This window comes from Embleya hyalina, assembly GCF_003967355.1.
GTDB classification, from domain to species: Bacteria; Actinomycetota; Actinomycetes; order Streptomycetales; family Streptomycetaceae; genus Embleya; species Embleya hyalina.
On record NZ_BIFH01000018.1, the window covers coordinates 55,258 to 111,426 of the forward strand.

59 protein-coding genes (2 of these 59 cut by a window edge) are annotated in these 56,169 nt (G+C 73.0%); 29 read left to right on the forward strand and 30 right to left on the reverse strand.

Features of this window, described 5'->3' with window-relative positions; translation table 11 throughout:
- The 5 genes from EMA17_RS15865 to EMA17_RS15885 all read right to left on the reverse strand — a co-directional run.
- Positions 1-58, reverse strand: partial view of a GTP-binding protein gene (locus EMA17_RS15865; protein WP_126637668.1) — the start only. 551 nt of this gene lie to the left of the window's left edge; the window shows 58 of its 609 coding nt (coding positions 1-58); its start codon is at positions 56-58; its stop codon lies off the left edge, out of view.
- On the reverse strand, positions 39-407 hold the full coding sequence (locus EMA17_RS15870) for a DUF742 domain-containing protein (protein WP_126637669.1): 369 nt from the start codon (positions 405-407) through the stop codon (positions 39-41). Before EMA17_RS15870 ends, EMA17_RS15865 begins: the two co-directional genes overlap by 20 nt.
- The gene (locus EMA17_RS15875) at positions 404-805 is read right to left on the reverse strand and encodes a roadblock/LC7 domain-containing protein (protein WP_126637670.1); all 402 of its coding nucleotides are present in this window, start codon (positions 803-805) and stop codon (positions 404-406) included. Before EMA17_RS15875 ends, EMA17_RS15870 begins: the two co-directional genes overlap by 4 nt.
- Positions 802-2,109, reverse strand: a complete 1,308-nt coding sequence (locus EMA17_RS15880) for an ATP-binding protein (RefSeq protein ID WP_246126696.1) — start codon at positions 2,107-2,109, stop codon at positions 802-804. The genes EMA17_RS15875 and EMA17_RS15880 overlap by 4 nt, the downstream gene beginning before the upstream one ends.
- Positions 2,110-3,012: 903 nt before the next feature.
- Positions 3,013-3,345: an amidohydrolase family protein gene (locus tag EMA17_RS15885; protein WP_126637671.1), complete on the reverse strand. Its 333-nt coding sequence runs from the start codon at positions 3,343-3,345 to the stop codon at positions 3,013-3,015.
- A gap of 38 nt (positions 3,346-3,383) precedes the next feature.
- On the opposite strand from EMA17_RS15885, the gene EMA17_RS51765 reads away from it, so the two are divergent.
- The 3 genes from EMA17_RS51765 (at position 3,384) to EMA17_RS15895 (ending at position 4,846) form a co-directional block, all read left to right on the forward strand.
- Positions 3,384-3,644, forward strand: coding sequence for a hypothetical protein (locus EMA17_RS51765; RefSeq protein ID WP_160161422.1), 261 nt, complete (start codon positions 3,384-3,386; stop codon positions 3,642-3,644).
- Positions 3,608-4,039, forward strand: coding sequence for a TetR/AcrR family transcriptional regulator C-terminal domain-containing protein (locus tag EMA17_RS51770; RefSeq protein ID WP_160161423.1), 432 nt, complete (start codon positions 3,608-3,610; stop codon positions 4,037-4,039). Before EMA17_RS51765 ends, EMA17_RS51770 begins: the two co-directional genes overlap by 37 nt.
- Before the next feature lie 93 nt (positions 4,040-4,132).
- Positions 4,133-4,846, forward strand: coding sequence for a hypothetical protein (locus EMA17_RS15895; RefSeq protein WP_126637673.1), 714 nt, complete (start codon positions 4,133-4,135; stop codon positions 4,844-4,846).
- A 57-nt stretch (positions 4,847-4,903) separates the two neighbouring features.
- On the opposite strand, the gene helR is transcribed toward EMA17_RS15895, so the two are convergent.
- Positions 4,904-7,054: an RNA polymerase recycling motor ATPase HelR gene (gene helR / locus EMA17_RS15900; protein WP_126637674.1), complete on the reverse strand. Its 2,151-nt coding sequence runs from the start codon at positions 7,052-7,054 to the stop codon at positions 4,904-4,906.
- Between the two features lie 316 nt (positions 7,055-7,370).
- Positions 7,371-8,852: an MFS transporter gene (locus EMA17_RS15905; protein WP_126637675.1), complete on the reverse strand. Its 1,482-nt coding sequence runs from the start codon at positions 8,850-8,852 to the stop codon at positions 7,371-7,373.
- A gap of 171 nt (positions 8,853-9,023) precedes the next feature.
- On the opposite strand from EMA17_RS15905, the gene EMA17_RS15910 reads away from it, so the two are divergent.
- From EMA17_RS15910 to EMA17_RS15935, 6 genes are all read left to right on the forward strand, one after another.
- A complete protein-coding gene (locus tag EMA17_RS15910; RefSeq protein WP_126637676.1) occupies positions 9,024-9,998 on the forward strand; it encodes an Lrp/AsnC family transcriptional regulator in 975 nt (324 codons plus the stop codon).
- Positions 9,999-10,143: 145 nt separating this feature from the next.
- Positions 10,144-10,647 (forward strand): hypothetical protein, encoded by a 504-nt coding sequence (locus tag EMA17_RS15915; protein ID WP_126637911.1) that lies wholly within the window; start codon positions 10,144-10,146, stop codon positions 10,645-10,647.
- Positions 10,617-12,038: a hypothetical protein gene (locus tag EMA17_RS15920; RefSeq protein ID WP_126637677.1), complete on the forward strand. Its 1,422-nt coding sequence runs from the start codon at positions 10,617-10,619 to the stop codon at positions 12,036-12,038. The genes EMA17_RS15915 and EMA17_RS15920 overlap by 31 nt, the downstream gene beginning before the upstream one ends.
- Positions 12,035-13,492 (forward strand): vWA domain-containing protein, encoded by a 1,458-nt coding sequence (locus EMA17_RS15925; RefSeq protein WP_126637678.1) that lies wholly within the window; start codon positions 12,035-12,037, stop codon positions 13,490-13,492. The genes EMA17_RS15920 and EMA17_RS15925 overlap by 4 nt, the downstream gene beginning before the upstream one ends.
- An 11-nt stretch (positions 13,493-13,503) precedes the next feature.
- Entirely contained in the window at positions 13,504-14,616 is a 1,113-nt protein-coding gene (locus tag EMA17_RS15930; RefSeq protein ID WP_126637679.1) for an ATP-binding protein, read from the forward strand.
- A complete protein-coding gene (locus EMA17_RS15935; protein ID WP_126637680.1) occupies positions 14,613-17,456 on the forward strand; it encodes a DUF5682 family protein in 2,844 nt (947 codons plus the stop codon). Before EMA17_RS15930 ends, EMA17_RS15935 begins: the two co-directional genes overlap by 4 nt.
- Before the next feature lie 83 nt (positions 17,457-17,539).
- On the opposite strand, the gene EMA17_RS15940 is transcribed toward EMA17_RS15935, so the two are convergent.
- Both EMA17_RS15940 and EMA17_RS15945 read right to left on the reverse strand, forming a co-directional pair.
- Positions 17,540-17,998 carry an SRPBCC family protein gene (locus EMA17_RS15940; RefSeq protein ID WP_126637681.1) on the reverse strand — a complete coding sequence of 153 codons (459 nt, stop codon included), beginning with the start codon at positions 17,996-17,998 and terminating at the stop codon, positions 17,540-17,542.
- A 9-nt stretch (positions 17,999-18,007) separates the two neighbouring features.
- A complete protein-coding gene (locus EMA17_RS15945; protein ID WP_174861374.1) occupies positions 18,008-18,937 on the reverse strand; it encodes a helix-turn-helix domain-containing protein in 930 nt (309 codons plus the stop codon).
- A 311-nt stretch (positions 18,938-19,248) separates the two neighbouring features.
- Here EMA17_RS15945 and EMA17_RS15950 point away from each other — a divergent pair, with 311 nt between their 5' ends.
- Positions 19,249-20,043, forward strand: coding sequence for an SDR family NAD(P)-dependent oxidoreductase (locus tag EMA17_RS15950; RefSeq protein WP_126637682.1), 795 nt, complete (start codon positions 19,249-19,251; stop codon positions 20,041-20,043).
- Between the two features lie 316 nt (positions 20,044-20,359).
- Here the strand turns inward: EMA17_RS15950 and EMA17_RS15955 are convergent, their stop codons facing one another.
- From EMA17_RS15955 to EMA17_RS15970, 4 genes are all read right to left on the reverse strand, one after another.
- A complete protein-coding gene (locus EMA17_RS15955; protein ID WP_246126697.1) occupies positions 20,360-20,872 on the reverse strand; it encodes a transmembrane transport protein in 513 nt (170 codons plus the stop codon).
- On the reverse strand, positions 20,869-21,453 hold the full coding sequence (locus EMA17_RS15960) for an RNA polymerase sigma factor (RefSeq protein ID WP_126637683.1): 585 nt from the start codon (positions 21,451-21,453) through the stop codon (positions 20,869-20,871). The genes EMA17_RS15955 and EMA17_RS15960 overlap by 4 nt, the downstream gene beginning before the upstream one ends.
- 102 nt (positions 21,454-21,555) lie before the next feature.
- Positions 21,556-22,539, reverse strand: a complete 984-nt coding sequence (locus tag EMA17_RS15965) for a P1 family peptidase (protein WP_246126698.1) — start codon at positions 22,537-22,539, stop codon at positions 21,556-21,558.
- 313 nt (positions 22,540-22,852) lie between these two features.
- On the reverse strand, positions 22,853-23,395 hold the full coding sequence (locus tag EMA17_RS15970) for a MarR family winged helix-turn-helix transcriptional regulator (protein ID WP_126637684.1): 543 nt from the start codon (positions 23,393-23,395) through the stop codon (positions 22,853-22,855).
- A 160-nt stretch (positions 23,396-23,555) separates the two neighbouring features.
- Between EMA17_RS15970 and EMA17_RS15975 the strand changes: the two genes are divergently transcribed.
- Positions 23,556-24,806, forward strand: coding sequence for a flavin-dependent oxidoreductase (locus EMA17_RS15975; RefSeq protein ID WP_126637685.1), 1,251 nt, complete (start codon positions 23,556-23,558; stop codon positions 24,804-24,806).
- Complete coding sequence (locus tag EMA17_RS15980; RefSeq protein WP_246126699.1) at positions 24,803-25,396, forward strand: DUF3237 domain-containing protein; 594 nt, start codon at positions 24,803-24,805, stop codon at positions 25,394-25,396. The genes EMA17_RS15975 and EMA17_RS15980 overlap by 4 nt, the downstream gene beginning before the upstream one ends.
- A gap of 53 nt (positions 25,397-25,449) precedes the next feature.
- On the opposite strand, the gene EMA17_RS15985 is transcribed toward EMA17_RS15980, so the two are convergent.
- Positions 25,450-26,118: an O-methyltransferase gene (locus tag EMA17_RS15985; RefSeq protein ID WP_126637686.1), complete on the reverse strand. Its 669-nt coding sequence runs from the start codon at positions 26,116-26,118 to the stop codon at positions 25,450-25,452.
- Between the two features lie 206 nt (positions 26,119-26,324).
- Here EMA17_RS15985 and EMA17_RS15990 point away from each other — a divergent pair, with 206 nt between their 5' ends.
- The gene (locus EMA17_RS15990) at positions 26,325-26,672 is read left to right on the forward strand and encodes a hypothetical protein (protein ID WP_126637687.1); all 348 of its coding nucleotides are present in this window, start codon (positions 26,325-26,327) and stop codon (positions 26,670-26,672) included.
- A gap of 197 nt (positions 26,673-26,869) precedes the next feature.
- Here EMA17_RS15990 and EMA17_RS15995 read toward each other — a convergent pair whose 3' ends face one another.
- Positions 26,870-27,310, reverse strand: coding sequence for a PPOX class F420-dependent oxidoreductase (locus EMA17_RS15995; RefSeq protein WP_126637688.1), 441 nt, complete (start codon positions 27,308-27,310; stop codon positions 26,870-26,872).
- Between the two features lie 315 nt (positions 27,311-27,625).
- Between EMA17_RS15995 and EMA17_RS16000 the strand changes: the two genes are divergently transcribed.
- Positions 27,626-28,045: a TOBE domain-containing protein gene (locus tag EMA17_RS16000; RefSeq protein WP_126637689.1), complete on the forward strand. Its 420-nt coding sequence runs from the start codon at positions 27,626-27,628 to the stop codon at positions 28,043-28,045.
- A 60-nt stretch (positions 28,046-28,105) separates the two neighbouring features.
- On the opposite strand, the gene EMA17_RS16005 is transcribed toward EMA17_RS16000, so the two are convergent.
- The 3 genes from EMA17_RS16005 to EMA17_RS51775 form a co-directional block, all read right to left on the reverse strand.
- Entirely contained in the window at positions 28,106-28,609 is a 504-nt protein-coding gene (locus tag EMA17_RS16005; RefSeq protein WP_126637690.1) for an acyl-CoA thioesterase, read from the reverse strand.
- 189 nt (positions 28,610-28,798) lie between these two features.
- Entirely contained in the window at positions 28,799-30,370 is a 1,572-nt protein-coding gene (locus EMA17_RS16010) for an ABC transporter substrate-binding protein (RefSeq protein ID WP_170222182.1), read from the reverse strand.
- Positions 30,367-30,513, reverse strand: coding sequence for a hypothetical protein (locus EMA17_RS51775; protein ID WP_160161424.1), 147 nt, complete (start codon positions 30,511-30,513; stop codon positions 30,367-30,369). Before EMA17_RS51775 ends, EMA17_RS16010 begins: the two co-directional genes overlap by 4 nt.
- A 409-nt stretch (positions 30,514-30,922) precedes the next feature.
- On the opposite strand from EMA17_RS51775, the gene EMA17_RS16015 reads away from it, so the two are divergent.
- Both EMA17_RS16015 and EMA17_RS16020 read left to right on the forward strand, forming a co-directional pair.
- Positions 30,923-31,435, forward strand: coding sequence for a DUF6328 family protein (locus EMA17_RS16015; protein ID WP_126637691.1), 513 nt, complete (start codon positions 30,923-30,925; stop codon positions 31,433-31,435).
- 242 nt (positions 31,436-31,677) lie between these two features.
- The gene (locus EMA17_RS16020; RefSeq protein WP_126637692.1) at positions 31,678-33,111 is read left to right on the forward strand and encodes an MFS transporter; all 1,434 of its coding nucleotides are present in this window, start codon (positions 31,678-31,680) and stop codon (positions 33,109-33,111) included.
- A gap of 19 nt (positions 33,112-33,130) precedes the next feature.
- On the opposite strand, the gene EMA17_RS16025 is transcribed toward EMA17_RS16020, so the two are convergent.
- A complete protein-coding gene (locus tag EMA17_RS16025) occupies positions 33,131-34,933 on the reverse strand; it encodes a glycoside hydrolase family 3 protein (RefSeq protein WP_126637693.1) in 1,803 nt (600 codons plus the stop codon).
- Between the two features lie 6 nt (positions 34,934-34,939).
- Positions 34,940-35,308 carry an oligopeptide/dipeptide ABC transporter ATP-binding protein gene (locus EMA17_RS54085; RefSeq protein WP_281290505.1) on the reverse strand — a complete coding sequence of 123 codons (369 nt, stop codon included), beginning with the start codon at positions 35,306-35,308 and terminating at the stop codon, positions 34,940-34,942.
- 215 nt (positions 35,309-35,523) lie between these two features.
- Here EMA17_RS54085 and EMA17_RS16035 point away from each other — a divergent pair, with 215 nt between their 5' ends.
- Positions 35,524-36,174 carry a TetR family transcriptional regulator gene (locus EMA17_RS16035; protein WP_160161425.1) on the forward strand — a complete coding sequence of 217 codons (651 nt, stop codon included), beginning with the start codon at positions 35,524-35,526 and terminating at the stop codon, positions 36,172-36,174.
- A 422-nt stretch (positions 36,175-36,596) separates the two neighbouring features.
- On the forward strand, positions 36,597-38,156 hold the full coding sequence (locus EMA17_RS16040; RefSeq protein ID WP_126637696.1) for an FAD-dependent monooxygenase: 1,560 nt from the start codon (positions 36,597-36,599) through the stop codon (positions 38,154-38,156).
- Here the strand turns inward: EMA17_RS16040 and EMA17_RS16045 are convergent.
- Positions 38,140-39,165 carry an EamA family transporter gene (locus tag EMA17_RS16045; RefSeq protein ID WP_126637697.1) on the reverse strand — a complete coding sequence of 342 codons (1,026 nt, stop codon included), beginning with the start codon at positions 39,163-39,165 and terminating at the stop codon, positions 38,140-38,142. The genes EMA17_RS16040 and EMA17_RS16045 overlap by 17 nt on opposite strands.
- 39 nt (positions 39,166-39,204) lie before the next feature.
- Here EMA17_RS16045 and EMA17_RS16050 point away from each other — a divergent pair, with 39 nt between their 5' ends.
- Both EMA17_RS16050 and EMA17_RS16060 read left to right on the forward strand, forming a co-directional pair.
- Positions 39,205-39,747 (forward strand): CGNR zinc finger domain-containing protein, encoded by a 543-nt coding sequence (locus EMA17_RS16050; RefSeq protein ID WP_126637698.1) that lies wholly within the window; start codon positions 39,205-39,207, stop codon positions 39,745-39,747.
- 236 nt (positions 39,748-39,983) lie between these two features.
- Entirely contained in the window at positions 39,984-40,334 is a 351-nt protein-coding gene (locus EMA17_RS16060) for a DUF1330 domain-containing protein (RefSeq protein ID WP_126637699.1), read from the forward strand.
- A 58-nt stretch (positions 40,335-40,392) separates the two neighbouring features.
- Here EMA17_RS16060 and EMA17_RS16065 read toward each other — a convergent pair whose 3' ends face one another.
- Together EMA17_RS16065 and EMA17_RS16070 are read right to left on the reverse strand one after the other, a co-directional pair.
- Entirely contained in the window at positions 40,393-41,457 is a 1,065-nt protein-coding gene (locus EMA17_RS16065) for a DNA alkylation repair protein (RefSeq protein WP_126637700.1), read from the reverse strand.
- Between the two features lie 68 nt (positions 41,458-41,525).
- On the reverse strand, positions 41,526-42,212 hold the full coding sequence (locus EMA17_RS16070; RefSeq protein ID WP_126637701.1) for a winged helix-turn-helix transcriptional regulator: 687 nt from the start codon (positions 42,210-42,212) through the stop codon (positions 41,526-41,528).
- Between the two features lie 117 nt (positions 42,213-42,329).
- Here EMA17_RS16070 and EMA17_RS16075 point away from each other — a divergent pair, with 117 nt between their 5' ends.
- Entirely contained in the window at positions 42,330-43,211 is an 882-nt protein-coding gene (locus tag EMA17_RS16075; protein ID WP_126637702.1) for an alpha/beta fold hydrolase, read from the forward strand.
- A 757-nt stretch (positions 43,212-43,968) separates the two neighbouring features.
- Here the strand turns inward: EMA17_RS16075 and EMA17_RS16085 are convergent.
- Positions 43,969-44,433, reverse strand: a complete 465-nt coding sequence (locus EMA17_RS16085; RefSeq protein WP_170222179.1) for a hypothetical protein — start codon at positions 44,431-44,433, stop codon at positions 43,969-43,971.
- Positions 44,434-44,565: 132 nt separating this feature from the next.
- Positions 44,566-45,147, reverse strand: coding sequence for a TetR/AcrR family transcriptional regulator (locus tag EMA17_RS16090; RefSeq protein ID WP_126637703.1), 582 nt, complete (start codon positions 45,145-45,147; stop codon positions 44,566-44,568).
- Positions 45,148-45,258: 111 nt separating this feature from the next.
- Between EMA17_RS16090 and EMA17_RS16095 the strand changes: the two genes are divergently transcribed.
- On the forward strand, positions 45,259-46,230 hold the full coding sequence (locus EMA17_RS16095; protein ID WP_126637704.1) for an alpha/beta hydrolase: 972 nt from the start codon (positions 45,259-45,261) through the stop codon (positions 46,228-46,230).
- Here EMA17_RS16095 and EMA17_RS16100 read toward each other — a convergent pair.
- From EMA17_RS16100 to EMA17_RS16115, 4 genes are all read right to left on the reverse strand, one after another.
- On the reverse strand, positions 46,220-46,690 hold the full coding sequence (locus EMA17_RS16100) for a nuclear transport factor 2 family protein (RefSeq protein ID WP_126637705.1): 471 nt from the start codon (positions 46,688-46,690) through the stop codon (positions 46,220-46,222). The genes EMA17_RS16095 and EMA17_RS16100 overlap by 11 nt on opposite strands.
- 117 nt (positions 46,691-46,807) lie before the next feature.
- Entirely contained in the window at positions 46,808-47,797 is a 990-nt protein-coding gene (locus EMA17_RS16105; RefSeq protein ID WP_126637706.1) for a YobF C-terminal domain-containing protein, read from the reverse strand.
- Positions 47,798-47,830: 33 nt separating this feature from the next.
- Positions 47,831-48,697 (reverse strand): PhzF family phenazine biosynthesis protein, encoded by an 867-nt coding sequence (locus EMA17_RS16110; protein WP_246126702.1) that lies wholly within the window; start codon positions 48,695-48,697, stop codon positions 47,831-47,833.
- A 148-nt stretch (positions 48,698-48,845) separates the two neighbouring features.
- The gene (locus EMA17_RS16115; protein ID WP_126637708.1) at positions 48,846-49,343 is read right to left on the reverse strand and encodes a carboxymuconolactone decarboxylase family protein; all 498 of its coding nucleotides are present in this window, start codon (positions 49,341-49,343) and stop codon (positions 48,846-48,848) included.
- 113 nt (positions 49,344-49,456) lie between these two features.
- On the opposite strand from EMA17_RS16115, the gene EMA17_RS16120 reads away from it, so the two are divergent.
- Together EMA17_RS16120 and EMA17_RS16125 are read left to right on the forward strand one after the other, a co-directional pair.
- Positions 49,457-49,795 (forward strand): GNAT family N-acetyltransferase, encoded by a 339-nt coding sequence (locus EMA17_RS16120; protein ID WP_126637709.1) that lies wholly within the window; start codon positions 49,457-49,459, stop codon positions 49,793-49,795.
- Between the two features lie 166 nt (positions 49,796-49,961).
- Positions 49,962-51,263: a PP2C family protein-serine/threonine phosphatase gene (locus EMA17_RS16125; protein ID WP_126637710.1), complete on the forward strand. Its 1,302-nt coding sequence runs from the start codon at positions 49,962-49,964 to the stop codon at positions 51,261-51,263.
- Positions 51,264-51,272: 9 nt separating this feature from the next.
- Here the strand turns inward: EMA17_RS16125 and EMA17_RS16130 are convergent, their stop codons facing one another.
- A complete protein-coding gene (locus EMA17_RS16130) occupies positions 51,273-52,193 on the reverse strand; it encodes a MerR family transcriptional regulator (protein WP_126637711.1) in 921 nt (306 codons plus the stop codon).
- 93 nt (positions 52,194-52,286) lie between these two features.
- Between EMA17_RS16130 and EMA17_RS16135 the strand changes: the two genes are divergently transcribed.
- The 5 genes from EMA17_RS16135 to EMA17_RS16155 all read left to right on the forward strand — a co-directional run.
- On the forward strand, positions 52,287-53,147 hold the full coding sequence (locus tag EMA17_RS16135) for an alpha/beta fold hydrolase (protein WP_160161426.1): 861 nt from the start codon (positions 52,287-52,289) through the stop codon (positions 53,145-53,147).
- 28 nt (positions 53,148-53,175) lie between these two features.
- A complete protein-coding gene (locus tag EMA17_RS16140; RefSeq protein ID WP_126637713.1) occupies positions 53,176-53,724 on the forward strand; it encodes a YybH family protein in 549 nt (182 codons plus the stop codon).
- A gap of 4 nt (positions 53,725-53,728) precedes the next feature.
- On the forward strand, positions 53,729-54,727 hold the full coding sequence (locus EMA17_RS16145) for an LLM class flavin-dependent oxidoreductase (RefSeq protein WP_126637714.1): 999 nt from the start codon (positions 53,729-53,731) through the stop codon (positions 54,725-54,727).
- Between the two features lie 86 nt (positions 54,728-54,813).
- Entirely contained in the window at positions 54,814-55,722 is a 909-nt protein-coding gene (locus EMA17_RS16150) for a DUF1028 domain-containing protein (protein WP_126637715.1), read from the forward strand.
- Positions 55,722-56,169, forward strand: partial view of a M20 family metallopeptidase gene (locus EMA17_RS16155; RefSeq protein ID WP_126637716.1) — the beginning only. It continues 821 nt past the right edge of the window; only the first 448 of its 1,269 coding nucleotides appear in the window; it begins with the start codon at positions 55,722-55,724; the stop codon falls past the right edge of the window. Before EMA17_RS16150 ends, EMA17_RS16155 begins: the two co-directional genes overlap by 1 nt.

Sequence of the window (56,169 nt, forward strand, 5' to 3'; positions counted from 1 at the left end):
TGACGGAGTCGGCCAGGTACACGTCCGCGGCGGCGCCGTCAGAGACGGGCAAGGCCATCCAGCACCTCCTGCAGGAGTTGGGTCTTGGGGAGTTCGGCGGCGGGGATGGGTCGACGGGTGGCGACCAGGCCGGTGTCCATGAGGTCGGACAGCAGCACCTTGACCACGCCGATGGGCAGGGCCAGGTGTCCGGCGACCTCGGCGACGGACAGGATCCCGCCGCGGCACAGGGCGAGCAGGCGGGTGCTCTCGGGGTCGAGGATGTGCGGGGACTCGTCGCCGGGCAGCGCGATCACCAGGCTGACCAGGTCCAGACCCGCACGTGTCGGGTGACCGCGGCCTCGGGTGATGACGTAGGGGCGTACTAAGTCGGCGGCGTCGGATTTCGCCGTGGGGTCGTCGGTCATACCGAATGGTCCGCATTCCGTCGGGGCGGGCTGGTCAATTCCTTTCCTAGTTGGCGCACGAGCTGCTGCATGCGGAACGTGATGATCTCCATGTCCACGTTCTGCGTGGCAGATACAGCCAGATAGGCGCCGGGGCCCGCCGCCACCAGGAAAATGAATCCGTTGCCGAACTCGACGAGCGTCTGCCGCCAGGGCGACTCGGAATCGCCGATGAACTCCGCCGTGCTCCGGCTGATCGATTGCAGTCCGGACAGTGCCGCCGCCTGGCGGTCCGCCTCGTCCCGGGATATCCCGTCGGAATGCGCGCGCAATATTCCGTCCGCGGACAACAGGATGGCGTGCCGAGCCTCCGGGACCTTGAGGGCGTCGTTGAGAATCCAGGCCAGGTCGTTGCTCATCGGCTTTCTTGCCCTTTGTCGTCTGTCTCGGGGACGCGGCCGGAGCGGGTTCCGCGCAGGAACGCGCCCATCAGCCCCGCGGTCTCCGCGTCCGAACGGTCGGGGTTCTCGGTCGGCGCCGTCGCCTGTGCGTGCTCGACCGGTCGTGGGGCCCGGCGGCGGCGCTGGGGCAGTTCCCCGTCCAAGGCGGCGGCTCCTCCGGTGGGGGCGGACGCGGCGGCGGGTACGGCCGCGGCCGGCTCGACGTCGGCGGAGGCGCGCGACACGCGGGCCACACGCCGGGGTGCGGCGGCCGGGGTGGGATCGGCGTCGACGGCGGTGGTCAGCAGTTCGGAGGGCAACATCACCACCGCGCGCATGCCGCCGTAGGGCGACCGGGTGTCCACCGAAACGGTGAAACCGTACTGGGCGGCGAGCATGCCGATGACGGGGAAGCCGAACTGGGGCGGGTGTCCCAGCCGCGTGATGCCGACGGGTTCGGTGGCGCCGAGGAAGCGCGCCGCGCTCTGTCGGGCCTCCTCGTGCATACCCACACCCGCGTCGTCGACCATCACGCACACCCCGTTGGGCACGGTCTGGAAGTTGATCTCGACGGTGGTGTGCGGCGGGGAGTAACTGGCGGCGTTGTCCAGGAGTTCGGCCACCGCGAGGGCGACCGGCTCGACTGCGCGGCCGATCACCGCGACGTTGGACTGCATCCGGATCTCCACCCGCAGGTAGTCGCGGATGCGGCCCTTGGCGCCGCGCATGACGTCGTACAGCGGTGCGGCGGCGCGCTGGCGTCCGGTCCAGCCGCCGCAGAGCGCGGCGATGACCTGGGCGCGGCGACCGAACTGCGAGTTCATGTGGTCGATCGCCAGGAGGTCCTGGAGCAATTGCGCGTCGACGTAGTTGTTCTGCATGTCGGAGATGGCGACCTGCTGCTCGCCGGCCAGCGCCTGGAGGGTGCGCATGGCGGCCTTGAGCGCGTTCTTGGCCGAGTGGTCGGCGCGGTCGCGGGCGTCCTCGATGGCGGTGGTGAACATCCCCACGACCGTCTCGATCCCCTGCGCGTAGGGGGTTCCACGCAACTGCTCGTGGCGGAGGAGGGATCCACGGATCCGGTCCCCGGTCTCGATCAGGGCCGGCAGCAGCACGCGGACGACGTTGTCGATCTCCTCGTCACGCATGCGCACGTCCTCGGCCAGCAGGCGATTCCTCTCCCTCAGGTCCCTGACGGTTATTCGGCTGCGGGCCACGTAAACGGCCGCGGCACAGGTGCCGGCCACCCCGTACCAGAGTGCGGGGTCCTGTACAAAATTCATTCCCACGGTCCTCGTCGCGCTATCAGGCGGGCAACGGCGCACGCAGCGAGTGGAATCCGGGGTCGACCGGGTGCCCGAGGCACGTCACCGGGTCTGCGTCCCGCGCATCGCGATAAGTGCGACCCGCCCGCTGCACATTTCACTGTCGCCGTTGCTCTCTCGTCGATGGGGCGTAGCGAGTGTAGTGGCGCAGAGTTCCCCGTTCCGGGGGCCGACGACACTTCTTCTTTCACCGTGACTGCATGCGGGCGACCATTCCCGGGATGGGGCGATATGTCCGTCATGTCGATGAATGACAGCCGAATACGACGTGCCGAAGGTTCGGGACACGAATTCCCGGAGCCGGCCGGACGGGCGGGGGAATTGGCCGGAATGCATGGGTCATTCGGGGCATGCCGACCATTGCGCCCCCCGTTTCCCGGGCGCGTCGCGGCCATCGGTCCGACACGATCCGACCCCTCGACGCACACGGAGGGCGACTTCCCGAACCCAGGACGACAATCTGTTGTGAGGATGTTCACGCATCGTCAGCCTCCCCTCCACAACACCTCGACGGAATCCCCCGCCCCACCGGCGAACGACCCGACCACGACGCGGCCCCGCCCCACACCGAATCCGGCCGGACTTCCGCGCCGGCCGGCGCGGGGATTTCGGCCTGGAGGCGTGTTCGGCGGGGGAATTGTGGTTCGGGTCGTTCGCGTGTTCGGTGTCGGGTGGGGTCGGTCAGGGGTGCGGGGTCGAGGGCCCGGCCGGGACCCGGGCGATGGGTGGTGCGGCCGGGCGGTTCCGACTCTGCTCCCGGTGCGGGGCGGGAGGCAGGGGCGTTCGGCCCTGGACTTCGGCGTCGCGGCCGGATCCGCGATGCCTCATCGCGCCGCCGGCGGTCGCGCGAGACGAACGTGTTCAGTGCGTGCCGCGGCCGCAGCCCGCGACCGGCGGCGCTCCCGGGGCGGGCGGGGGCGTGGTCGACGCGGCGTGTGCCACCTCGGCGCCGTCGATCAGCCGGCCGTCGAGCACCACGGCGTGGATGGCCGTCGTGTTGCGGATGTCGCGCAGCGGGTCGGCGTCGAGCACGACCAGGTCGGCGAGTCTGCCCGGCTCGATCGTGCCCGGGGTCGAGCCCGCCCCGAGCAGGGCGGCCGGTTCGCGGGTGGCCGCCTGAAGCGCCCGGAGCGGGGACAGGCCACAGACGACGAGCAGTTCCAGTTCCCGATGCAGCGCGAACCCCGGGACCAGGTAGGGGTTTCCGGTGTCGGTGGCGGCAGGAGGGCTGGGTGCGTTCCGTACCCGGCAGCGGCACGCTGGTGAACGAACGGCCCGGCGGTCGGCGCGGACGCCCGGCGGCCGAGGAACCCGCCGACACGGTGCCGGCGTTGGACCGGCCGATCGCCGTCGCGATCGACATCGCCGACCGGGAGGGGCGTACCGCCCTGACCATGCGTCGACTGGCCGGCGAGTTGGGCGTCGGCGCCATGTCGCTGTGGAGTTGTGCGCCCGCGTGCAGTGGCGGGCCTACCGGAGGCACCCGTGGCTGACCACGACCATGCTCGACTCGCTCGTCCGCCCACCCGCCGTACCCAGCGGAATGTCGCACGTCGACCGGCAGTTGTGCGCGCTCGCCGGCCTCGGCCTCTCGCCCCGAACCGCGCTGCACACGGTGATCGCCCTCGACGGCTACGTCGGCGGCGTCGCGGCGAGCAACGCCTTCGAGGTCGAAGCCGAACACGTCACCGGGATCAGCGGCGCTCGGCGACTGGCCGCGAGCCCGGACCTGATGACCGAGATCTTCGCGTCCGGCCGCCTCGACACGCCGGCCGCGGCCATCCCGGAGCAGGCCAAGACCCTCGCCGACCTCGACGAACTCTTCGAATTCGGACTGCGTACCCACCTCGACGGCGTCGCCGCACTGATCGCCGCCGCCTCCCCCTGATCCCGCTCGACCCGGCCCGACCCCGACCGACACCCCGGATCGGTACAGTCGGGCGTCGCGATCGACACGGGACGACGAGGGACGGAGACGCCGGTGTCCGAGCACGAGATCGAGGACCTGGTCGCGGATTCGATTCGGGTCCTGGACACGCACACCGCACCCGGCGATCCGCGCGTTCGGGACTGGTTCGCGGCGCTGTACGGATTCCAGAACGGATACGACTGCTCGTTCACGCACTTCCGCGTGCTGGACATCCTGCTGCGTCGCGGGCACACGTACCGCTTCCCGCTCGACCGGCACCCGGATCACGCCGCGCGACCCGAACGCTTCGAGGCACTGACCGGGTTCACCGGACTGCGTACCTTCGACGAGGACGCCCCCGACTTCGACGGCTACGAGTCGTGGCTGGAAGACGGCTACGTCGACCCGCCGTTCCTCTACTGCGACACCGGCACCGCGCTGTGGCGGCGCATGGTCGACGCCGGCGAACTGCGCGGCCCCGACGCCGTGCCGCCGCGCCGCGTGCAGCCGATCGACGTGGTCCGCGAGATCGCGGTGGCCGCCGAGCGGGAGCAGGACGCCGAACTCGTCGGCATGTGGTACGCGTTCGGCTGCGCCACCCTCGTCGGCGGCCCCGCGGGCTGCCCGTTCGACGTCGACGAACTCGCCGAGATGCCCGCCGTCCGGGACCTGCGCGCCGTGGTCCGCCGCACCGACGCCCTGCCGATCGCCCGACGATCCCCGTACGCGGTGCCCGTCGAGCACGCCGACGACGAGGATCTCGAAGCCTGGTGGTGGCGGCTGTAGTTCGGTGTCCGGACATGCGTGGGGCGGGCCCGGCCGGGCCCGCCCCACGAGGGAGGCTCAGTCGCCGGTGAGGATGACGAGACGGCGGGTCGCCCTCGTCATGGCGACGTAGCGGTCGACCGCGCCCTCGATGCCGCCGCCGAAGGTTTCCGGGTCGATCAGCACGACCAGGTCGAATTCGAGGCCCTTCGACAACTCCGGGGTCAGCGAGTGCACGCGGGGCGTCGAGCGGAACGTGGGATCGCCGATCACGCAGGCGATGCCCTCGTCGTGCGCGGCGAGCCAGTCGTCGAGGATCGTGGTCAGCTCCGACGTGGAGCCGTACCCGACCGGGATGCCGCTGCCGCGGATGGACGTGGGCACGTTGGCGTCCGGGAGCACGGCCCGGATGACCGGCTCGGCCTCCGTCATGATCTCCTCGGGCGTGCGGTAGTTGATGCTCAGCGACGCCATGGTGATCCGGTCCAGACCGACCCGCTCCAGCCGCTCCCGCCACGACTCGGTGAAACCGTGCCTGGCCTGGGCGCGGTCGCCGACGATGGTGAAGCTCCGGGACGGGCAGCGCAGCAGCAACATCTGCCACTCCGCGTCGGTCAACTCCTGCGCCTCGTCCACGACGATGTGCGCGAACGGACCGGCGAGCAGGTCGGGTTCGAGGCCCGGCCGGGCGGCGGACTCGTCGACCAGGGAGGTGCGCAGGTCCTCGCCGCGCAACATCGTGACCACCCCCTCGCCGTCGTCGTCGGCGGCCACCAGGGCGTCGACGACCTGCGACATGTTCTCGCGTTGGGCCGCGAGGGCGGCCCGCTGCCGACGCATGCGTCGGGACGCCTCGGGGTCGCCGAGCCGCAGCCGTGCCGCGTCCAGGAGCGGCAGGTCGGACACCGTCCAGGCGTCGGCTTCCTCGCGCCGCAACCTCCGTACGTCGTCCGCGTCGAGCCAGGGGGCGCACATGCGCAGATACGCGGGTACCGTCCACAGGTCGCCGACCACGTCGGTCGCTTCGAGCAGCGGCCAGGCGCGGTTGAAGGCGGCGAGCAGTTCCCGGTTCCGTCGCAGGGACCGGCGCAGCAGCTCCGGCGAGGCCTCGTCGTCGTCGTGCTTGTCGACCAGGATCGTGAGCAGTTCCTCCCAGATCCGGTCCCGGGCGTCGTTGTGCGAGATCCCGGGTTCGGCGGCCTCGAACGCCTCGGCCCAGTCGGCGACGGTCAGCCGGATGTCGGACCAGTGCGTCGTGACCGTCATGCCCTTGGTGGGCGGCTCCTCGTAGAACGCGACGGCCTTCTCGATCGCCCGCACGAGCCGCGCCGACGCCTTGAGGGCGGCCACCTCGGGATCGGCCTCGACGGTCGCGCCGGCCCCCTCGGGGAGCAGGTCGCGCAGCGTGCAGGTCTGTACGCCCTCCTCGCCGAGACCGGGCAGGACGTCGGCGACGTAGTTCAGGTAGGGCTGGTGCGGGCCGACGAACAGTACGTTGCCCCGGCGGTGGCCCAGGCGCGGGTCGGCGTACAGCAGGTAGGCGGAGCGGTGCAGGGCGACGACGGTCTTGCCGGTCCCCGGGCCGCCGTCGACGACGAGGGCGCCGGCGGAGCCCGCGCGGATGATCGCGTCCTGGTCGGCCTGGATGGTGCCCAGGACGTCGCGCATCCGGGGCGAGCGGTTGCCGCCGAGGCTCGCGATGAAGGCGGACTGGTCGTCGAGCGCGGCGTGGCCGACGATGCCGTCGGTGGTGAACACCTCGTCCCAGTAGTCGCCGATCCGGCCCCGGACCCAGCGGTAGCGGCGGCGACTGGCCAGCCCCATCGGGTTGGCGTGGGTGGCGCCGAAGAAGGGTTCGGCGGCGGGGGTGCGCCAGTCGATCAGCAGTCGGCGGCCCGTGTCGTCGGTCAGGCCCAGGCGTCCGACGTACACGGTCTCGCCGGCCGCGTCGACCATGTGTCCCAGGCACAGATCCAGGCCGAAGCGGCGCAGGGCGCGCAGGCGCGTGGTCAGTCGGTGGATCTCGATGTCGCGGTCCATCGCCCCCCGGCCCCGGCCGCCCGGCGACCTGCGCTCGGTGTCGAGCCGGTCGGACAACTCGGCGATCTGCTCGTCCAGGCAGGTCGCGATGGCCGCGAAGTGCCGCTCGTCGTCGGCGATCAGCGCCGGGTCGGCCTTGGCGGCGAGGCGGTCGGGGAGGTCGAACGCGCTGGTGGTGACGGGGTTCACGGCATGGCTCCGATCCGGGGTCGCCGGGCGACCGTGGTGCGTGGCAGGTTGCGGCTCGACGGACGCGCGAGGTTCACGCGGATACCGACGAGCGATCCCGGCCGGGACATCGGCTCGACGTCCCCGCGCGACCCGAACGTCGACAACAACACACGCACTTCTCGACTCACCCATTTCCGCGGATTCCGGCCGGGCTTCGGCTCAGGTCGATGATTCTGCGGTACACCGGGGGCCTTGCCGCAAGGCCCCCGGTGCGCTATATGTTGGTTGTGGCGAGGAGAGGGTTTCTCCTCGTCGTTTTTTTGTCCGCGGCGTCTCAGCGGGTGTCCGCGCCCCGCCGGCCGCGCGCCGTCATCGCCCACGCGGCCGGCACCGCGGCGAGGAGCAGGACGCCGGCCGCGGTCAGGGCGTGTCGCGCGCCGACGGACGCGGATTGTCCGGACGCGTCGCCGGTCAGGTAGACGCCGCCGACGATCGCGACGCCGAGGGTGCCGCCGAGTTGTTGCACGGCGTTGAGGAGGCCGGCCGCCGAGCCGGTCTCCTGCGGGGAGAGCCGGCGCAGGGCGGCGGTGAAGAACGGCGGGGTGAACAGGCCCACGCCGAGGCCGGCCACGGCCAGTGCGAAGGGCAGGCCGCGCGGATAGTCGCCGGCGGGCGCGGCACGGTAGGCGAGGACCGCGGCGACCAGGCCGACGGCGAGGGTGGCGATGCCGGCGTGCAGGACGCGCCCGCCGTAGCGGGGGACCAGGACGCCGCCGGCCGCCCAGGAGGCGACGGCCAGGCCGGCGGACCACGGCAGGAGGGTGAGGCCGGCGGTGAGCGGACCCCGGTCCAGGCCCAGTTCCAGGTGCAGCACCACGGTGATCATCACCCCGTTCACGACCGCGAAGAACAGCGTGGAGGTGGCCAGTGCCGCGGGGAACGCACGACCGCGCAGCAGGGACGGCTCGACGAGCGGGGTGCGACCGGCGGCGGCCGTGCGGCGCTGGTGCACGACGAACCCGACCAGGACGAGCGCGCCGAGCGCGGCGGCGGCCCACGCGCCGGCACTCGGCGCACCGGTGCCGCCGGCGAGCGGGCAGACCGACAGCGCGGTGCCGATCGTGGCCAGTGCGGTGCCGGTCGGATCGAGGCGGGGACGCACGGGCGCGCGGTCCTCGCGCAGGCGCGGGGCGATCAGCAGTACGGCCGCGGCGAGCGGCAGGTTGACCACGAACACCGCGCGCCACGAGGTGCCGAACAGGTCGGCGTGGGTGAGCAGGCCGCCCGCCACCGGGCCGAGCACCGCGGACAGACCCATCACCGGGCCGATCGTGCCCAGCGCCCGGGGGAGTTCGTCGCCCTCGAACATGGCGCGGATCAGCCCGAACGTCTGCGGGACGATCAGCGCGGCGGCCACGCCCTGCGCCGCGCGCATGCCGATGAGCACGCCCACGTTCGGGGCGAGCGCGCAGGCCAGGGAGGTCGCGGCGAACGCGGTGACGCCGACGCGGAAGACGCGGCGCCGGCCGGCGATGTCGCCGAGACGGGCGGCGGTGAGCAGGCCGAGGGCGAAGGTGAGCGTGTAGGCCGCGCCGTACCAGGGGATCGCGGCGGCGGGGCCGCCCAGGTCGGCGTGGATGACGGGGCCGGCGACCTGGACGATCGTGGCGTCGAGGAGGTTCATCGCCTCGGCCACGAGCAGCGCGATCAGGGCGGTCCAACGCCACGGATACGCACCGAGGGCCGGCCGGCCGGTCGTGGTCGGGGCGGTGGCGATGGTGGGGTCGCCGCCGGGGGCGGTCGGGTGCTCGGACATGGGTTCCTTGCGGGTGGTGTGGTGTCGGGTCGCGCGGGTCGCGCGGGCCGCCGGGTCGTCGTCGTCCGGGGCGCCGTGTGGGCACCACCCTTGCCGTGCTTCGGCTCGTGATTCCATCGACAGCCACTGGATCGTCGATCTCATCCATCCGGCTCGGCTATTTTGAGGATTGTGATCGAACCGGACGACCTCGATCGTGGCCTGATCCACGCCCTCCACACGGACGCACGCGCGCCGTTCACCCTCATCGCCGACGTCCTGGGCACGTCGACGCAGACCGTGGCCCGCCGCTACCGTCGCCTGCACGCCGAGGCCGGCCTGCGGGTGGTCGCCCTGCCGACCCCGCGCAGCACCCGCGCGCACCAGTGGTTCGTGCGGTTGACCGCCGCCACCCGCACCGCCCACGACATCGCGGTCGCCCTGGCCCGCCGCGCCGACACCTCGTGGGTGCGGCTGACCTCCGGCGGTACCGAGATCGTCGCGATCATCCACACCCCGCCCGGCGGCCCCGACGCCCATTCCCTCCTGCTGCGCGACATCCCGCGCACCGCGGGCATCACCGCCGTCTCGGCGCACTACCTGCTGCACACCTACCTGGGCGGGCCCACCCCGTGGCGCGGTCGACTCGGCGCGCTCACCCCCGAGCAGGAGGCCCGGCTGCGCGGCCGGGACATCCCGGCCGACCCGACGCACGGCGAGCCGTACACGCTCACCGACGCCGACCTGCGCCTGGTGGCCGCATTGCGCGAGGACGGGCGGGCCGGCTACGCGGAACTGGCCGCCGCGACCGGCTCCACACCCGCCACCGTCACCCGTCGGCTGACCGAACTGCGGTCCCGCGGCGCGGTGTTCTTCGACATCGACATCGAACCGGCCGTACTCGGCGCCACCGTGTCCGCGCTGCTGTGGATGCAGGTCGCCCCCAGCCGCCTCGACGCGGTCGCCCACGCGCTGGCCCGCCACGACGAACTCGCCGTCGTGGCCGCCACCACCGGTCCCACCAACCTGGTCGCACACGCCCTGTGCCGCGACGCGGAGGACCTGCACCGATACCTGATCCACCGGCTCGCCCTGGACGCCGTCACCCGGATCGAGACCGCTCCGGTCCTGCGCACCTACAAGGCCGCCGCCACACTGCGCGCCTGACCCGGTGATCCCCCCACCTCCTCTCACCGACCGGGATCCGGACCGCGTGCGCGCGTGTCGGTGACCGTCAGTAGGTTCGTATCCGTACCCGCCGATCGTTTCGGACTCGGTGTGGAATCCCCCTCGGTGCAAAGGAGATGGTGTGTTGTCGGCATGGGAGGAGTCGAGCGTGGCCCGGGTGTTGCCACCCGCTCGGCCACGCAAACTCGCCAAGGTGCCGTTCGTCGAACTGGCCGACGGGCGCCTGCAGGGTGTGGTGTCCAGCGGTTCGGACATCGGGCGGGTCTATGTGTCCTCGGTCGCCGCCGGGGACTTCGCGTTCACATGCAGTACCAACAACAACCGCCCCTGCGGCGGCGCGCACGGAGGTTTCTGCAAGCACATCGAAGCCCTGATCGGCGAGGCCGTGCTGCAATACGGCGCCGAACGGGTCGCCCGCTACCTGCGGGTCGAGCTCGCGAACGGGCGATCCGAGGCGTGGGACATCACCAGGACCATGGGTGCGTCTCGCCCGCCGCAGGGGGACAAGACGGCCGCCGCGCCCGTGTTCAGCAGGTTCCTGCGCCATCTGGCCTACCTCGAACTCGTCCCCACCACCACGCCGCTGCCGGAGATGCAGTGGTTCCCGCCGACGAGGGCGGTGGCCTGATGCGCGCCGACCTGCTCGTCGAACCCGTCGCCGGACTCGACGAAGTCCTGGCCGTGGTGGACGCCTTCGACCGCACCCTCGTCGGCGGCCTGCTGCGCCCCCACCCCACCCAGGCCGGCGCCCTGGCCGAACTGGCCGCCGCCGTCGCCGGTACACCCCTGGCCGGCCGCGTCGCGGAGGCGGCCGAGAAGGCGGCGGCCGGCACCGCGAGCGAGGACCACCTCGTGGCCCTCGCCGCCGCCCGTACCGCACTCCTGGGCGCCGCCCACGACGCGCTCGTGACCCGCGCCGACGAGGCGACCGGTCGCGACCGCGGCGAGGAAGCGCAAGCGGTCCCGGCGGGGCAGGGGGAGCAGGCCGCGAATCTGCAGGCGGCCGCCCGCACCTGGCTCGCCGATGTGGCCCGCGCCGGCTGGCAGGGCATCGACCACGACCTGATCGCCGACTCCGCGCCGGTCGTCTTCGCGATGTTGCCCGACCCGACGCTGCGCCGCCTCGCGACGCTGCTCGACGGGTTCTCCGCCGAACTCGCCGCGTCCTGCCCGGGGGCGACCCTGGAGCGCTTTCCGCTGCGCCGCTGGGCCGACCTGTGGGCGCGCGCCCTGCTGCTGACCCGGCCGCGGGTCGACGCGGGACCGGCCGTCGGCACGGCCACCGGGCGACTGCTGCCGCTGGGCGTCGACGTCCAAGAGCACGCGACCGCCGCACAGGCCCAGGTACACGCCGTCTTCGAGCCCGCCGACGGGAGCCCGCCGCGCCTGGTCCGGGCGAGCGTGTCGGTGTCCAAGCCGGACACGGTCGTCGGCGTCGGCGTCTGGCAACTCCTGCGCCCCCACCTGTCGTTGCTCGCCGCCGCCGGCGAGGGCCGGGCGATGGACCTGACCGACATGCCGATCACCGCCGAGGGGGACCTGATCTGGGACGACGCACACGCGCGCACCGGCAGGCCCGCCGACGCCTTCGCCACCGCCCGGGTCGCGCTGCCCACCGCCGTCGCGGCACCGACCACGCCGCTGGACCGGCACCCGACGCGGATCGCGATCCCGGTGTTCCTGGAGGGGTACGCCGCGGCCGAGGACGGAGCGACGGCGTTGGTCCTCGCCGGACACCACATCCCCGTCGACGTGGACCGTATACCGACCGCCGGCCCGCTCACGCCCGAGGCGGTCGCGACCTCGACCGCGTGCATCGGCCTGCTGCGCTGGGACGCCGGGGCGTTCCGGATCCAGCCGCTCGCCGTGGAGACCACGGTCAAGAAGAAGACCGTCGCGCTGCACGCCGGCGCCTGGGCCGGCGGCACCACCGACAAACTCGGCGTCAAGGCCGAGAAGGCCGCCACCGAAGCCGTCGCCGTGCTGCGCGAGCGGGCCGGAAAGCTGCTGCGGAAATGACCGATCCCACCACCGACGGCACCGATCCCACGACCGAGGACACCGAACCGGCCGCCCACACCGCGGCGTCGACCGACGACCCGAACGAGAACCGCCGGCAGGTGCTGTACTGGCGACTGCTCGCCCGACTGTTCGACCCCGAGGAGCAGGCCGCCCTGGAATCGGCCTCCGTGGCCGTCGTCGAGGACATCGGCCTGCCCGCCGAACTGCTCGACCCGCGCGCGTCGGTCGACTCGATCGTGCAGCGACACCCGGACCTGGCCGCCGAGTTCGACGGCCTGATGGTGCCCGCGGCGGACGAGGACGGCCGCGATCGGGCCGCCGAGGTGCGCCGAGCGGCGATGGTGTCCAAGGTGCTGCTCAACGTACTCGCCACCGGCTCCGGCACGGTCAGCGCCGGGCAGTTGGCCGGCTGGCAGTCCGACGCCGGCTGGCTGGAGCGGGCCCTGGGCTGCAAGCCGGGGCAGTTGCGGGGCGGACGCGGGGGCGGCGGTGCGGGCACGGGCGTCTCCCCGACCGGCACCGGCGGCGCCGGAGGCACGCCCGACCTCGGCACCCTGATCCCCGAGATCGGCCCCGAACTCGCGGCCATCGAGGCCGACCTGGTCAAGCGTATGCAGTTGCGCGAGGTCCTCGCCGACCCGGCGCTCGCCGCTCGGCTGACCCCCAGCATGTCCCTGATCGAGCAGTTGCTCCGGGACAAGGACAACCTCTCCGGCGTCGCCCTGGCCAACGCCAAGGCGTTGATCCGCCGCTTCGTCGACGAGGTCGCCGAAGTCCTGCGCACCCAGGTGGCCAAGGCATCGGTCGGCACCCTCGACCGGTCGATCCCGCCCAAGCGGGTGTACCGCAACCTGGACCTCGACCGCACCATCTGGAAGAACCTCACCAACTGGAGTCCGGAGGAGGAACGGCTCTACGTCGACCGCCTCTTCTACCGCCACACCGTCCGCAAGACCACACCCTCGCGGCTGATCGTGGTCGTCGACCAGTCCGGCTCGATGGTCGACTCGATGGTGAACTGCACCATCCTGGCCTCCATCTTCGCCGGGTTGCCGAAGGTGGACGTGCACCTGATCGCCTACGACACCCAGGCGCTCGACCTCACGCCGTGGGTGCACGACCCCTTCGAGACGCTGCTGCGCACCAACCTCGGCGGCGGCACCGACGGCACGGTCGCGATGGCGCTGGCCCAACCCAAGATCGCCGAACCGCGCAACACGGTCGTGGTGTGGATCTCCGACTTCTACGAATGGCACACCGACCCTCTCTTCGAGAGCATGGCCGCCATTCATCGCTCGGGGGCCAAGTTCATTCCCGTGGGCTCGGTGACCAGCTCCGGCCGGGCCAGTGTCAACCCCTGGTTCCGGGAGCGGTTCAAGGACCTCGGCACGCCGGTGCTCTCCGGCCACATCCGCAAGCTCGTGCACGAACTCAAGACGTTCCTCGGTTAGAAAGGCCTCTCATGTCCGACCTGTTGCGCGCCCCCGCCGAACTCAAGTACGCCGAGGAACTGGACTGGCTGGAGTCGATCGACACCGGTCCCAAGCCCTTCACCTGGCGGCTGTCCCCGAAGATGATCCGTCTGTTCGTGCTCGGCTCCGAGCGCTCCGACGGCCTCGACCGCGAGATCGCGCAGAAGTGGTTCGGCGACCGCAGCATCGTCGAGCGCGCCATCGTCACCCTCGCCTCCGACCGGGGCCTGCTGTTGATCGGCGACCCCGGCACCGGCAAGAGCTGGCTGGCCGAGCTCCTCGCCGCCGCGATCTGCCGCGACTCCACCCTGGTCGTCCAGGGCACCGCCGGCACCACCGAGGACCACATCAAGTATTCGTGGAACGTGTCCATGGTGATCGCCAAGGGCCAGTCCCGCGAATCGATGATCCCCTCGCCGATCATGACCGCGATGGAGGCCGGTGCCATCGGCCGCTTCGAGGAACTAACCCGCTCCACCAGCGACGTCCAGGACGCGCTCATCTCCATCCTGTCCGAGAAGTACGTCTCGGTGCCCGAACTCGACGACGACGCCATCGTCTTCGCCAAGCCGGGCTTCTCGATCATCGCCACCGCCAACAGCCGCGACCGGGGCGTCAACGACCTGTCGTCCGCGCTCAAGCGCCGCTTCAACTTCGTCCGCATCCCGGTGGTGACGAACAAGAAGAGCGAGGCGGAGATCGTGCGCTTCCGCACCGAGGAACTGCTGCGCCGACACGAGATCGAACTGGAAGTGCCGCCGAACCTGCTGGACGTGCTCCTCCAGAGCTTCGCCGACCTGCGCGCCGCCGCGGCCGCGGCCCGCAGCGACGACGAGAAACTGGAATCGTCGCTGTCCACCGCCGAGCAGATCGGCGTGCTCGAAGACGCCATCCTGCACAGCAACTTCTTCGGCGAGCGGGCGTTGACCGCACACACCCTCGCCGCCTCGCTGGTCGGCTCGCTGGCCCGCCGCGAGCCGGAGGACCTGGCCATCATCAACAAGTACCTGCACGGTGTGGTCGAGCCGCGCGGCAAGGAGGAGGGCGGCGCGTGGCCGGAGTTCCTGGAGGGCGGCCGCTCGGCGATCGCCGGCCTGTCGTGAGCGGCCCGCCCGAGGGCGCCTTCGACGCCCTGCGCAGCCAACTCCGGGAAGCCGCAGCCACGTTCGCGGACGGCCCCGACGCCCTCGGGGAGATCCTGCTCGGCATCGTCGACGACGTCGACCGGGCCGTGCACGAACCCCTGGAGATCTTTCCCGTCTGTCACCACTCGCCCGCCTCCGCCACCGCCATGGCCCGCAGGCTGCGGGAGAAGCAGCCGAAGGTGGTCTACCTGGAACTGTGCGAGGACATGGCGCCGTTGCTCACCGAGCTGCGCAACTGCACGCTGCCGGTGGCCGTCCAGTCCTTCGCCAGCGAGATCGACGGATTCCCGCTCGACTGGGCGCCGCTGTCCGTGGTCGCGCCGATCACCGAGGCGTCGGCCGAATACCAGGCGATCGCCTACACGTTGGACACTCCCGGCACCGAACTGGTCCTGGTCGACCGCTCCTCGGACCACGTGTTCCAGTGGGAGCCACGCGGCGGCGAGGGAGCCGCGCCCGCCGCGCCAACCGACCCGGACGCGCCGCCGGCCGACGAGGAGAGCGCGTTGCACGGCGACTCCGTCGGCCTGGAGATCGGCGACCTGCGCCCGCGCTTCGCCGAGCTGGAGGAACACCTGCTGCGCCAGGGCCGGGTCCGGCACTGGTCGGAGTGGTGGCACCAGTACGTCGAACTGCCGCTCGGCGACTGCGACCACGACACCTACCGGCAGGTCATGCTGCTGATCGGCAGCCTGTTCCGCCGGCTGGCCCCGGGCGACGCGGGCCGGGTACGGGTGGACGAGGACCGCGAGCGCTTCATGTGGACCCGGATGCGCGAGCACCTGGCCGCGAGCGGCACCGACCCCGCCGACTGCCTGTACGTCTGCGGCGCGTTCCACGCGGCCTCCCGGGTCGAGGAGTTCGGCGTGCACGGCGCCGACACCTTCGAGATCACCCCGCGTACCGCCACCACCTGGCAGCACGGGCTGATCCCCTCCAGCCACGCCGCGATCGAGGCGCAGTTCGGCCTCGCGGCCGGCTCGGTGACGATCGCCGCCTCGGTGTGGGCGAAGAACCTCACCCGCAGCGGGGTGAAACCCTTCCGACTGACCGGGCAGGCGGGGGCGCGGAAGAAGAGCACGAAGCCCGCGAAACGCGCGGCGTCGGCGGTCGCCGCGGCCGGCGGCGGGCACGCCTCGTCGGCGTCGTCCGACTCGTCCGCCGACAAGCTGTCCGGTTTCCTGCGTCGTGCGCCGGTCCTCGACCGGCTGGACGAGGAGGAACTGCTCGGCTGGTCCGTGGACATCGTGCGCGCCGCGCGCCGCAACGGCTACCTGGCCTCGACCGCCGACGCGATCGCCGTGTTCGAGACGTCGATCCTGCTGGCCGGGCTGCGCGACCGGGCCAAGCCCTCGCCGTACGACTTCCAGGACGCGGCGGTCACCTGCATCGAGAAGGACCGCGTGCCCGGTCGGCGCGACGTGCGCCGGCTCGTCGAGATCATGATGGGCGGCGACCGGATCGGCCGGGTCGGCTACGACGCGCTGCCGCCGCTCGCCCGTGACGTGCACGACCGACTCGCGCCCCTGGGCCTGAAACTGGAACAGCGCGGTGTGCGCAGGGCGCTGCTCGACATCGCCGGGCAACCCGAACTGGAGCGCTGCTCCGATGTGTTGTGGATGTTGCGCTACCTGATGCCGCCGGGCGCCGCCCGACCGATCATGGGCGAGCGGCGGCTCGGCGAACGCTCCATCCAGGAGTCGTGGGACCTGGCCCTGGGTACCCACCAGCGGGCGCTGATCGAACTCGGCTACGAGGGCGTCAGCATCGAACAGGTCCTGGAGCAGCGGCTGCGGCGCGCGGCGTACGGGCCGAACGCGACGACCGCGAACGTATTGGCGGCGGTCGAGGACGCCACGCTGTACCTGCGCAGCCGCCGACTGGCCGACGAACTGGGCACGCGGGCGCTGGAAGTGCTGGCCACCGAGCGCAGCGTCGACGGCGCGCCGGAGGTGCTGCGCCGGGTGCGCCGGTTGCTGGCGTACTACCGGACCAGCGAATCGGTGCTGCCGTCGTGGATCGAGTCGTTCGTCAAGACCGGATACGCGCACTACTGCACGCTGTTGCCGACGGCGTTCGCCGACGAGGACGCGACGGTGCGCCAGGTCGCCGCGACGCTGGGCTTCCTGTTCGGCATGGAGAGCCTGGCGCTGTCGCTGGGCTGCGACCGGACCCAGCTGGAGTTGGCGGTCGCCCAGTCCCACCCGGAGGAGCCGTCGAAGGTGGCGCTGCTGTGGGCGGGACAGGTCCACCTGGGCCGGCTCTCCCGGGCGGAACTGCGCGCGCGTTGTGACGAATTGCTCGGCAACCCGCTGGTGCTGCCGGCCTACCCGCGCTATCTGAGCGGGTTGGTGTACGCGTTGGAGCCGGTGCCGGCGCTGACCGACTTCGTCGTGGAGGCGGTGTCCAACGCCTTCGCCCGCTTGCCGGACTCGGTGTTGTTGCCGTGGTTGCCGACCCTGATCGGCACGCTGCGGGCCGGTGGCGCCGAGTTCGCGCCGCTGCTGATTCGCGAGGCCGGGCGGATCTTCCCGGGTCGGCTCGCCGCGCTGGACGAGTGGGTGCCGCCGTGGCGGGCCCAACCGGCCTCGGCGGCGCCGTCGGCGTCCCGGGCCTCGGGCGCGGCACGTGGCCCGGCCCTCCTCTTCGCGCATCCGCACACGTGTGACGCGGTGGCGCGGTTGCTGGGGTGCGAGGACACGTGGGAACCGGGCGCGGGGGACGGGCCGGAGGGCGTGGCCCTGCTCGGCCGGTACCCGACGACCGCGGCGGCGGTCGAGGCGCTGTTGGCCGGCTGAGCGCACCGCCGGCGGCGGGGCACGCCCCGACCACGGCCGGGTGGGGACGGTTCGACACCGTCCGCACCCGGCCGTGTCCGGTATCAGGAACCACTTCCGGGCCGGTCCTCGGCACCGACGGCGTAGCCGGCCAGGCCGTCGGCCATACGCTGCATGAAGCGGGTCAGGTACCACCGCCAGAACGGGCCCGAGAACGGCCACTTCGGCTGGAAGATCGCCGACCAGGTGATGTCGGTGCCGCCCTCGGGCGCCGGAGTGAGGTCGACGGTGCCGCGAAAGGACCGGAACAGGTCGCCCTCGTTCGTGTACTGGAAGCGCCGGTCGATGACCAGGTCGACGATGCGTTCCCGAGCGCTGCCCCGGCCGGTCCGGAAGACACGGACGTCGCCGACCCGCTGCGGGCCCTCGGGATCGCCGTCGCCCTCGACGGCGGCGGAATCGATCGGCGACCACTCCGGCCAGGTGGCGGCCCGAAGGAGGACCGCGAAGACCGCGTCGGGACTCGCGGGGGAATGGGAGGTCACGGTGTAGGTGTAAGGCACGTCGTCACGCTAGGACGGCGCCGGCGGCTCGGGCCATGCGCCGGATTGCGCACCCGTCGCGGAAATCTTGCGGTACTCCGACGGGCGCACCCCGACATGCGCCAGGAAGGCCGAGGACAGGCTGCCGGGCCCGGCGAAGCCGCAGCGCTCGGCGATTCGCGTGATGGTGAGGTCGGTGTCGTCGAGCAGTCGCCGCGCGTGTTCGATCCGCAGCCGGGTGAGGAACGCGTGCGGGGTCTCGCCGGTGGTTCGGCGGAAGACCCGGATGAAGTGGTAGACGCTCAGGTGCACTTCGGCGGCGAGATCGGCCAGCGTGAGGGGATGGGCCAGGCGTTCGCGCATGATGGCGACGGCCCGCCGGACGGCCGAGGGTTCGGGGCCCGGCACACGCTGATCCCGGCCCCGGGCCAGCAGGTGGGTCACCAGGACCGTCGCGGCCGATTCCGCGTAGACGTCGGTCGCGCCCGCGACCGTCGGCAGGGCGCGTACGACCTGCTCGACGAGGGCGTCACCCGCCGCCAGGCCGCCGGCCATGGCCTCGAAGTCCGGCTCGGGTCCGCCGAGTTCGTCGGCCACCCGGACCACGGTCGCGTGCGGGATGTGTACCTGGACGGTCCGCATCGGCGGCGTCGCACGGTAGCTGCGCACGGTCGCCTGACCCGGGAGCATCAACTCCAGGCGTCCCGGCACCCAGCGTCGGCGGGTGGGCCTTCCGCCGGCACGGATCCACATGTCCGCGTCACCGCTCGTGTAGAGCACGAGATGCAGGTCGGCGACTCCCGGCAGCGGAAAATCCTCGGCCTCCCGCGCGTGGGTGAAGCTCTGCACCAGCAGGGAGCGCCAGCCGGCGTCCTGCCAACTGCAGAAGGTGCGTCGCACGACGCCGTCCATGTCGACGTCGGTATACGGCGCGAGGTCGAAGTCGGACGAGTCGAACACCGCACGATTCTCGCATCCCGACGCGTCGCCGGAGGTGTCCGCCTTGGGGCGAGGCCGACCACGCCCGCGCCGCGGACGGTGTGATCCACGCCGTCGCCGACGACCGGATCGGCCGAACCGCGACTCGACGCCCTGCGTGCGGGCGCCTCGAGGTGATCCTGCCGCTCGACCGACCCATGGCGCGGGTGGCACCCCGCGACACCGCCGAGGTCGCGGCCACCCGGGCGGACCGGGCGCGGCGCGCGGCCACGGGCCGGCGGGATGATCTACTGGGCCCGGCAGACGAGTTGTTCGGACGAAGGGTTCGGGTCGTGTTGATCGATCTCACCGGGAAGACCGCCCTGGTCACCGGTTCCACGCAGGGCATCGGGGCCGCGATCGCGAAGGGCCTTGCCGAAGCGGGAGCGGAGGTCGCCGTCAACGGACGTACGCCGGAATCGGTCGCGGCGGCCCTGGAGCGGCTGCGCAAGGACGTACCGGGGGGCGAATTCCGGGCCGCGCCCGGGGACATCGCCGAGGACGAGGGAGCGGCGAGGGTGTTGTCCGCCGTTCCGTCGGTGGACATCCTGATCAACAACCTCGGCATCTTCGGGACCCGGCCGGCGTTGGAGATCGACGACGCCGAATGGCGGCGCTACTTCGAGGTCAACGTGCTCACCGCGGTCCGGATGACCCGCGCCTTTCTGCCCGGAATGCGGACGCGCGGCTGGGGGCGGATCCAGAACATCGCGAGCGACTCGGCGATCGCCACCCCGGCGGAGATGATCCATTACGGCATGTCCAAGACCGCGTTGTTGGCGGTCTCGCGCGGCTTCGCCAAGGAGGCGGCCGGGAGCGGCGTCACGGTCAACTCGGTGATCGCCGGCCCCACGCACACCGGCGGAGTCGAGGACTTCGTCTACGAGCTGGTGGATCCCGCCCTGCCGTGGGACCGGGCGCAACGCGAGTTCATGCGTCTGCACCGCCCGCAGTCGCTGATCCAGCGGCTGATCGAGCCCGAGGAAATCGCCAACATGGTGGTCTACCTGAGCTCCCCCTTCGCCTCGGCGACCACGGGCGGCGCCCTTCGCGTGGACGGCGGCTACGTCGACGCGATCACCCCCTGAGCCCGATCGCTCGCCGGATCCCGGTTCGGTGGAGCGTGTTCCGGTCGACGGGTGCGCGGGGCGGGTGCGGGACGGGCGCGGGACGCGGGATGTCGCCGCGTGCGGGGTGGGGCCGGAGGTCCGGGGAGCGGGCCCCCAACCGCCCGCTCCCCGGGAGCCAAAGGTCGGGCCCTACCCGACATCGACCTTCGGCGACCGCGAGAACCGGAACATGATCCGGATCCGGCTCTCGCAGGGTATGACGTTTCGCGATCCGAGAGTGTGACGGGTCCGGCGAAGAGAATTCCGTGCGTGTCCCGTCGGAGGGGATCGACGCCTACCCGGTTTTCTCCCGGAGTTCGTGCCGGCGGCGCAGCAGTGCGCGGCGGTGGGCGCGGGCGCGGTACAGGAGGCCCGCGGCCGAGGCGATCAGGGCCGTGCCGGCGAGGCCGGTGGCCAGGGCCGCGCCGGGGCCGCCGCGCGCGGCGGCGAGGGCGGCGCCGCCGACGGTGGTCGTGGTGGTCGCGGCGAGGGCGATCCAGCCGCCCACCACCCGGTCGTGGCCGTACAGCGGCCGGCGGGTGGTCAGCGCCCACGTGCCGAACGCGGCCCAGGCCAGGCCCACCACGATCAGTGCGGCGAACGCGATGCGGGTGCGGGTCGGCGGGGCGTCCGGTTCGGTCGCCCAGAGCAGCGCGATGAACGCCGCCCCGCATCCGCCGGCCAGGCCCACCGCGAGGTCGCGCAGACGCGAGCGCAGCGAGGTCTCGCGGGCGATCGTGCGGCGCAGACCGGGCGGCAGCGGCACGGGTTCTCGGTCGTCGTGGCCGGTGTGGCCGTCGCGGTTCACGGGTGTTCGCCCCTTTCGATCAGAATCTCCCGCAACATGCCGCGTGCACGCGACAGTCGGCTCTTGACCGTGCCAGCCGGCACGTCCAGCACGGCGGCGCAGGTGGCCAGGGGAAGGTCTTCCAGGTGGAACAGGATCAGCACCTCGCGTTCCTTCGGCGGCAGTTTGTCCAGGCCGCCGCGGATCGCCATACGATCCAGCACACCGTCGGGGAAACCCTCGTCGTCGGCCCGCTCCCCGGCCTCCTCGGCGGCCACCTCTCGCGCGGAATACGTCTGCCGCAGGTGGTTCATGACGGTCCGTCGGCCGATGGTGAACAACCACGGCACGAACCGCTCCGGCCGCCGCAACCGGGGCAGCCCCCGGAGCACCCCGACCCAGGTCTCCTGGGCAAGGTCGTCGGCGGCACCGGCGGATTCGACCATGCCCCGCAGGTACCGCCACAGCGGCCCGTGCCAGAGCTCCACCAACTCGGTGAACGCCTCCCGCTCACCCAACTGACACCGAATCACCAACAACTCGTCGTCGGAACCCGCGTCCGCGTCCGCCGCGTCCGCGTCCGCGTCCGACCCCACGTCCATCCACCCCTCCTCACCACACCGGGCGGCTCCCACCGCTCTCGCCGGGTAAGTCGGGCGCCGCCCCGAAAAGGTTCACAAGTTCGTGGGGGCGACCCGGTGGGATCAGGTTCGGATGAGGTGGCGGGGGAGGGCGTGGGCCTTGCGGCCCGTGGGGGTGGTGATGGTGCGGGCGGCCAGCAGGGCGTCGATCACGGCTTCCTCGACACAGTCCATGGCGGCGGTGAACAGGGTTTCCAGGTGGGCCTGTTCGAGGTCCGTCGAAGGGCTCCCGGAGGCGGTGGAGAAGGCCAGGCCGTAATCGCCGTTGCCGCGGCCGAGCGCGGCGCCGACGCGACGGAGGGCGAATACGCCGCGGGCCGCGATGCGGGACAACTGCCGTGCCGTGCATGGGACATCGACGGCCAGTACGACCACGCAGGAACTGTGCGGGGTGGCCGGTCCGGCGCTCGCCAGGCCCAGGCCGACCGGCGTCACCGACCGCCCGAGGAGGCGCAACTCCCCGTCCATGTCGGCCTGGACGAGTGCGCCCACGGTCGCCGACCGGGCACCGAGCGACACCCGGCGCGACGCCGAGCCGATACCGGCCTTGAAGCCGAGGGCACACGCCCCCGCGCCGCCGCCGACACTGCCCAGCTCGACCGGACCGTCGTGCGCGCCCGTCAACGCGGCAGACACGTGCTCCCGGGTGAGCGGCCGCCGGACCACCGGAGCCGGCCACGCGTCGTCGATCCCGCCGACCACCGGCCCGTCCGGATGCTCCGAAACCCGGTTCGGCGTGGAGGTGAGCAGGATCGGCGTCGCCAGCTCGGCCCGCTCCACCATCTGGGTGACCCCGACCGACTTCCCGTGGCCGCTGCCGAGGTACAGCCCCGCCGCCAACGACCGGGCCTCCCGCATCGCCGTCGGCACGATCGCGGTCACCCCCGAGCGCACCCCCTCCGCCTCGTCCACGAGCGTCGTGTGCCCCACCAGCACGCCCGACACGTCGGTGATCGTGTTGTGCGGACCCGTCGCGAATCGCCCGACCCGATGCCCCGCGTCCCGGAACCGCAGCGCGCGCACCGGGTCTCGCTCTGCCTCGTTCACGGTCGACCCGGCCTTTCTCGGGGGAGCAACACCCCCGATTCTCACCGGCTCCCGGTCGTCGATCTCCGTCGTGGGGTCCGAATTTCGCCACGCCGTTTGGGGTCTTCCGCCAAAAGACGCTCGGCGCCCGGGTGCGGACGGTGCGTGACCACGGCGGAGTCGGTCGGCAGGCGCGGCGCGAGCGCGGCCTCGGAGCCCGCGGGGGCGCCGGGGGCTGTCCCCGACACGGCCGTGGGGCGTCGCCGGGCGCCCCCTCGCGGAATCCGCAGGATGGACATCGTGCACCGGCGGACACCCCGTCGCCGGGACCCGTTCAGTCGAGCGCGGGGGCGGTGGGGCGTCCCGTGACCAGGCGGCGCAGCAGTGTGGTGAGCAGGTCGCGGTCCGGTTCGGGCAGGGCGGCGAACCAGTCGAGTTCGCGTCGGGAGTGGGCGGCGAACGCCTCGGCGATCGACGCCCGGCCCTGCTCGGTCAGGGCGACCAGGACCGCGCGTTTGTCCCCGGCGACCCGTCGGCGCTCGACCAGGCCGTCACGTTCCAGGGTGTTGATCGCGTTGGTGAGCGCCGAGCGGGACAACACCGACAATTCGGCGAGCCGAGCGGGCTGGGTGGGGCCGAGCATCCACAGCTTGAACATGATGCGAAAGCCCGGCAGGGTCCACCCGCGCGGCCGATGCACGGTGGCCTCGAGGTCGGCGACCAGCAGATACGCCACGTGCAGCAGGTGGTAGCCCAGGTCGAACGCGCCGGGATCGGTGTCCGGCGCCAGTTCGACGATGCGTTCGCGCGCCTGGTCGGCGTACCGGACGTCCGGCAGTCGGGTCGGCTCGGCGGGGGGTGTCGCGCGCGGCGTCATACGTTCCGTCTCGCTCGGTGGGTGGGGGTGGTGCGGGTGTGTGGTGCCCATCCTGCACGTGGCGCACATCCTGCCAAGGGTCCTTGCGCAATCCGGTCCATGCCCCCAGGATGAGCAAAGTTGTTATGGCTGAAACAATCTATCGCTCCGGGAGGACTTCGTGCGCGTCATCGTCGCCGGAGGAGGAATCGGCGGTCTGACCGCCGCGCTGTCGTTGCACGCGGCGGGTATCACGGATGTCACCGTCCTGGAGGCGGCGGCCGAGATCCGTCCGCTGGGCGTGGGCATCAACGTATTGCCGCACGCCGTACGCGAGTTGACCGAACTCGGCCTGGCCGACCGGCTGTCCGCGCTGGGCGTGCCCACCGGCGAGCTGGCCTACTTCAACCGGTTCGGCCAGGCCATCTGGTCCGAGCCGCGCGGGCTCGGCGCCGGCTATCGCTGGCCGCAGTACTCGGTGCATCGCGGCGGCCTCCAGATGTTGCTGCTGGACGCGGTCCACGAACGCCTGGGTGCCGACGCGGTGCGCACGGGCCGACCGGTCGCCTCGTACGAGGACCTGCCGCAGGGGGTGCGCGTGCACACCGCCGCGGGGTCGCTCGACGGCGATGTGCTGATCGCCGCCGACGGGATCCGCTCGGCGATCCGTCGGCAGCTCTTCCCCGAGGAGGGCGCGCCGCCGTGGAACGGCCTCGTGTTGTGGCGGGGCACCACCCGTGCACCCGCGTTCCGCTCCGGGCGGACCATGATCATGGCCGGCGACGGGACGGAGAAGTTCGTCGCCTATCCGCTCACGCCCGAGCCGGACGCGGACGGCCACCTGCTGCTGAACTGGATCGCCGAACGCCCGCTCGAGACCCCGCCGCCCGCCCCCGGCGACTGGAACCGCAGGGTCGAACCCGCCGACGTATCACGGCACTTCGGCGACTGGCGGTTCCCGTGGCTGGACATACCCTCGGTGATCGCCGGCGCCGACGCGGTGTACGAGTATCCGATGGTGGACCGCGATCCGCTGCCGCGCTGGACCCATGGCCGGGTCACCCTGCTCGGCGACGCCGCGCACGCGATGTACCCCATCGGGTCCAACGGCGCCTCGCAGGCGATCCTCGACGCGCGGGTGCTGGCGTGGCGGCTCGCCACGCACCCGATCGACGACGCGCTGGCCGGCTACGAGGCCGACCGCCGACCGGCGACGACCGCGATCCAGCTGGCCAACCGGGACCTGGGGCCGGAGATCGTGATGCGCCTCGTCCACGAACGGGCACCGCGGGGCTTCGCCGACATCGACGACGTGCTCACCCCGGCCGAACGCGAGGCCGCGGCGGCCGGCTACAAACGAGTCGCCGGCTTCGACCCGACGCTCCTCAACGAACGCGCGTCGTACACCGTCGACACGGGGAACCGGCCGTGAGCGCGGAGCCGTCCCGGGCCGAACCGGACCCGAGCGCGGAACCGACCCAGCCGGAGCCGGAACCGGAGCCGGAGCCGGCGTCGGGGTCGGCGTCGCACCCGGCGCCGCATCAGAGCGCGGCGCCCTACCCTTGGCCCTCCCCGAGGCTGAGCTTCCTCGCCCGCTTCCGGGTGGACCTGGAGGCCATGCTCGACCTGGGCGCCACCCCCTGGGGCGAGCGCCGGATCATCCCGATCGTCGGCGGCTCCTTCGAGGGCCCACGACTGCGCGGGGACATCCTCCCGGGCGGCGGCGACTGGCAGATCGTGCACCCCGACGGCGTCGCCGAGATCGACACCCGCTACACCCTGCGCACCGACGACGAGGCGCTGATCCACCTGACCACCACCGGACTGCGGTACGGCCCGCCCGAGGTCGTGGCCCGGCTGCGCCGGGGCGAGGACGTGGATCCGCGCAGCTATTACTTCCGGCTCGTCTGCCGCTTCGAGACGGGCGACGTCCGCTACGCCGGGCTCAATCGCACCATCGCGGTCGCGGCGGCGATGCGCAGCGCGAACACGGTCCGATACGAGGCGCACGCGCTGGTGTAGCGCGCTTCGGCGCGGTGGGCGGCCACGACGGGCCCACCGCGCCGAAGCCGTGCTCAGCCCGTGATCACGGCGAGCGCGAACCCGTCCCACCCCTTGTCGCCGACCGTCTGCACGGCGGTGGCGTCGAGGCGGGGGTCCTTGGCGAGCAGTTCGAGGGTCGTGCGCACACCCTGGGCGCGCGCGCCGCCCGCCGCCCCGTCGAGGACGGCGCCGCCCAGCACGACGTTGTCCAGGACGATCACCGCGCCGACCCGGGCCAGCCGCAGCGACCACTCCAGATAGTGCGGGTAGTTGTCCTTGTCGGCGTCGATGAACACCAGGTCGAACGGCCCGCCGCCCTCGGCCTCCAGCACCGGCAGCGTCTCCAGGGCCGGCCCGACCCGGACCTCCACCCGATCGGCCAGGCCCGCCCGCGCGATGTTCGCCCGGGCCACCTCGGCGTGGCGCGGCGCGTATTCGAGCGTGACCAGGCGGCCGTCCTCGGGCAGCGACCGCGCGAGATGGATGGTGCTGTACCCGCCGAGCGTGCCGATCTCCAGGATGCGCCGAGCCCCCCGGATCCGGGCCAGGAGATGCAGGAGCCGGCCCTGGTGCGCGGTGACCGCGATCGGCGGCAGACCCGCCGCGTCGCTCTCCCGCTGCGCGGCCTGCAACGTCTCGTCGTCGGCGCCGAGCAGATCGGTGAAGTATCCGTCCACGGCGCTCCATTGCTGCTGTGACACGAAGCAATTCCTCTCCTCGACCAAGCACGGAACCCCCGTCGCCCTCCGACGATGCCGGCCCGGCCCCACCGGGCACAGCCCGAGCCCGGGCCTGACATGCGATCTCTGAAGTTAGAGGGTGTCACGAACATTCTTGACTCTACTCACTCACCGGCGTTATAACTTCTAACGAACGGCAAACCAGCTAAGCCAACGAGGGGAACGTCATGTCAGCCACCTCCGTCTCGCCCGCGACCACCGACCGGCGCATTCCGCGGGCGGTGACCGTCTCCGCCTGGCTGGTCCCCGTCATGGTCCTGGCCCAATTCGCGCTGATCGCCGTCGTCCCGGTCGTCATCGCCCTGATCGGCGCCCTCACCCGGGTCGCCGACCGGTCGGTGCGCGCGGCGGCCGCACTCGTGGCCGCGGCCTTCGCGGTCCCGCTCACGGTCTGGCTGGTGCGCCCCGACGGCGCCCAGAGCCTGTCCAAGGACATCCACCCCGTGTTCGTGGCCCTGCTCGTCGTCGCCTCCGCGGCCCTGGTCACCGCCATCCACCGCCCTCGCCGGCGCTGAGGCGACCCCGGGCGAGCCGGGCCGCGCCGCCCCGGAGCCCATCGTGCGCGCCACCCCGGCCGTCGGGCGTGGACCGGAACGCCGAGCGCGGGCAGGGCGATTCGCGTCGGCGGCTCGGGCACGGACGGTGAACGCGGCCCGGATGGCGGCCGCGGGGCGGGCGGCCGCCGTCGGGCGTGGCGGTTCGAACGGGTCGGCTACTCCGACGTGTTCCGGCTGCCGCCCGCCTGATCGTTGTCCTTGAGCGTGCCCCAGCCGTGCCAGCGGTCGATCCGGATCCAGGCGCTGACCCGGCCCCGTTCCCGCTGCGGGTAGGGCTGCCCGCCGTAGTGCCGGGACAGCCGGTCGATGTCGGCCAGGTCCTTGTCGTCGCGGATGTCCTCGACGGTGCCGACGATGCTCAGGTGCGTGTACCAGTTGCCCTCGTCGAGCACGGTGAGCGAGACGCGGGGGTCGTTGCGGAGGTGTTCGAGCCGCTTGCGGCCCTCGTCCAGATTGATCAGGACGCGTCCGTCGTCCCACAGGTACCAGGTCGCCGTGGAGACGGGTTGGCCGTCGGGCCGGAGTGTGGTCATCACGGCGGGGTTGGGCTTCCGCAGCATCGCGATGGCCTGTTCGGGCAACGGCGGCTTCGACATGAGTCCTCCTCGTCGCGGGTCCGGCCGCGGTGGGATGCGCGGCGACGTCGCCGCACCGGACCGCACCGAAACACTACCTCCGACCCGCTCCCCGGCAGGTGTCCGCACCCGGCCGAACGCCTCACGGGGCGCCGCCGACGCACCGTCCGCCGGCCGGCCGCACGCCGCCGGCGCGTACCGATACGGCCGCCCTCGGGGTGGTATCCGCGGCACGCTCCTCGTGTCTGCCCCGGCCCGGTGTTTCGTCCCGTTTAGGGTGATGGTCGCGTGTTCGGGAGATCGGCTTCCGGCGATCGGGAATCCAGGTGTGTCCGTATGTCGCTCAGTATCCGCAACCAGTTCCCGGGCACCACGGTCTCGGTGACGACCGGTGAGGTGATGGCCGCCGTCAAGGTTCGCCTCGGCTCCGGTCGCGAACTCACGGCCGCCGTCACCGTCGACGCGGTGCGCGACCTCGGTCTGGCCGAGGGCAGCGCCGTCCTGGCCCTGATCAAATCCACCGAGGTCTCGCTCGCCACCGGTGCCGTCGACGGGCTGAGCATCCGCAACCGCGTCCCCGGCACGGTCGTCGAGGTGGCCTTCGGCGGTGCGATGGCCGGGGTAAGGGTCGCCGTCGCGGACGGCGAACTGACCGCCGTCGTCACCGCCGAGGCCGCGAGGGAACTGGGCCTGACGGCGGGTACGGCGGTGACCGCCCTGCTCAAGTCGACCGAGGTCGCGCTCGCCACCGCCTGACCCGAACCGGTGTGGCGGCGCGGCGCACCCGCTCCGACCGCGTCGCCGCACGGTCGCCGCTCACACGAATCGGCCCTCCCGCCGCGGCCCGCCGACGCCGAACGCGATGTCGCGCGTCCCCACCATCCACCGCCGCAACCACCGCAGTTCGCCGTCGTCCACCCGGCGGCGCATGCCGTGGTGGTCGCAGGCCACGAACCGGTCGAGGGAACGCGCGTGCACCACCCCCCGGTGCTCGATCCGGGTGGCGAGCGTCATGTCGGACCGGCCCAATCGGGCGACCGTGGTGGCGATGCCCACCGGCTCGGCGAGCATCGGCAGCGGAACCAGGAACGTGGTGTCGCGGTGTACGACCGACCACGCGACGTCCAACACCCGCTCGTCCGGCTGCCCGGCGGCGGTGAGTTCCACCTGCGCGTCCTCGATGTACCGGATCAGCGAGAGGTTGTGCACGCTGCCGAAACGGTCGAGATCCGAGATCCGCGTGCGCCGCTGGGTGCGAAACTCGGGCACCGGCGCCGCGGGGGTCGCCCGGGTCGGTGAATGCGTTGCCGAGGTGGCCATGGTCGTGTTCGTCCTTCGTGTTCCGTGCCGAGTACGTCGGCCGTGCCTCCCGGAACGCGCGGGCCGCCGTCGCGAACGACACCGCGACCCGCGAACCGTCCCGGGAGACGTGGCGTACGACATCCAACGACGCGGTCCGCACGAGGTCACGAAGGAGGGTCCGTGAATCCGCCGCGCCCGCGCGAGCGGTCAGCGTGCGTCGGCGCGGCGCAGCGTCGTGGGCAGGAAACCGCCGCCGTCGACCTCGAACGCGTAGCCCCGGGTGAAGTAGGGGACATTGCTGTCCATGAAGGTGATCACGTCGATCCGCTTCATCAACTCCTCCTCCGCCGCGGTCCATTCGGCGCAGCCGGAGGTGTCCGGCTTGGCCATCGCGAGCGCCGTCAGGCGCTGGTACTCCGGGTTCTGCACGGAACCGAAGTTCAGCCCCTCGGGCGGCTTGGTCCCGGAGAAGAACGGCATCATCTGGTCGGGCGTGCTCAGCGACAGCGGCGCCCACGCCACGTCCCACCGACCGGCCATCAGCGTGGACACCTTCGTCGCCGGCGTGGTCGGTCGGGGTTCGACCTTCACGCCGAACGACTTCCACTGCTTGACCGCCAACTCGGCCGCCGCGACGACCTGGGTGCCCGACAGGCCCGGGTAGGGCACCTCGATGGACAGCTGCCGGCCGTCCTTGGTCCAGTACCCACCGGATTTCCGCCACCCCGCCGCGCGCAACAGCTCGGCGGCGCCGTCCACGTCGTGGGTCGGGAGGTTGGCGGTGACCGAGTCGGTCGGACAGGGCGGGGACATCGCGGTGCCCAGCCGGGTCGGCCGCATCCCCTTGCCGCCGGTGGCGACCGCGCCGAGCTGTCGGAGGTCGATCGCCGTGACCAGCGCCCGGCGCACCCGCGGATCGGCGGTGACCCGGTTCGGGTCCTCGTTGAACAACAACTGGCCGAGCGGGTCCTGCATGGCCGTGGACTTGATCCCGGCCGCCGCCAGCCGGGACCGGTCGGGGCCGACCACCGTCGTGACGTCCAACTGGCCGCCCAGGAGCAGATTGGTCCGGGTGGACTCGTTGCCGATCACCTTGAAGACCACGCGGTCCGGGGTGCGGGCGTTGTCCACGCCGTCCGGACCCCAGGTGTAGCCCGGCCGTTTGGTGAAGGTGAAGTGGTCGCCCGGTACGGCCTCGGTCAGCCGGTAGGGGCCGGTGCCGTCCGAGGCATGGTCCAGTTTGCCCTGCGCGCGCAGGCCGGAGGGGCACACCAGTTGCAGCGTCGCGGCGTTGCGCAGCAGGAACGGGGTGGGTTCCGGGGTCTTCAGGGTCAGGATGCCGGCGGCGTCGTCGGCGGCGGCCGTGAGGCCGGGGGGCACGATCATGCCGAGCATGGGCGACGCGTTGGTCGGCTCGGCGATGTACGCGTACTGCGCCGCGATCGCCGACGGGGTCAGCGGCGTACCGTCGTCGCACGTCACGCCGCGCTTGAGGGTGAAGCTCGCGGTGGTCGCGTCGGTCGTCCACGTCTCGGCGACACCGGAGACGACGCGCCCGTCGGGCTGGATGTTGACCAGCCCGTCGTAGGAGAAGCGGTTCAGCATGAACGCGCTCGCGTTCAGCGCGGTGAGCGGATTCAGGCCACCGGGGTCGGCGACGACCCCGACGGTCATCGTGTCGCCGTCGCCGGCGTCGCCGCCGCCACCACTGCCGCCGCATCCGGCGGCGAGCAGGCCCAGGACGAGGGTCCCCACGACCCCTCGCGAGACGCGTCTCATCGCGCGCCTTCCGGGAAACACTCGGCCATCGGGACGGACTCGGCGACGGCGGGCCCGGTGCCGCGCACCGCACCCGATTCGGCGGCGGCTGCCCATCGGCGGTCTGCGGGCGGTGTACCCGGCAGTTCGGATCGTCCCGTCACGGGAAACCTCCTCGGAGTGCGGCCTGCGCCGCTGCGGATGATCACGGTAGGCAGTGGCCGGAAACCGGGGGATCGTCGCCGCGCACGAAGAACGATCCCCGATCCTGTACGAACCACCGACGCCGGGGCCGGCCGCCTCCGGGATTCTCGGCACGACGCCGGAACGGCCCGTTCCGCCGCCGGCCGCGCCCGACGCGTGCGCCGCGCCGCGCCCCCGGCCCGGCCGACGCCCCGAGCCGGCGCGCGATTGCTCCGGCGACGAATTCGCCTCCACCACATGGGAGTTGCCACCCGGTCCGGGTCCGACGCGTGCTCGCGCGCTGCGATCGGGTAGCCGGACCCGTGTGCCCTCGCGGTGGTCGGGGAAGTCGTTCCCCACGCGAACGCGGACACCGACGAAGGGGACACCATGCGTGAGGAGGACGGCCGGAGCGAGAGCGCGGACGAGCGGGCCGACCGACGGTGGAACGAGCTGCTCCAGGAGGTCCGGGTCGTCCAGACCGGGGCGCAGGTGTTGTTCGGCTTCCTGCTGAGCGTCGTGTTCACCCCGAAATTCGGCACCCTGGGCGACTTCGACAACGGCCTGTACGTGGCCGCCGTGGTGCTGGGCGCGGCCTCGATGGGGGTCCTGGTGTCCGTGGTCTCGGTGCATCGCGCGGTCGCGGGACGACACCGCAAGCCCGGACTGGTCCGCGTGGCCAACCGTCTCGTCCCACTCGGGGTGGCCCTGTCGGCCTGCACCATCGGCTGCTCGTTGTTGCTGCTGTTGCGGGTGGCGACCGACCCCGTCACCGCGGCGGTGCTCACGTCGGGGGCCGCGATCTGGTTCCTCGGATGGTGGCTCGTGCTGCCGATGGCGCTGCGCCTGGGCGACGCGGGATCGCGGGAGGCGGACGACGCCGCGGAGGGTGGCGGGGCCTGACCGACCGCCCACGCCGCGTTCGGCCCCACGGCGCACACGCGTCGACGCCGACGCGGGCGGCGGCGGTGCGGACCATCGCGCGGCACGGCGTGGTGCGACGTCCGTCACGTGTGCCGGCGTTCCGGGGGAGTTCGTGACAGAACTGATCTGACGGGTCGTCAGGTCAGCTGGCGGCCCCCGGATCCCGGAGTCGCCGCGTGTCGACCGCAGTACCCTCATCCGGCCTTCGTTCCCGTCTGCTGGTGCCGACCCTGGCCTTCGGCGGCGTCCTGATGGCGCTCATGCAGACGGTGATCGTGCCGCTGCTGCCCGCACTTCCCGGCGACACCGGGTCCTCGCCGGGCACGGTGAGTTGGATGCTGACCGCGACGCTGCTCTCCGGCGCGGTGCTCAACCCGGTCCTCGGGCGGGCCGGCGACATGTACGGCAGACGCCGCGTCCTCGTCGCCGCGCTCGTGGTGATGACGGTGGGCTCGGCGCTGTGCGCGCTGACCACCGACATCGGCGTACTGATCACCGCGCGGGCGCTCCAGGGGACCGCCGCCGCCGTGGTGCCGCTGGCGACGGGCATCCTGCGGGACGAACTGCCGCCACACCGGGTCGGCTCGGCGGTCGCGCTGATGAGCTCGACGGTGGGCATCGGGGCGGCGGCCGGCCTTCCGCTGGCGTCGATCGTGGTGCGGCACGCGGACTGGCACGTGTTGTTCCGGGTGACCACCGGCCTGGGCGCGCTCGGCGCGGTGCTCTCGTGGTGGGTGCTGCCGCGCTCGTCGGTACGCACGCCGGGCCGGTTCGACGCGGTCGGCGCGCTGCTGCTGACCACGGGCCTGGTGGGCGTGCTGCTCGCGGTGTCCAAGGGCGGCGACTGGGGGTGGACGAGCCCGGCGGTGCTCGGTGTCGGGGCGGCCGGCGTACTCGTCCTGCCGCTCTGGGGCCGGCATCAACTGCGGGTGCGCGAACCGCTGGTGGATCTGCGTCTGGCGGCCCGCCGTACCGTGCTGTTGCCGCATCTGGCGGCGCTGGTGACCGGATTCGCCTTCTACGCCAACTGGCTCGCCACCGTGCAACTGGTCCAGGCGCCCGAGGGCACCGGATACGGCCTGGGGGCGTCCGCGCTGGTGGCGAGCCTGTGTCTGCTCCCCGGCGGGCTGACGATGGTGGTGATGTCGCCGGTGTCGGCTCGGTTGTCCGCCGCCCGCGGGGCGCGCCTGACGCTGGTGGCGGGGGCGCTGGTGATCGCCGGGGCCTATGTGGTGCGGGTGTTCACCAGCGAGCGGATGTGGACGATCACGGCCGGGGCGACGATGTGTTCGGTCGGGACCGGGCTGGTGTACTCGGCGCTGCCGACCCTGGTGATCCAGGCGGTGCCGGCGGCGCAGACGGCGGCGGCGACCGGCCTGAACGTGCTGATGCGCACCATCGGCCAGGCACTGTGCAGCACCGTGGTCGCCGTCGTGCTGACCACGGCGACCACGACGGTGCCGGCCGGCGCGGGGGACGGGGCGGGCGGCACCTACGCCTCGCTCGACGCGTACCGCATCGTCTTCGCCCTCGCCGCCGCGGCGGCCCTCGCGGCGGCACTCACCGCGGCGGCCATCCCGCGCACCGCGACGTCGCCCCCCGCCGGGTCCGGGACGCTCGACGTTCCCCGCCGCGCGTCCCGGGCACCCTCCTGACCCGGGTCGAGGCGCGCCGTTACGCGCGCGCCCCCAAGTCGTCTCGGGTCGCGTGCGGGTGGCCGCAGCGGAACAGCGGGTCGCGGGTGTCGAAGGGCACGTCCTCGCGGGAGTTCAGCACGGCCTCCATCGACGACGGCAGGTCGAACGGCAGTGTGCCCGGCGTCGGGGTCCGGCCGAACGCCGCGTCCAGGACCAGGTCGTCGTCGGCGCCGAAGTCGGCGATCAGGGCGGCCGCGCACTCGGCGAGCGGGGTCAGGACCGCGGCGCGGTCCAGGAAGACGTCGACGGTGGTCGGCACGGTCGCGCACAGTGCGCGCAGGCGTTCGACCTCGGCGGCGGGGAAGTCGAGGGACCCCGCGTGGAAGTGGCGTTCGAGCAGGCCCTCGCGGGCCTCGTACGGCGCGTCGATCCGGATCACGGCCAGGTCCGCGTCCTCGGGTCGCTCGACCACCGTGCCGTAGCGGGCGGCGACTTCGGGGTCGATGTTCTCCACGTACAGCCGGCGCCCCGGCGTGTCCGCGAACGGCTCTCCGGTGAGCCGGACCAGGGAGCGCCGCTGCACCCGGCGGCCCAGTTCGACGCGCGCGGGGTGGCCGACCACCCGCTCGGCGGCCTCGGGGTCGACGTACGGGTCGTCGAACAGGCCGAGGCGGAACTTGTCGCGCAGGATGCGCCGGGCCGACGCGTCGATCCGGGCCTCGTCGACGGCGCCGGAGCGTACCGCGTCGACGATCAGGTCGGATCGGGTCTCGCCGCCGAACTGGTCCACGCCCGCGTGCAGCATCAGCACCGCCTGCTCGGCGACGGTGAGGTGTTCGACGCCCCAGTTGCGCGGCGGCAGCGCGACGAGGCCGGGGATCTCCATGCCGGTGAGCACGTTGAAGTCGCTGCACACCACGCCGTCGAAGCCGTACCGCTCGCGCAGCAGCCCGGTGAGCACGTCGCGGTTGAACGAGGAGCCGACCTCGGCGAGCGCGGTGCCCATCGGGATCGAGTAGCACGTCATGACCTGGGCGGTGCCGACCTCGAAGGCGGCCTCGAAGGGCTTCAGGTGGTAGTCGAGGTTGCCGCCCGGGTAGACGGCGCGGGTGCCGTAGGCGAAGTGCGGGTCCTCGCCGCCCTCCTGGGGTCCGCCGCCGGGGAAGTGCTTGGTCATGCAGGCCACGCCGTCCGGGCCGAGCCGTTCGCCCTGCATGCCCCGGATGTAGCCGGCCAGGACGCGTCCGGCCCGGTCGGCGTCCTCGCCGAAGGTGCCGCTCGTGCGCGGCTTGCGGGGCTCGGTGGCGAGGTCGGCCATCGGGTGGATCGCGACACGCACGCCCACCGCGCGCAGTTCGGCCGCGATCGTCGCGGCGTACTCCTCGACGAGCGCGGGGTCGTCAGTGGCCGCGAGGCCGATCGGTTCGGGTCCTCGGCTGAACGCGCCGCCGGTGAACGCGGTGGCCGGGTTCTCGGTGAAGCCGTGGCGCGGGTCGGAGGCGAGCGTGACGGGGATGCCGAGGCGGGTCGCGGCGGCCAGGTCCTGCACGTGGTTGTTCCACCGGGCCGTCTCGACCGGCGAGGGCATGGCGGTCAACCCGAAGGTGTTGACGCCGCGTTCGCCGATCAGCTCGGCCCCGGACGGGATGCGGGCGCCGTCGCCGGGGATCATCCGGCCGCAACACATCAGCCCGGCCTTCTCCTCCAGCGTCATCCGGCCCAGCAGGTCGGCGACCCGCTCGTCGATCGGGAGCCGGGGGTCCTCGTAGGGCTCCATGGTCCCGTTGTGGTTGAGGTCGCGGAAACGGGTGCCGTCGTGGTGGCGAAGGGTTCGGAGCATGGCGGATCAGTCCTCGTGCCGGGCGAAGTGGTCGGGGCGGTGCCGAGTGGGATCGTGGGTGGGCGGGGCGGCGAAGGGCGGCAGCGGGCGGTGGCACGCGACGGCGCGCCGCTCGGCGACGGCGCGCCCCGCGGGTTCCTCGTCCGCGCACACCGCGCCCGCGCACGGACAGCGGGTGCGGAACCGGCAGCCGGACGGCGGGTCCGGCGGGGACGGCGGATCGACCGCGAGCAGGTGCCCGTCACCGAGCTCCCGCCCGGGCTCGGGCACGGCGGCGAGCAGCGCGGCGGCGTACGGATGCGCCGGTGCGGCCAACAGGTCCTCCGAACGCGCGGTCCAGGCCCACGCGCAGCGTGCCGCCGTCGACGGCGGCACCCGCGCCGGCGGGCTGTTCGTTCGCCACCGCGTCGTCGGAGGCCGAACAGCCGGCCGCCCCGAGCGCCGCGGCCGCGGCCGGTGCGACGGCCACCAGCCGTTTACGATTGTTCATCTGCCTCGCTCCATCCGGGATCACAAGCCCACAGGGGTGGACCTGCACCAACCCAGGAAAGTGGCACGGCTGCCAGGTGACAGTAGTGCAAACTTTCAAGGTGGGGAAGATTGCAATCCGGGACCCCGAACCCCCGGGATCCCAGCACGCGGACGAGGCGGCACCCCGACCGGGGCTGCGCGAACGCGAGAAGGCGCGGACACGCGACGCCATCCGGACCGCGGCGCTCGACCTGTTCGAGGAGCAGGGCTTCGAGGCGACCACGATCGACCGGATCTGCGCCCGGGCGAACATCGCGCACCGCACGTTCTTCCGCTACTACGAGTGCAAGGAGGCCCTGCTCTTCGGCTGGGGCTTCGGCCGCCTCCTCGTCGAGGAGTTCGCTGCGGCGCCCGCCGAATCGGACTCGTGGGCGGCCCTGACGCACGCCTTCGGCCGCGACGGCGGCGGAGCGCCGGAGGAGTCGGCCGAGACGACCGCGCGGCGCCGCGAACTGCGCCGCCGCTGTGCCGACATCCGCTCGATGCACGAGTTCGCGATCCTGCGGATCGGCGCACTCGCCCAGGACGCGGTCGCCATCGCCGCCGAGCGTATGGGCGTCGAGCCCGACCGGGACCTGCGCCCCGGCGCGATCGGCGCACTCCTCGCCGGCCCGGCCCGCCGTGTGGTCGTCGACGGCGCGACCGACGGACCGCAGGCCTGGGTGGCGGCCCTGCGCGAGGTGGTGGGGACGAGCGACGAGGGACCGTGAGCGAGGGGCGCCGAGACCCTGCCCACGACGGCGTCGCCGGAGTGCGCCGGAGCAGGCACGAAGCGCCGTGCGGTCCGGAGGGTGGGAGCGAAGTGCCGTGCGTTCCCGGGGAGTTCCTCGATGCCGAGCCGGGCCTTCGGTGGGATGGCGGGTGGGGCGCGCCGGTGGGCCGAGTCGGCGCGGTGTCGGTGTCGAATCCACGACACGCCGGTCTCGGGTACGGGCGGGGTTCGCTCGCGCGGGTGCTGATCGGGGCTACCGTTGGCGGCGTACCCGGGCACGCCGCCGGCTCGACCCGTTCGCCGCCGCATCCCACCCGCGCGACCGTGTTCCCTCGGGGTGTGCCGGCCGAGCCGCCGAACGTGCGCCCGGCACGTCGCCGAGTGCGCCGACCGACCCGAGGTGGGCAGGAGGAGATCGCCATGCGCGTGGTGGACGCCGAGGTGGAGGTCCTGATCGTGGGCGGCGGGCCGGTCGGCCTCACCGCCCGGGCGCTGCTCGAACGCTGGGGTGTGCAGGTGCTGCTCGTGGAGCGGCACCGCGAATTGTCGCCCTTTCCCCGGTCCCGGCTGGTCAACGTGCGCTCCATGGAGATCTTTCGCCGGCTCGGCCTGGCCGCCCGGATCAGGGCCGCGGGGTTCGCGCCCGAGTACGGCCGCGTCCGCTTCCGCGACACCCTGTACGACCGCGACTTCGCCGGCGAGGCGATGGTCGGCGTCGCCGCCCCGGTGCCCGAGAGCCCCGAATTCGGCGTGCTCACCTCACAGGACCGCCTGGAGCCCATCCTGCTCGCCGCGCCGGGTGCCCCGGTGCGCTTCGGCGTCGAGGTCGTCGACGTGGCCGAGGAGCACGACGGGGTGCTGGCCACGCTCGTCGACCACGGACGCGACGCCGAACTGCGGGTGCGGGCCCGCTACCTGCTCGGTGCCGACGGCGCGAACTCCACCGTCCGGCAGGCGTCGGGTATCGGCACCACCGGCCCCGGAGCGCTGGGACCCTTCACCACCGTCGTGTTCGACGCCGACCTCCGCTGGTGCGCCGAGCAACCGGCCGGGGTGTACCTGACCGCGCACGGCACCTTCGCCCCGCTCTATCCGGAAGGGGGCTGGGCCTGGTTCGGCTCCACACCGGCGACCGCCGAGCCCACCGACTGGGCCGAGGTCGTCGCGCGGGCCCTCGGCCCCGCGGCCGACGTCAAGGCCGAGGTGTTGCGGGTGCAGCCGTGGGTGATGAACGCGTTCGTCGCCGAACGGTTCCGGCACGGCCGCATCCTGCTGGCGGGCGACGCCGCGCACGCGTTGCCCATCTTCGGCGGCCTGGGGATGAACACGGGTCTCGCCGATGTGCACAACCTGTGTTGGAAGCTGGCGGGGGTGCTGCACGGATGGGCCGACCCGGTCCTGGTGGAGTCCTACGAGACCGAACGCCTGCCCGTCGCGCACCGGACCCTGCGCCAGGCGGTGGCCAACACCCGGCTGTTGATCGACGTGCAAAACCGCCGCCGCGAGCGGCTCGACGCCGGCGTCGCGCCCACGGACGCCGTCGAACTCCCCTGGTCGGAACAGTACTTCGCGCAACTCGGCCTGGTGCTCGGGGCCACCTACCGCTCCGGCGCCGTGCGCTCCGACGGCGAAGCCGCACCCGAACCCTCCGACGCGGACACGAACTACGTGCCCGGCGCGGAGCCGGGCCGGCGCATGCCGCACCTGTGGCTCGAGGACGGCCGCTCCACGCTCGACGCGGTCGGCGAGTGCTTCGCCCTGCTCACCCCCGATCCCGTCCGGTGGGAGCAACGCGCCTCCGTGGCACACCCGTTGCGGATCGAGACCCTTCCCGACGAACACCGCGAACTGTGCGGCCTCGGCGCCGATGGGGCCGTACTGGTCCGCCCCGACGGCCACGTCGCGGCACGCTGGCGCGACGGAGCGGGCGGCGGGACGACCGTCGGCGACACCCTCGCCACGATCACCGGTCGGGGGTGACCCGCCGCTCCGTCGCCGGCTTCCGTCGGCGCGCGTGTGGAGCACGGGGTGTTCGGCGGTCGTCGAGTCCGGCGAGGACGACGCCGCCGATGATCAGCAGGCCGCCGACCGTCCGGGAGGCGTTCGGCGCCTCGCCGATCAGCAACCACGCGAAGCCGACACTGGCGACCACCTCCAGGAGGGCGACGAACGAGGCCGTGCGGGAACCGAGCAGACGGCTCGCCGCGGTGCCCGTGGTGTAGGCCAGGGCCGCGGTGACCAGGCCGAGCAGGAGCACCGGCACCCACCAGGGCGCGCTGCCGACGCGGTAGTCGGCCGGGTCGGGCGTGGCGTGCATCGGCAGCAGACCGACCGCCGCGAGCACGGCGAGGGTGGCCGTGCCGACCACCAGACCGGCACCGGTCAGCGCCACCGGCGGCAGGCCGGTGTCGGTGTCCGCCGCGATCAGGAAGTAGGCGGTCAGGCCGACCATCGCCGCGAGCGCCCAGGCCACGCCCGACCAGGCCAGATCGGCGCCGGAGAACAGGTCGACGGCGAGGACCAGGCCCACGGCCGCCAGCCCGGTGCCGGCCAGGGTCGACGGTCGCGGGCGCCGACCGCGGCGCGCCCACAACCAGACCACCACCGCCGCCGGGGCGGTGTACTCGATGAGCAACGCGGGTGCGACGTCCATCGTGGTGACGGCGGAGAAGAAGCAGAACTGCGCGCCCGCCAGGCCCAGTACGCCGTACACCAGCACGGTGCGGGCCTGCGCGCGCAGTCGATGCCACCGCCCGCGCAGGGCCACGACCGCGAACGGCGCCACGACGAGCGCGGCCAGGCCGATCCGGGCCAGCACGATCGCCCCCGGACTCCAACCGGACGAGAGCAGCCCCCGTGCCAACGACCCCGACATGCCGAAGGAGGTCGCCGAGACGAGGGCGAGGAGCAGACCGCCGCCTAGACCGGCATGGGCGGATGGGCCGGAGAAGGTGCGCACACGCGGTATGTCATGGGCAATATCGGTCATAGACCATGACGGTAGGGGTGTGCTCGGTAAGCTGTCAAAATGATTTTTGGTCATGACACCGAATCGTCGCTGCAGGCCGTCGTGGCGCTGATCAACAGCGCGGAGGGGCCGGACACCCTCACCACGGTGCGGGACGTGGACGCGTGGTACGCCGAACATCGCTACACCGGACGCCGGGACGGCGACGCCGCCGAACTCGCGAGCCTGCGTGCGCTGCGCCCGGTGCTGCGCGATCTGCTGACCGCGGACCGCGACCGCGCCGCGGGCCTGGCGAACACGATGCTCGCCGACGCCGGCGCGCTTCCGCAGCTCGTGCGGCACGACGACCAGGACTGGCACCTGCACGCGGTGTCCGGCGACGCGCCCCTGGCGAGTCGGGTGGTCGTGGAGACCGCGATGGCGATGATCGACGTGGTCCGCATGGACGAGACGTCCCGGCTGTTCCTGTGCGCGGACGAGGGGTGTGGCGGCATCGTCCTGGACCTCACCCGCAACCGCTCGCGCCGCTATTGCAGCACCGCGTGCGGCAACCGCAACGCCGTGGCCGCCTACCGCGCCCGCCGGGGCGCGCGAGAGGCGTGATTGTCGACCGGCGTGCCGGATCGGCCGGAGCGCCGCGGCCACATCACGCGCGGAACGCGTGCGGGCGACCGGCGGTCCGTGCCGATCGAGACGACGCCCTCCGGCCGGGAGGGGTGACGGCCACCCGCACCGAAGCCGCCTGCGGAAAGTACCTATGCGTGACCGATTCCCCGCCGTCGGCGGCTGCCTAGATTGGTGTTCGCCAGGGAAACGCAACGACCGAGGAGCGTACGAACATGACCGCCTACGTCATCGCCAAGCTGCGGGACGCCGCCCCGCACCCCGAGATCGCCGAGTACATCGAGCGCCTTCCCGGCACCTTCGCGCCGTACGGCGGCCGCTTCCTCGTGCACGTCACGCCGCACGAGGTGAAGGAGGGCAACTGGCCCGGGGGTGTGGTGATGATCGGCTTCCCCGGCATCGCCGAGGCCCGGACCTGGTGGGACTCGCCCGCGTACCAGGAGATCGCCCCCCTGCGCTCACGGCACATCGAGGGCGACATCATCCTGGTCGAGGGCGTTCCCGAGAACTACGACCCGGCCGTCACCGTCGCGAGGATGCGCGCGGCGATGACCGCGGGCGAGTAGCCACACGAGCAGCGTCCGGTGAACCGCGACAGGCCGGCCGTTCGTGGTCTCGGCGGGGTCAGGGGAGCAGGGTGAAGGGGGCGGTGGCTTGGGGTTTGCCGTTGACGACGATGTGCAGGGTGCGGGGGCCCGGGGGTTCGGCGCGGGTGGTCACCGGGCGGAACGAGTGGGATCTGGCGAGGGTGAAGGTGTCGCCGGCGGCGTTCGCCACTCGCTCGGCCAGGTGGAAGACGCGGTGGGAACCGTCGCGGGCCACCGCGTACTTGAGGACGAGTGGCCCGGGGGCGTCGGCGCGGACCGTGAGGGTGAACGGGAGGCGGTCGCCGGTCGTGACGGTGTCCGCGACGACGAGCGATTCCACCGTGCCGCTGCCGTGTGCCGCGCCGATCAGGGCGAGCGCCTCGGGATGGCCGGCCCGCAGCAGGCCCCGGGCGGCGTGCCGGACGACGCGGTCGGTGTGTTCGCCGCCCTCGGCGTGCCAGCGGCCGAGGATGGCCAGCGCCGTGTCGGGGTGGTCCTTGGCGATGTCGTTGACGTGGTTGGCGACCGAGCGCCGGACGTACTCGCTCGGGTCGTCGCGCAGCCGCTCCAGGATGGGCAGCGTCGGACCGGGGGACATCAGCCAGTGCACCCGTGTGCCCCAGGGCAGTCGTGGCCGGGTGCCCTCGGACGCGAGCCGGCGCAGGTGCTCGTCGGCCGACTCGGCCCAGCCCCGGACGATCCTCAGCGCGGTGTCCTCGTGGCGGTCGAGGTAGGGCCGCACCGCGAACTCGGCCGTGGCGAAGGGGGTGATCACGGCGAGCGTGGCCATGGCCTCGTCGAGGTGGTCGACGCCGTGCACCGCGACGTAGTCGGTGGCGGGCCAGCCGCTCCACATGTCCAGGACGGTGTGCCCGGTCGCCGCGCACAGGACCTCGGCGGCCGCCGGGAAGGGCAGGTCGAGGGTCGTGTGCAGGGCCCGGGCGACGTGGCCGACGCGGGCCTTGAGCTCCAGGTCGTCCAGTCCGGTCAGCGCGGCGGTCACGAAGCGGTCGCGCGGGAAGCCGTCGCGGGCGGTCGCGACGGCGTCGGCCAGGGTGGCGACGGAGGTCGCGTTGATCATGTCCTTGAGCGGTTGGGCCATGCGCGCCAGGCTCCCAGAGAGGTCCGACATCGGGGGTCGTGCGCGCCCCGCGGCCACGCGCGCCGGGCTCAGCGCGCCGGCAGTGCCTCGACCAGACGTTCGAGGGCCGCCGTGTCGCCCGTGACGGTCAGACCGGCGTCGGCGAGGGCGGATGCCAGGGGGACCTTTCCGGTCAGGACCGACTGCAGGGTCGCGGTCTCGGCGACGACGTGCACGTCCGGCGCGGGCGCGGTCGGGTCCTCGCCGCGGGCGACCGTGACGAGTTCGCCGTCGACGACCACGACGCGGTAGGTCTCGCGGCCCAGGTCGATCCGGTACGCCGCCGTCCACGGGGCCCGCGGTCGGGCCACGAAATACGCGCGCAGGCCGAGCAGCACCGTGTCGCTGCCGACGTCCCCCCGGAGCGGCACCACCGGCGAGCGCATGCCCCACACCCGCAGCGCCGCGAAGACCGGCTCCAACTCGGCGCCCCACTCGGTCAGTTCGTACACCTTGGCGGAAGCCGGCGGCGGCAGGACGCGCCGCCGCAGCACGCCCACGGCCTCCAGATCGCGCAGCCGCTGGGCCAGCACGCTCGGGCCCAGGCCCGGCAGGGCCGCCTGGATGTCGGCGTATCGCCGCGGCCCGAGCCGCAGTTCGCGCACCACGAGCAGGGCCCAGCGCTCGCCGATCAGGTCGAGCGCGTGCGCGATCGGGCACGCCTGGCCGTAGGTGCGTCGACCGTCGTGCGCGCCGATGGGAGCTGCTGCCGGCATCCCCGCCTCCTTCGAGAGTGTCACCACGAGAGCATCTCGCTACGAATATCGTAGCGCAAGCTTCGAAAGTCGTAGTACGGTTCTCGCATCGCCCCACCCACTCCACCGGAGGCATCCATGTGCGCCGCCCACCCCGCCTCGTCCGAGCGCCTCGTCCACGCCGACGGCGCCGACCTCGCCGCGCAGGCCTTCGGCGACCCCGCGGCGCCCGCGATCCTGCTCATCGGCGGCGCGGAGGCGTCCCGGGACTGGTGGGACGACGACTTCGTCGCCCGGCTCGCCGAATCCGGCCGATACGTCATCCGCTACGACACCCGCGACACGGGGCAGTCGACCACCTTCCCGCTCGGCGCGCCGACGTACACGCAGGAAGACCTGTCGACCGACGCCCTGGCCGTACTGGACGCGTACCACCTGTCCGCCGCGCACATCGTCGGCATCTCCATGGGCGGCGGACTCGCCCAGCGCCTGGTCCTCCGGGCCCCCGAACGGGTCCTGACGCTCACCCTGCTCTCCACCAGCCCGGGCGGCCCCGGCGACTCCGAGGGCCCGGAACTGCCGCCGATGAGCGAGTCCCTGCGCAAGGTGTTCGCCGAGCCCGCGCCCGCCCCCGACTGGGCGGACCGCGACGCCGTCATCGCGTACTTCCTGGCCGCCGAACACGCCTTCGCCGGGACCATCCCCGTCGACGAGGAACGCGTGCGGCTGACCGCCGGCCGCGCGTTCGACCGCAGCCCGGTCCCCGCCGCCGCGGCCAACCACTGGACGATCGACGGCGGCGAGCCGATCCGCGCCCGCCTCGGCGAGATCACCGCGCCCACCCTCGTCCTGCACGGCACCGCCGATCCGCTCTTCCCGTACGGCCACGCCGAGGCCCTCGCCCGCGAGATCCCCGGCACCACGCTGATCCCGGTACCGGGCATGGGCCACCAAATGCCGCCCGAGGCGACGTGGGACATCATCGTCGCGGCGATCGTTGGACAGACCGCGACCTCCTGATCGGCGGTGGACGGCGGGCCCGTGCCGCGGTGCCCGCCGCGAACGGCGGAACCCCACGCGCGTGCGCTTCACGTCGGAGACGACCTCGGCCGGCGTCTCGGAACGGGCCTTCGTCCTCGGCGACGTGCCGGGTGTGTCGTGGACGCCCGCCGAGGCCGCCGACGCCCCCGGGCACGGCGGGCGGTCCAGGACGCGTCGGGACGAGGAGTTCGCGGCCGGTGTGCGCGAGCGGATCGCGGCCGGACGCCCGCGGGGTTCCGAACCGAATATGGCGTCGAGTCGGCCGCCCGAGCGGTACCCGAGTGGCGCGCCGTCCTGGACGCCCTCCGGGACTCGGAGCACGTCGGCGCGGCCGGCCCGGTCGGATACCGGGGCCTGTCCATGGGCAGCGCGATCGGCGTCCCGCTCGTCGCCGCCGAACCACGGATCGGTGCGGCGGTGTTCGGCCTCGCCGGGCACGGGAGCCTGATGCAGGCGGCGACGCGGATCACCGTCCCGATCGAATTCCTCGTCCGGTGGGACGACGAGTCGATCCCGCGCGACCGGGCGTCGGCCCTCCTCGACGCGTTCGGCACGAAGGACAAGACCCCGCCCGCCGACACCGGCGGCCACGCGGACGTGCCCGCCTTCGAGTCGGAACGCTCCGGACGCTTCCTCGCCCGCCACCTCGGCGGTGCCTCGGCCGACCCCGACCCCGCTTCCCCTCCGCGTCGGCGCCCCGGCGCCCGACCACCACCGAGGCGCCGCTCGTCCGCGGCTACGCGGTCAACTGCACCGGGAGTTGGCCGGCTCCGTCGAAGGTGGGGAAGACGGAGACGTGTCCGTGATGCACGTCCGGGGTGCCGAGGCTGGTCAACTCCCAGGGCGCGTCGACGACGCCCGGGCCGCACGGCAGGAAACCGGCGCCGGAGGGCATCGCGGTCGGCATGATCTGGAGCGAGGAGAACCCGACCTGTACCGTGCCGCCGACGGTACAGGTGTAGGTGCCGCCGATGGTCAGCGTGCCGTTGTTCGGCGGGAACGAACTCGGCCGGGCCTCGGCCCAGAGCACCACGAGCGACTTGGTGTTCGCCACGGCGGCGGCGTTCGGCGCGGCGGCGGCCGTGGGCGCGGCCAGGCCCACGACCGCGACGGCACACGCGGCGGCGGCGAAGAGCCGACGGTCGAGCCGTGCGTCCCGAGGCTTCGACGTGCGAGGCCCCGATAACGAGGATGCGGACACTGCGGACTCCTTCACAGGTGCCGGACGTTCGTTCCGACACCGGATGGTCGGGACGACGATCGGGGCAACCGGTGCCCCGCGCCCAGGAGACCACGCCCCCGGGCACCGGAGCCAGACCGCCCCGAAGGTCGTTCAGGCCGTGCCGGCGGCGGAGTCGGGGGTGACGAGGGGCACGATCATCTCGATCAGTGCGGTGACGTCGGCCTCGACCATCGGTTCGCCGGTCATGCCCATGCGGTGGAGCAGGGTCCCGACGACGACGTCGATGAAGAACAGGACCCGGTTCTCCGGTTCGCCGAGCGCGTTCTGAAAGGCGATGCGGTACGGGTCCTGGAACCGCGCGGACAGGATCTCGCGCAGGGCGGGGTCGCTGACCGCGTCGCTGAACACGCCGGCGAACGCGTCGCCCACCCCCGGCTCGCCGATCTTCGCCGCGATCCAGCGGATGGCCGAGGTCATCGCCTCGGCGCGATCGGCGCCCTCCAGCGGCGCCGGACCGAACGCGTCCAGCAGGCAGTCCACGATCAGCGCGCCCTTCGACGGCCAGCGTCGATAGACGGTCGACTTCGCGACACCCGCCGCGACGGCGATGCGCTCGACGGTGGCGCGCGCGTAACCGAGCTCTCGGACGGTGCTCAGCGTGGCGGCGAAGACCACGTCGTTGACGCCCGCGCGCGGACGACCGGGCGGCCTGGCGGCGGCAGTCGATGTCATGGCCACAGGATAGCCCTTTGCGCTACCGTGGGTATCGATACCTCAGGTAGCGATACCTCGGGTATCGAAACCTGGGCAGGTCGAGCACACCCCGTGGCGCGAGGAGAGACAATGAGCGAGATCACCGCCGTCGAGCGACCGGCGGAGCCGAACTGGTCGGCGTTGACGGCCGAGGAACTGGTCGCCTATCGCGAGGCGGAGAACCGCTTCCGGGCGTCCGACGCCGCGCGGGCGATCACCGGAGAGCCGGAGGCCGGCGTCACGATCGAGTGGCGGACCCTGGCGCTGCCCGGCCGCGATCTGCCGGTGCGGGTATACCGGCCGGCGCCGCCCGAGCACGACGGGCGGCGCGGGCAGGACGCCGGGAGCGGGCTGCCGCTCGTGCTCCACGTGCACGGCGGCGGCTTCGTCGGCACGGCGGTACAGAGCGACTGGGTCAACAGCGGGCTCGCCGGCCGGCTGCCCGCGGTCGTCGTCTCGGTCGAGCACCGCCTCGTGGACGCGGCGAATCCGTTGGCCGCGGCCGTCGACGACGGCTGGGACGTGTACCGCCACATCGTGCGGCACGCCGCGCGGTGGGGCGTGGACCCGGCCCGGACCGCGGTGCTGGGCGAGAGCTGCGGCGGGTTGATCTGCGCGCTGGTCGCCATCCGCGCCGCCGAGGCCGGGCCGCCGCTGCGGGCGCAGGTGCTGGTCAACCCCGCCGTCGACGTCACGGACACGATGTTCGACCACGACTCGATACGGGAGTACGCGCAGACCCCGACCCTCGCCCTGCCGGTGCTGCGCCTGTTCCGGCGGCTCGGGGTGCCGGCGGGCACGGACCCGCGCCCGCTCTCGCCGCTGCACGCCGACACCCCGGGCGGCCTGGCCCCGGCGCTCGTGGTGGTGCCGACCCGGGACCCGCTGGCCGATCACGGCCGTCGCTACGCCGAACGACTGCACACGACCGGGACGCCCACCCGGCTGACCGAATACCCGGAAGCGGGGCACGCGTTCCTCAGCCTGCCGGGCCTGGTGCCGCAGGCCGAGTCCGCGCGGGCGGAGATCCTCGGCTTCCTCGGCGCCTCGCTCAGCGCGTGACGTCGCCCGCCGGGCCGTCGCCGTCGCCGTCGAACGCGGCGGCCACGGCCAGGCTGTCCTCGTACACGTGATGACGGGTGACCAGGCCGTCCTCGACGGTCAGGTGCAGGGCGAAGCGGGCCGTGTAGGCCCGCCCGGTGCCGCGCGCCGTCTGCCGGATCTCGCCGAGCACGACGGCGTGCGCGCCGTCGACCAGGATCCGCTCGACCGTGGTGTCCACCGCTTCCGGCACGTGGTGCTCGGCGATCAGCCGGTAGTGTTCGGCGGCCTCGGCACCCGTCGTGCGCCGCCGGATCCACGGCGTTGCCGCCCTCCCGTGCTCGGCGAGCGGCCAGTCCAGCTTCCAGTCGACGGATTCGGCGTACAGGTCGGCGATCGCCGCGACGTCGCCGGCCCCGATCCGGCGCAGGAGTTCGCCCACCACGTCGCGGGTGGGGTCAGAGGTCGTGTCCGCGTTCATCCGAATCGCCCTTCCGTTCGCGTGCGACCGGGCGCCCCGGTCGTCCCCGCTCGACGAACGTACGCACGGCCCGGGCGGGGCGAATCCGTCACGCATAGGTAACCGCCGCCGGGCGCCCTACGGGAGCGACGCGGCGAGCGCCCCGTGCAGGCGCTCGTAGGTCGGCGCCAGTCGGCGGAACCCGGCCGCCAGGGTCCGGTCGTCGCCGATCACCAGGGGGTATTGCAGGCCGCCGAGGATCCGGGCCTGGTCGGTCACGACCGAGGCGGCCTCGGTCCGGCCGATCCCGGCCAGGCAGGTCGCGGCGTCGACGAGCCGGCGTACGCCGACGCGGATCGCGAACACCTCGAGGAGGGCCCGGACCTCGGCCGCGAGTCCGCCGTCCACCTGGGCGGCGAGGCGTTCCAGCGCGGCGCCGCCGGCGAGGGATCCCGCCGGCATCGGCAGGTCCGCGCGCCCGCCCGACCAGCCGACGGCCGCGGCCAGCGAGCGGCGCAACGCCTCTGCGGGGGCGACCTGTTCGCGCCGCACGAAGTCGGTCCGCATGACGAACGGTTCGTCGGTGTAGGCGACCCTCTCCGCTGCCCACGAGGCCGCGAACCGGTCGGTCGGGAGGGTGGCGTACGGATGTCCGTGCGGGTCGTGCAACAGCACGGTGTCGTCGGTGACTTCGAGCACCACCACGTAGTGGTCGGCGACGTCGGGATGACCGCCGACGTCGTCCCCGATGCCCGGGGAGGCGACCCCCGGGCCCTGGACCGGGGTCCCCCGGGTCTCGGGTTGGTAGTGCAGCAGACCCATGTCCACCGGGCCGACCAGGACGGGTTCGCGGGCGCAGGCGGTCCGTAGCCGGGCGACGGCCTCCGCCGGCGTACCGCCCGCGGTGCGGGTGTGGGACCAGCCGAGAAGCGTGATCGCGTCGTCGAGGCCCCGGTCGGGATCCCACGCGTACGGATCGAACAACGGCACGACGCCGCCGATCAGTTGGCAGCCGAAGGGCGAGCCGGTCAGGGTCTCGACGACGGCGAGCGACGGGGCCTCGGCGCCGAGCACCATCGCGAGCGAGGACGAGTAGCAGTAGGGGCCGGAGCCCACGTAGGCGAACATGCGGACAGTCGACCGCCTGACACGGTGAGAGGGTCAACCCGGTGTGAGACGCACCGTCCGGGTGACCCGCGCGGCGCCGCCCAGGTGGACCGACGCGCCCGAGGTGCCGGCGCTGATCGTGGCGGGGCTGCCCAGCGAGTCGCCCATCTCCACGGCGATGTCGGTGAATCCCCGATCGGCCAGGTGCGCGGCGAGGCACGCGGTGCTGTTGGCGTTCGCGATGTCCTCCGGCACGCCGATCGACGGGGCGAACACGCGGGCCGCCATCCGGCCGGTGGGCGTCGGTACGGAGTAGACGCAGCAGCCCAGGAAGCCGAGCCGATCACACGCGGTACGGAGTCGTTCCGGATCCGGATCGAGGGCGGCGAGGGCGGACCGGGTGGCGACGGGGACCAGCAACCGCGACCGCCCCGGCGAGCCGACCCGGATGTCGGCGGCGGTCGCGTCGGGGGCGATGCCGAGCGCGGGCAGGACGAGGTCGCACTCGCCCGCCGTGGCCGCGCGCAGCCCGACGCGGCCGGCGTCGAACGTGGCGTCGACGTGCGTCGCCCGCCGCGTGGCCCGACCCGTGAAGACGCGTCCCGCCGTATGGAGCGTGGCCCGATACCCGTCGCCCTCGGCCCGCTCGGCGAGGAAGGCCAGCGCGGCGACCGTGCCGTGGCCGCACGCGGGCAGTTCCCCCTCGGTGGTGAAGAAGCGCAGGGAGACCGCCGGCTCGTCGCCTCGGCCCCCACACACCGAGACGAACACGGCGTGCGACGTGCCCGACAGGGTCGGTATCCGCCGCCGCTCGGCGTCGCTCAGCGGCGCGTCGTCGAGCACGGCGGTGGGACTGCCGCCGTGGCCTCGACCGCCCGCGCCTCCGCCGCGCAGACACGCGTGCACGATCGCGACGGGCAACCCACGCCCACTCCCGCGCATCAGCCGCGGGCGAGTCGGTCGACGACGGTCACGCGAAGCACCGTACCCACCTCCCGGGCCCGGCCGACTCGCGCCCCCCGCCCCGCGATCGCGCGTCCCCGCCCACCGCTCGTCACCGCCCCTGGGATCAGGCCGAACGGGTCGTGGCGGGCGGTCGTACGGGGTGTTTGCTCAACACGGACACCCGGTTGAACGCGTTCATCGTGATCGCCACCCAGATCACCGCCGAGATCTCGGCATCGGACAACACCGCCCGAGCCGCCTCGTACGCCGTGTGCTGCGCACCCGCGTCGGCGGGATGCGTGGTGGCCTCGGCCAGCGCCAGTGCCGCCCGCTCCCGGGCGTCGAACAGGACGGTGTCGCGCCAGGCGGGCAGTACGGCGATCCGCTGCGGCGTCTCGCCCGCGCGCAGCGCGGTCCGGGTGTGCAGGTCGAGGCAGAACGCGCAGGTATTGAGCTGGGACACCCGGATGTTCAGCAATTCGACGAGCGGTCGTTCCAGACCGGCCTCGGCGGCGACGTCGTGCACGGCCTCGGCGGTCGCGAGCAACGCCTTGTACGCGGCGGGGCTCTGCTTGTCGATGTAGACACGTCGGTCCTGGGCCGGCACTACCGCTTCGGTCATCTGCACTCCTCGATCGCGCGATCCCTCGTCGCACGTCCTATCATCAACATCGTGATTGTTGAAAGTGGAACTTTCGCAATCCGGCTCAACCAGCCCCCCACGAAGGATTCGCGATGTCGGAGCAGGCCGTTGTACCCACCGTCCACAACGTTGCCGACCGGCACCGCTACGAGATTCGCGTCGACGACGCGTTCGCCGGTCTCACCGCGTATCACGATCGCGGTGAGCAGCGCGTGTTCTACCACACCAGGATCGACGACGCGTTCGCCGGCCGGGGCCTGGCCTCGGTGCTGGTACGGGAGGCGCTGAACGACGTGCGGGCCGCGGGTATGCGGGTGGTCCCGGGCTGCCCCTACGTCAAGCAGTTCCTGGGCAAGCACGAGGAGTTCGCCGACCTCGTCGACCCGGTGACCCCCGAGATCCTGGAGTGGCTGCGGGAGGCCCGGGGCTGACCCGACCGATCCCCTGGTCGGCCGGCCGCCGACCCGCTCCGGGCCGTTCGCGACCGACCGCCCGGGCGGGATCGTGCGCGGCGAATCGTCCGGTGTGAACCGCTTCGCTCACCCGTGCCATCGGCAATCGCACATCCGGGGCCGGACTGCGGGTATCGTCGCCGCCGTGACCGAGGCCGACGCGGGACAACACCGCCTCGCCGTGCTCGACGCCGCCACGCTGCGGGTCGGCACCACCCTGGACATGGACACCACCTGCGCCGAACTGGCCGAGTTCGTCGTGCCGGCGATGGCGGACCTGGCGATCGTCGACGTGGTCCCACCCGACGCGCCGGAACACGCCGTGCCGCCCGGCCGGGCCCGGCTGCGTCGGGCGGCACTGGTGCACACCGCCGAACTCCGTTCGCGACTCGCCCCGCTCGTCCCGCCCGGCGCGTTCGTGCTGCACCGGACGGGGAACGTGGTCGAACGCCACCCGAGTCCGCACCCGCCGCCGGGCACGCCGCCCACCGACCCCACCGACCCCACCGACCCCACCGACCCCACCGACCCCACCGACACCCTGACCGTCCTGCACGCCGCCGGCATCCACACCACCCTCGTCGTCCCGCTGGTGGTGCACGGCCGCCGGGTCGGTGTGCTCGTCCTCGCCCGCGCCCCGGGTTCGGCGCACGACTTCACCGACGAGGCGGCCCTGCTCGTCGAGGACCTGGCCGCCCGCGCCGCGGTCGCCATCGACAAGGCGCGCCGCTACACACACGCCCAGGGCATCGCCGTCGACCTCCAGCGGGCCCTGCTCACCGAACCCGGCACCCCCCACCCCAACCTCGAACTGGCCTTCCGCTACCTGCCGTCCGGGACCACCTCGGTGGTCGGCGGGGACTGGTACGAGGTGGTGCGGTTGTCGTTCGGGCGCACCCTCCTGGTGATGGGCGACGTGATGGGACACGGCATCGAGGCCGCCGTCGACATGAGCCACTACCGCGCGACGCTGCGCCAGGTCGCCACGATGGACCTGCCCCCGCACCGCATCCTGCGCCGCCTCGACGCGCTGATAGACGCGCGGGAGTCGGCCCGGCCGGCGACCTGCCTGCTCGCCCTCGCCGACCCGGGACGGGACCGCTGGACCTTCGCCAGCGCCGGCCACCTGCCGCCGGCCCTGATGGCCGCCGGCCGTCCCGTCGAACTCCTGGAAATCCCCACCGGACCACCGCTGGGCACCGGTGTCGGCGGCTACGAACCGCTCACCCGCCGGCTCCTGCCCGACGAGACGCTGCTGCTGTACACCGACGGCCTGGTCGAGCGCCGGGGCCAGGACATCGACGATTCGCTGGCCCGGCTCGCGGCCCTTCGCCCGCCCGCCGGGGGCGCGCTCGACGACCTGCTCGACGGGGTGCTCCTCGGTCTCGCCCCGCAGACGGGAGAGGACGACATCGCGCTGCTCGCGGCGCGCGTGCGTCCCCGGTGAGCGGCCCGGTCAGGCCCGTTCGTCCCGGTCCGGCGCGGGCTCGTCCGGTGGGGTGAAGCCGGACGCGGCCTTGATGATGCGTCGGGTCATCGGGTCGGACCAGGCCTTGGGGGAGAGCACTTCGATCCAGATCGCCCGGGCGGTCTTTCGGCCCACGTTCTCCCAGGAGATCAGGGTGCGGGACGGGAAGGCGACCGAGTCGCCCTCGGCGACGTCTATCGGTTCGGCGACCCGCGCGTGGTCGCCGAGTCCGCCGCCGACCCGGACGCGGAGCGATCCGGACATCAGGAACGCGAAGGACTCGCCCGGCCGGGAGTAGGGTCCGCCGCTGGATCCGCGCGGCGGAATGGTCAGCAGCGCCGGTTCCAGGTCGTGGCCGGGCAGGAGCAGTTCCTCCCACTGCACGCCACCCTCCAGGACGACGCTCGCCCGCTGGTCGGCGCGGACCACGCTGGCGTTGGTCCGGGTGAAGGACGCGAGGCTGCTCATCGGGACGCCGAGCGCGTCGGTGATCCGGGCGATCAGCTGGGTCGAGGCGCGTTCCACGCTGCGCTCGATCGAGGACAGGTGGGACACGGACGTGCCGGTCAGCGCGGCGAGTTCCTTCAGGGACAGGCCGCTCGCCAGCCGGGCGCGGCGCAGCCGACCGCCGTCGGCCGGTGCGTCGGCGGCCGGTTGGTCGGCGGCCGGGGGAGCGGCGTCGGCGGGGTCCGGTTCGCCGAGTGAGGTGCGGATCGCGGCGGGATTCCAGCCGTGTCTGCGGCGCAGGTCGGCGATCTGGCGGGCCCGGCCGACGTGCTCGGGACCGTAGCGGCGTTGCCCGCCCGGCGTCCGGTCCGGTACGAGCAGGTCCTGCTTCTCCCACGCGCGCAGGGTCTGGGGACTGACCCCGACCTCGGCCGCGACATCGCCGATCGTTCGCCAACTCATGACCCGGAGTCTAGGGCGGTTCGCGATCTCCGCTCTCGACAAACTTACATCGTTACTGTAACTATGGCGCCCCAAGCGGAGAAGGGAGCCTCGATGTCGTCCCTGGAACGAATCGTCTTCGGCACGACGGCGGACACGAACGCGGATGCGGACGCGACCACGCACTCGACGTCCGCCCTGCTCAGGCAGGGTGGCCGGCCCGGTTCCCCCACGGTGCTCCTCGTCCACCCGGCCAACCTCCGGGCGCGGTGCTGGCGCACCGTGCTCGCGGCGCTGCCGGCCGACTGGCGGTGCGTGGCCGTCGACCTGTCCGGGCACGGCGCGTCGCCCCGTCGCGCCGGCTACGGCCCGGCCCGGTGGGTGTCGGAGTGCGTGGCCCTCCTGGACGCGCTGGACGTGGCGCGGGTGCACGTGGTCGGCGCGTCCGTCGGCGCCGCCGTGGCGGTCGAACTCGCGGCGGCGCACCCGGACCGGGTCGCGAGCGTGACCACGGTCGGCGGAGCCTTCCGCGCCGCCGAACCGGCGGATACGCGGGAGTTCCTGGCGGCCATCGCCGAGGTCGGGGTACGGCAGGCCGTGTTGGACGTGCTCGCCGACGAACCGGGCCTGGACGAAGCCCTGTTCGCCGCCGTCGCGGCCGACATCAGCGTCAACCCCGACGACACGGCGGCGGCGATCTGGACGGCCGCCGCGGCGGCGGCCGGGCTGGACGCGGCGCCCCGCGTGCGCTGCCCGACCCTCGCCATCGTCGGGGACGGCGACCGGGGTTGCCCCGTCGCGGACTCCCGCGCCTTCGCGGACCTGACCGGCGGCCGGCTCGCCGTCCTGGTCGGACACGGACACCTGCCCATGTACACCGCACCCGCCCGGGTCGCGGCGTACATCGCCTCCCTCGTCGACGGCACCCGGCCGCACCAACCCCGCCGCGACCCGGAGCGCGCCGTCAACCCCTAGATCCGATCACCCGAAAGGAAAGCCGAGCATGACCGACACCCCGTACACGGAACGCACCGCGCCCGAGGCGGACATCGCCGAGATCCTGCGCCTGCACCGGCAGTGGTGGGAGTCCAACATCGGCTGGGACATCGACCGCATGGTCGAGGTGTTCCCGTCGCCCGGCGACGAGTATCTGATGTTCAACTTCAACGGGCACCCGTACTTCGACATGACCGAGAAGGTCGCGTTGTGGAAGTGGTACCGCGAACTCATCGCGCAGACCGGCGGTTTGCAGACCCGGATCATGCGCCTGGAGGTCCGCGGCGACACCGCCTGGCTGGCCTGCGAGTTCACCATCGACGCGGAGATGCTGGACGGCGGCGAGTGGACGGTCGACTCGGTCGACGCGACGCTCGGCCGGGCCACCGAGATCTACCACCGCGACAGTGGCACCGGCGCACCCGAATGGCGCATGTGGCACACCCACATCACCGCACTGCCCGACCCGGACGAGAAGCGGCCCGGGTTCGACGACTCCACCAACAGCCGCGGCCTGGGGTGGACACCCTGGAACCCGCTCCCGAAGGGCGTCTGAGCAGATGACCACCACCGGACGCGCCCCACGAATCGCCCTCGTGCTGGGCAGTTCGCAACGACCGGCCGAGATCGTCGCTGCGGCCGGCGCCGCCGAGCGCGGCGGCTTCGACGAACTGTGGGTCGGCGAGGACTACTTCTACACCGGCGCGATCGCCGCCGCCGGTGCCGTGCTGGCCGCGACCGAACTCCCGGTCGGCATCGGCATCGTGCCCACCACCTCGCGCCATCCCGCGTTGCTGGCCATGGAGTTGGCCACGCTCGCCGGTCTGTACCCGGGCCGGCTCAGTGCCGGGGTCGGCGCCGGGGTCCCGGACTGGCTGGACCAGATGGCGATCCGGACCAGGACGCCGCTGGCCTCGGTCCGCGATGTCATCGCCGGGCTGCGCACCCTCCTCGCCGGGGAGACGCTGACCGTCGAGGCGTCGTCGTATCAGGCCCGCGAGGTGCGACTGGCGCATCCGCCGGCGGTGGTGCCGTCCATCCTGGCCGGTGTCGGCGGCCCCAAGGCGCTGGCCATGTCGGGCGGTTCGGCCGACGGGACCGTGCTCTCGGTGCTGGCCGGCACGCGCTACGTGCGCTGGGCGGCCGAGCGGGTGGCCGCCGGCGGCGCCGGGACCGGGCACGACCTGGTCGCGTACGCGCTGTGCTCGGTCGACCCGGACGCCGCCGTCGCCCGCGAGCGACTGCGCGAGCTGTTCGGGCTGTACCTCCTCGCCGGACCGCGCAACCCGATGACCGAGGCGCACGGGATCGCCGACGAGGCCGAGGCACTGGCCGCGCTGGACTTCGAGGACGCGGTACGGGCCATCCCGGACTCCTGGATCGAGGAACTGGCGGTGGTCGGCACCCCCGCCGACTGCGCCAAGCGGATCACGCTCCTCGCCGAGGCCGGGGCGGACTGCGTCGCGCTCTGCCTCGACCCCGACCGGGACGTCGAGGCACAGGTCGACCAACTCGCGCGCGAACTGCTTCCGCTGCTTCCGGGACGCGCCGGCGGCTGAGACGTCGGGCGGCCGGGCCCGGCGCTCCGGGCCGGCCGCCCCACAACGGCACACGACACGGCACACGACAGCGATCGGAGATTCCGATGACCTATTCGATGGTGAGCTTCAATCCCGACGACGGCTCCCTGGGGTTCGCCTCGCAGTCGCACTTCTTCGCCGTGGGCTCCGTCGTGGGCGACGCCGAGGCCGGCGTCGGCGTGGTGGTCAGCCAGGCGTTCGCCAACACCGACTGGCCGCACCAGGGCCTGGCGCTGCTGCGGGCGGGCGCGACGCCCGACGACGTACTCGACACGCTCACGTCGGCGGACCCGCAGGCCGAGTATCGCCAGGCGATCGTGATGGACGCCACCGGCCACCACGCCTGCTTCGGCGGCACCGGCTGCGCGCCGCACACCGGCGTCGCGCGCGGCGACGGCATGGCCGCGATGGGCAACATGCTCGCCTCGGACACCGTGTGCGCGGCCATGCTCGCCACCCACCGCGCCTCCACCTCGACGCACGCCGACCGGCTCGTCGCGGCGCTGCTCGCGGGCGAACGGGCCGGGGGAGACGCGCGGGGATCGCAGTCGGCGGTGCTCAAGGTGGTCGGCCCGGTCCGGGACGAGCGGCCCTGGCGGCACGTGCTCGCGGACATCCGGGTCGACGACCACGCCGACCCGGTGGCGGAGTTGCGCCGGCTGCTGCCCATCCACGAGGGCTTCCGGGCGATCGGGGCGGCCCTGTTCGCCCCGCCCCTGGTCATCGGCGACGCCTCGGGGATCGTCGCGGACCGGGCCCGGGAGACCGTCGCCTCGCTCGCGTCCGCCGCGATCGGCCTCGGCGCCAACCGTGAGGCGGACCTGTGGCGGGCGGTGGTGCTGCTGCGCAGCGGCCGGGTCGACGCGGGGCGTGCGCTGATCGACGAACTGAGCGCCGGACGGCCGCAGTTGGCCGAGTTCGCGCGTGGCCTGGCGCAGGTCGGGATCCTGCCGCGGAGCGAGGTGGCGCGCTGATGACCACTGCCTCGCCGCACACACCCGAGTCCGCCGTCGACGCCTTCGTCCGGGTGGATCGGGTCGCCCGCACCGCGGCCGACCTGGTACGCGTCGACACCCGCAACCCGCCCGGCCGGGAGTCCGCGGCCGTACCCGTGCTGCTCGACCTGCTGGGCGCGATCGGCTGCGACACCGAGGTGTTCACGTCCGGCGGCGGCCGGCCGTCGGTGCTCGCCCGGTACGGCACCGGCGCGCCCGGGCGGCCGACCCTGCTGATCAACGGCCACGTGGACGTGGTGCCCGTGGTCGAGGCGGACTGGACCACGCCGCCGTTCGACGCGGTCGTCCGCGGCGGGCGGCTGATCGGACGCGGCGCGGCGGACATGAAGGGCGGGATCGCCGCCGCCGTCGAGGGGCTGCGCGCCTGCCTCGACGCCGGCCTCGCACCGGACGCCGACATCGTCT

Coding starts and splice junctions, on each gene's coding strand:
- EMA17_RS15870 (WP_126637669.1), bottom strand. CDS start 407: ATGACCGACGACCCCACGGCGAAATCCGACGCCGCCGACTTAGTACGC.
- EMA17_RS15875 (WP_126637670.1), bottom strand. CDS start 805: ATGAGCAACGACCTGGCCTGGATTCTCAACGACGCCCTCAAGGTCCCG.
- EMA17_RS15880 (WP_246126696.1), bottom strand. CDS start 2,109: ATGAATTTTGTACAGGACCCCGCACTCTGGTACGGGGTGGCCGGCACC.
- EMA17_RS15905 (WP_126637675.1), bottom strand. CDS start 8,852: ATGTCCGAGCACCCGACCGCCCCCGGCGGCGACCCCACCATCGCCACC.
- EMA17_RS15925 (WP_126637678.1), top strand. CDS start 12,035: ATGACCGATCCCACCACCGACGGCACCGATCCCACGACCGAGGACACC.
- EMA17_RS15930 (WP_126637679.1), top strand. CDS start 13,504: ATGTCCGACCTGTTGCGCGCCCCCGCCGAACTCAAGTACGCCGAGGAA.
- EMA17_RS15960 (WP_126637683.1), bottom strand. CDS start 21,453: ATGGACGTGGGGTCGGACGCGGACGCGGACGCGGCGGACGCGGACGCG.
- EMA17_RS15970 (WP_126637684.1), bottom strand. CDS start 23,395: ATGACGCCGCGCGCGACACCCCCCGCCGAGCCGACCCGACTGCCGGAC.
- EMA17_RS15990 (WP_126637687.1), top strand. CDS start 26,325: ATGTCAGCCACCTCCGTCTCGCCCGCGACCACCGACCGGCGCATTCCG.
- EMA17_RS15995 (WP_126637688.1), bottom strand. CDS start 27,310: ATGTCGAAGCCGCCGTTGCCCGAACAGGCCATCGCGATGCTGCGGAAG.
- EMA17_RS16000 (WP_126637689.1), top strand. CDS start 27,626: ATGTCGCTCAGTATCCGCAACCAGTTCCCGGGCACCACGGTCTCGGTG.
- EMA17_RS16005 (WP_126637690.1), bottom strand. CDS start 28,609: ATGGCCACCTCGGCAACGCATTCACCGACCCGGGCGACCCCCGCGGCG.
- EMA17_RS16010 (WP_170222182.1), bottom strand. CDS start 30,370: ATGAGACGCGTCTCGCGAGGGGTCGTGGGGACCCTCGTCCTGGGCCTG.
- EMA17_RS16015 (WP_126637691.1), top strand. CDS start 30,923: ATGCGTGAGGAGGACGGCCGGAGCGAGAGCGCGGACGAGCGGGCCGAC.
- EMA17_RS16025 (WP_126637693.1), bottom strand. CDS start 34,933: ATGCTCCGAACCCTTCGCCACCACGACGGCACCCGTTTCCGCGACCTC.
- EMA17_RS16040 (WP_126637696.1), top strand. CDS start 36,597: ATGCGCGTGGTGGACGCCGAGGTGGAGGTCCTGATCGTGGGCGGCGGG.
- EMA17_RS16045 (WP_126637697.1), bottom strand. CDS start 39,165: ATGACCGATATTGCCCATGACATACCGCGTGTGCGCACCTTCTCCGGC.
- EMA17_RS16050 (WP_126637698.1), top strand. CDS start 39,205: ATGATTTTTGGTCATGACACCGAATCGTCGCTGCAGGCCGTCGTGGCG.
- EMA17_RS16060 (WP_126637699.1), top strand. CDS start 39,984: ATGACCGCCTACGTCATCGCCAAGCTGCGGGACGCCGCCCCGCACCCC.
- EMA17_RS16065 (WP_126637700.1), bottom strand. CDS start 41,457: ATGGCCCAACCGCTCAAGGACATGATCAACGCGACCTCCGTCGCCACC.
- EMA17_RS16070 (WP_126637701.1), bottom strand. CDS start 42,212: ATGCCGGCAGCAGCTCCCATCGGCGCGCACGACGGTCGACGCACCTAC.
- EMA17_RS16075 (WP_126637702.1), top strand. CDS start 42,330: ATGTGCGCCGCCCACCCCGCCTCGTCCGAGCGCCTCGTCCACGCCGAC.
- EMA17_RS16090 (WP_126637703.1), bottom strand. CDS start 45,147: ATGACATCGACTGCCGCCGCCAGGCCGCCCGGTCGTCCGCGCGCGGGC.
- EMA17_RS16095 (WP_126637704.1), top strand. CDS start 45,259: ATGAGCGAGATCACCGCCGTCGAGCGACCGGCGGAGCCGAACTGGTCG.
- EMA17_RS16100 (WP_126637705.1), bottom strand. CDS start 46,690: ATGAACGCGGACACGACCTCTGACCCCACCCGCGACGTGGTGGGCGAA.
- EMA17_RS16105 (WP_126637706.1), bottom strand. CDS start 47,797: ATGTTCGCCTACGTGGGCTCCGGCCCCTACTGCTACTCGTCCTCGCTC.
- EMA17_RS16115 (WP_126637708.1), bottom strand. CDS start 49,343: ATGACCGAAGCGGTAGTGCCGGCCCAGGACCGACGTGTCTACATCGAC.
- EMA17_RS16120 (WP_126637709.1), top strand. CDS start 49,457: ATGTCGGAGCAGGCCGTTGTACCCACCGTCCACAACGTTGCCGACCGG.
- EMA17_RS16130 (WP_126637711.1), bottom strand. CDS start 52,193: ATGAGTTGGCGAACGATCGGCGATGTCGCGGCCGAGGTCGGGGTCAGT.
- EMA17_RS16135 (WP_160161426.1), top strand. CDS start 52,287: ATGTCGTCCCTGGAACGAATCGTCTTCGGCACGACGGCGGACACGAAC.
- EMA17_RS16140 (WP_126637713.1), top strand. CDS start 53,176: ATGACCGACACCCCGTACACGGAACGCACCGCGCCCGAGGCGGACATC.
- EMA17_RS16145 (WP_126637714.1), top strand. CDS start 53,729: ATGACCACCACCGGACGCGCCCCACGAATCGCCCTCGTGCTGGGCAGT.
- EMA17_RS16150 (WP_126637715.1), top strand. CDS start 54,814: ATGACCTATTCGATGGTGAGCTTCAATCCCGACGACGGCTCCCTGGGG.